Source organism: Sabulicella rubraurantiaca (assembly GCF_017355885.1).
Taxonomy (GTDB): domain Bacteria; phylum Pseudomonadota; class Alphaproteobacteria; order Acetobacterales; family Acetobacteraceae; genus Roseococcus; species Roseococcus rubraurantiacus.
Window position 1 is genome coordinate 669,833 of record NZ_JAFEUU010000001.1, and the last position, 53,775, is coordinate 723,607.

Genomic DNA, 53,775 nt, shown 5'->3' on the forward strand with positions numbered 1-53,775 from the left:
TGAGCACGGATGATCTCGCTGAAGCGGGTGCGCGAGCCAAGCGGATAGTCCAGCACATCCTCCGCCACGAATGAGCCACGGCCCTGCTCCACCCGCACGAGGCCGCGCGCTTCCAGCGATTCCATCGCACGACGTAGCGTGTGGCGGTTCACGCAGAAGCGCGCGGACAGTTCCGCCTCGGTTGGCAGGCGGTCTCCGGGCGCATGGGCCCCCGAGGTGATGTCCGCCTCGATGCGGCCGGCGATCTGTCGCCACAGCGCCACGCCTGCCGCGCGGTCAAGCGTCACGGAATCTTCAACCAAACTGATGGCTCCCCCGGCGAGAACTACGTTGACCCTACAAAAACCCCTGTGTAGTTGTCTAGACCAATGGCAACCCGACCTGAATGGATCTCGGTCCTGGCTCGCGCCTCGGCCGAGGAGATGGAAAGCCTCGCAGGCACCTTTCCCCCGTACCGCCGGCTGCGAGGGCCGGAGACCGGCCTGACCATGCTGCGCGGCCGGGCTGGCGGCGATGGCGCCGCGTTCAACCTTGGCGAGGCGACGGCGACGCGCTGCACGGTCGCCCTGGCCGACGGCACGCTAGGTCATGGCTGGCGCCTCGGCCGGGATCGCCGCGCCGCCGAGATCGCGGCCGTGCTTGATGCCCTTCTGCAGGGGGCTGAAGGCGAGGCTTGGCAGGCGCGCGTCGTCGCGCCGCTCGCCGAGGCGCAGCGCGCGGCGCGCGAGCAGCAATCCCGCCGCGCGGCCGCGACCGCCGTGCGGTTCTCCACCCTGGGGACAATGCGATGAAGCCCGGTTTCCACGATCTCGTGCTGGACGCACAATCCTGCTTCCGCGCCGCGATGGAGGCCATGGCCCGCCCGGGCCGTGTGCAGGAAATTCCCCCGACCGAGGGGCTTCCCAATGGGCTGGAGCCGGCTGCCGCTGCCCTTCTGCTGACCCTCGTGGATGCGGATACGCCACTCTGGACCGATGCGGGCGAGGAGGCGCGTGGCTGGATTGCCTTCCACTGCGGCGCCCCGCTGGTCCGGCCCGGCGAAGCAGGCTTTGCCCTGGTCACCGGTGCCCTTCCCCCGCTTTCCCGCTTCCGCGACGGCTCGGACGAGGCGCCGCAGGATGGTGCGACCGTGATTGTACAAGTGCAGGACCTGGTCCCTGGCGAGGGCTGGCGCCTGTCGGGGCCCGGCATCGAGACGAAGCATCGCCTCCGCGTGAACGGGCTGCCGGAGGGCTTCGTCGCTTCCTGGGAAGCGCGGCGCGGGACCTTCCCGCGTGGCATGGATTTGTTCCTTTGTTCTGGCACGCGGCTCGCGGCCATGCCGCGCACCGTCCGCATCGAGGAGTCGGTCTGATGTATGTGGCGGTGAAAGGCGGCGACGCGGCGATCGAGGCGGCGCATCGCTGGCTGGCGCATGAGCGGCGCGGCGACCCCGCCCTGCCTGAGATCACGGCTTTGCAGCTGCGCGAACAGATGACGCTGGCGGTGGACCGCGTCATGGCCGAGGGAAGCTGCCTCGACCGTGACCTCGCGGCGCTGGCGCTGAAGCAGTCGCGTGGCGATGCGGTGGAGGCCGCCTTCCTGCTGCGCGCCTATCGCAATACACTGCCGCGCTTTATGGCGGCCGAGCCGCTCGACACCGGCGCGATGCAGGCGCGCCGGCGCATCAGCGCCACCTACAAGGATCTGCCAGGCGGCCAGGTGCTGGGGCCGACCTTCGACTACACACATCGCCTGCTGGACTTCACGCTGGCAGCGGAGGGCGCAGCACCGTCTGTCCCGGAGGAAGACGCGGAAGGCACCGGTCCCATGCCCCGCGTCACAGGCTTCCTTACCGGGGAAGGCCTTATGCGGGCAGAAGCGCCCGATGACGGCGAGGCGCCGCCGGACCTGACGCGCGAGCCACCCTCCTTCCCCGCCTCGCGCCCGCTGCGCCTCCAGGCCCTGGCACGCGGCGACGAAGGGTTCCTGCTCGGTCTCGGCTATTCCACGCAGCGCGGCTACGGCAACGCCCATCCCTTCGTCGCCGAGTTGCGCGTGGGCGAGGTGGAGGTGCTGGTGGAGCCGCCGGAACTGGGCTTCGCCATCTCCATCGGCGAGATCACGGTGACGGAGTGCCAGATGGCGACTCAATTCGCCGGTTCGCGCGAGGAGCCGCCGCAATTCACCCGCGGCTACGGCCTCGTCCCCGGCCAGAACGAGCGCAAGGCCATGGCGATGGCGCTGGTGGACCGCGCGCTGATGGCCCGCGAACTGGGCGAGGAGGCCACCGCCCCGGCCCAGGACGAGGAGTTCGTCCTGCTCCATTCCGACAACGTGGAGGCGACAGGTTTCATCGAGCACCTGAAGCTGCCGCATCACGTGGATTTCCAGAGCGAGCTGGAAAAGCTCCGCTCTATCCGCCGCCGCTGGGAAGCGGAGCGCGTCGCGGCCCGAAAGGAAGCAGCCGAATGAGCGCGGCAGTGCAGGAAGCGGGCGGATACAACTTCGCCTATCTGGACGAGGCGACGAAGCGGATGATCCGCCGCGCCATCCTGAAGGGCCTCGCCATCCCCGGCCACCAGATCCCCTTTGGCGCGCGGGAGATGCCCCTGCCCTATGGCTGGGGCACCGGTGGCATCCAGCTGACGGCCTCCATCCTCGGCCCGCGCGACCGGCTGAAGGTGATCGACCAGGGTGCGGACGATACCACCAACGCCGTTTCCATCCGCCGCTTCTTCCAGCGCGTCGCGGGTGTGGAGGTGACCACGCGCACGGCGGAGGCGACGGTCATCCAGACGCGCCATCGCATCCCCGAGCGGCATCTCACCGAGGGCCAGGTCCTCGTCTTCCAGGTGCCGATGCCGGAGCCGCTGTTCCGTCTTGAGCCGCGCCTCACCGAGGCGCGGCGCCTTCACGCGCTGGGCGACTACTCCCTCGCGCAGCTTCGCCTGTACGAGGACATCGCACGCCAGGGAGAGACAGGCTCCTCCTACAATCATCCGGTGATGGTGAATGGGCGCTACTTGATGTCGCCCTCGCCCATCCCCGGCTACGACAATCCGAAGCTGCACCGCAGCGCTGCCATCCTGCTCTTCGGTGCGGGGCGAGAGAAGAAGATCTACGCGGTTCCCCCTTGGACGGAGGTGCGGTCGCTCGATTTCGACGACCATCCCTTCCGCCCCATGCTGGCCGCGGCGCCATGCGCCTTCTGCGGCAGCCGCGACAGCTACAAGGACGAGATCGTGTCCGACGATCGCGGCGGACGGGTCTTCGTCTGCTCCGACACCGACCATTGCCGGGAGAACCAGTCGTGAGCGCCCTGCTGCAAGCCGAAGGGCTGCGCCTGCGCTTTGGCGCCGCGCCAGCGCTGGACGGTGTTTCCGTCGCCATCTGGCCCGGCGAGGTGGTGGCGGTGGTGGGCGAGAGCGGCTCCGGCAAGTCCACCCTGCTGCGCGTCCTGTCGGGCCAGATCGCGCCCGATGCCGGCACCGTGCACTACGCCGGGCAGGACGTGCTGGCCCTATCCGAGGCCGGGCGCCGCCGCCTGATGCGAACCGAGTGGGGCTATGTCCACCAGAATGCGCGCGACGGGCTGCGCCTCGGCGTCTCGGCCGGCGGCAATGTCGGCGAGCGCCTGATGGCGGCGGGCGAGCGGCGCTACGGCAGCATCCGCGAGGTCGCCGCGCGCTGGATGGAGCGCGTGGAACTCGACCCGGCCCGCATGGACGAGCCGCCGCGCAACTTCTCGGGTGGGATGCAGCAGCGTCTACAGATCGCGCGCTGCCTCGTGACCGAGCCGCGCCTCGTCTTCATGGACGAGCCGACGGGGGGCCTGGATGTCTCGGTGCAGGCGCGGCTGCTCGACCTGATCCGTAAGCTGGCGAAGGAGATGGGTCTGGCCGTGTTCCTGGTGACGCACGACATCGCCGCCGCGCGGCTCCTCGCGCACCGCATCCTGGTGATGCGGCGCGGCCAGGTGGTGGAGGAAGGCTTGGCCGACCGCGTGCTTGACGACCCGCGTCACCCCTACACCCAGCTTCTCGTGTCCTCGGTGCTGGCAGCATGACGCTCCTCCTCAAGGCCGAAGGGCTGCGCAAGGGCTTCACCCTACACCTCCAGGGCGGCATCTCCCTGCCCGTGCTGGAAGGCGAGGCGCTGGAACTGCATGCCGGTGAATGCGTGGCACTGTCCGGCCCGTCCGGCGCGGGCAAGTCCACGCTGCTGCGCTGCCTCCAGGGCAATTACGGCGTGGATGCGGGACGTGTGCTCCTGCGGCATCGCGGCGCGATGGTGGATTTCGCCGCGGCCGAGCCGCGCCTCGTGCGGGACATCCGGGCCGAGACGCTGGGCTATGTCTCGCAATTCCTGCGGGTCATCCCGCGCGTCCCGGCGCTGGAAATCGTGGTGGAGGCAGGGGTGGAGCGGGAGGCGGCTCGCGCCCTTCTTCGACGCATGAACCTGCCCGACCGGCTGCATAGCCTGCCCCCTGCCACCTTCTCGGGCGGTGAGCAGCAGCGCGTGAATCTCGCGCGCGGCTTCGGCCCTGCCTACCCGATCCTGCTGCTGGACGAGCCGACCGCCAGCCTGGACGCCGCGAACCGCGAGGTGGTGGTGGCGCTGATCCTGGAGGCCAAGGCGCGCGGCGCCGGCATTATCGGTATCTTCCATGACGAGGAGGTGCGGGACCGCGTGGCTGACCGGCTACACCGGGTCTTGCCCATTGGCCCCGCCCCTGCCACCGAGGCGGCATGACCATCTTCACCAATGCGCGCCTCATCCTGCCGGACGCGGTGATGCAGGGCACGCTCGTGGCCGAGGGCGGGCGGATCGTCGAGGTCCAGCCCGGCCGTTCGGGGCATCCCTCGGCCGTGGACCTCGAGGGCGACTTCCTCATGCCCGGCATGGTGGACCTTCACACTGACAACCTGGAACGGCAGGTGCAGCCGCGCGCCAATGCCCGCTGGCCGGCCCGCTCCGCCTTCCTGGCGCATGACGGACAATGCGCCGCCGCCGGCGTGACCACCGTGCTGGACGCGCTCTGCCTTGGCGACCTTGGCTTCGACCAGGGGCGGGACCAGACATTCCGGGAAGGCGTGAAGGAGGCGACCGCCCTCGCCGGCAGCGGCGCCTTGCGGGTCGAGCACCTGCTGCACCTGCGCTGCGAGTTGCCGGCCCGCGACATGCCCGGGCTGCTGGAATCCGTCGCCGACCATCCTCTCGTGGCCATGGCCTCGCTGATGGACCACTCTCCGGGGGTCGGCCAATATCGCGACCTCGACCGCTACCGCGCGATGCGCGTGCGCCAGACGAAGATGACGGCCGCCGAGGTGGAGCAGCGCATCGCCGAACTCCTGGCGCAGCGCGAGCGGACGCTTGAGCCGCAGCGCCGCTTCGCGCTGGACCGTCTTGCTGCGCGCGGCCTGCCGCTGGCGAGCCATGACGATGAGACAAAGGCCCAGGTGACCCGCAATGCCGGAGACGGCATCCGGGTCAGCGAGTTCCCGGTGACCATGGAAGCGGCTGAAGCGGCGCGGGACCTTGGCGTCGGGGTGATCGCGGGCGCGCCCAACCTCGTGCGCGGCGGCAGCCATTCCGGAAATGTCGCGGCCATGGACCTGCTCCGCGCCGGCACGGTCACGGCCATCGCCAGCGATTACGTCCCCTCCGCCATGGTGGAGGCCGCCTTCCTGGCCGCCAAGGAGATCGGGCTTCCGGCCGCCATCGCCACCGTGACCTCGGCGCCCGCCCGCATGGCGAAGCTGGAGGACCGGGGCCGGCTGGAAGCGGGGCAGCGCGCCGACCTCATCCGCGTGCGCGAGCACCGCGGCACGCCGGTGATCCGCGAGACTTGGGTTCGTGGGGAGCGCGTGGCATGAGGGTTGCGCTCTACTGGGCGCCCGAATTGGACGATCCGTTGCACGAAGCTGGCTCGCGCTGGCTGGGTCGCGATGCGGAAACGGGGGAGCCTCTGGCGCAGCCGGACCTGCCGGGCATTGCGGAATGGACGGAGGCGCCGCGCCTCTACGGCCTGCACGCGACTCTGAAACCGCCCTTCAAGCTCGCCCATGGATGGGACACGTTCCTGGAGGATGCGCGCCGCGTCGCCGCCTCCATCCCAGGCTTTGACCTACCGCCCCTCGCAGTGAAGACGCACAAGGGATTCCTGGCGCTGCGCGAGGCGGAACCAAGCCAGCCCTTGCAGGATCTGGCGGATGCGCTGGTCACGCGGCTCGATCGGCACCGCACACCGGCGTCGGAGAAGGATTTGGAACGCCGTCGCAAGGCGGGTCTGACCGAACGCCAGGACCGGCACCTGCGCGACTGGGGCTATCCCTATGTGCTGGAAGATTTCCAGTTCCACGTGACGCTGACGCGCCGCCTCTCGGATGAGGAGGCGGCGCGGATCCGACCGGAAGCCGAGGCGCATGTCAGCGCCGTGGCGAACCGGGCAAGGCGCGTCCGACAGGTCTGCGTCTTCACGCAGCGGGAGCCGGACGCGCCCTTCCTGATCGCGGAGAGGCTAAGCCTCAGCGCGTAGCCGGCGCGGCGGGAGCAGCCGGCGCCGCCGGGGCGCGCTCGCCCCGCTCGGTACGCTCACCCCGCTCGCCGCGGTGGTGGTGATGGTGGCCACGGTGCCAGCGGGGCAGTTCGTCCCGCGCCACCGCACCGTCGGTGTTCGCGTCCAGCGCCCGGAAACGGGCGGAGGCGGGAACGCGCATCTCCTCCAGCGTCACTTGACCGTCGCTGTTCGCGTCGAGGGCGCGGAACATGGCGGCGCGGCCACGTTCCATACGCTCGGTCCGCTCGGGGCTCGCCTGGCGGGCGCCCTCGGGGCGCGGGCCGCGGAGATTGGCGAACTCCGCCTGGCTCAGCCCGCCGGAGCGGTCGGCATCGGCCCCATTGAAGCGCTGGGTAATGACGCCCCAGGCCTCGTCGAAGGTCACGCGGCCGTCGCGGTTGGTGTCGAACTGCTCGAACATGCGCTCCATGCCACGGGGACGCCCCTGCTGACCCTGGGCCTGCGCCTCGCCCTGCTGCGCCGGGGCAGCGGGCTGTTGCTGCTGCGCGAAGGCCGGAAGGCCCACCAGCAGGGCGGCACCGAGAGCGAAGGCAGCTTTGGACTTCATCGTGCTGTGTCTCCTGTCCGGGCGGGATGGTCCGCCCTTGAGACGCAATATGCGCGCGGTATGTAACCGCCGCGTGGCGCTCAGGGTGACGAAGTGCAACAGGAATGCCGGGTGTCGGGATTGAACCGACGACCTACCGCTTACAAGGCGGTTGCTCTACCCCTGAGCTAACCCGGCGCCGTTTCCCCTGTATCCCAGCCTCGCCCCGCTTGCCAGCACCGGGCAATCGCCGCCACATGCCCCCATGCGCCGCCGCAACGCCCCCCTCCCTGCAAGGTCCTCCGCCCCGCCGGAAGAAGGGGTTTGGCTTTGGGGCCTGCATGCCGTTTCGGCCGCGTTGCAGAACCCGGCGCGGCGCCTGCGCCGCCTCCTCGTCACCCGCGGGGCCGAGGCGGAGCTGGCCGAGCGGGCGGCCGGACCTTGGCGGATCACGCCGGAATTTGTGGAGAGGGAACGCCTGGACCGGACCCTGGGTGCCGAGGCGATCCACCAAGGCGCCGCTCTTCTGGTCGAGCCGCTCTCGCCCCCTGCCCTGTCGCAGCTCATGGAGCATACCGCCGGGCCGGTGCTGGTGCTGGATCAGGTGACCGACCCGCGCAATGTCGGTGCGATCCTCCGCTCCGCTGCCGCCTTCGGCGCGGCGGCCGTCGTCATGCAGGAACGCCACGCCCCGGCCGAGACCGGCACGCTCGCCCGCGCAGCCAGCGGCGCGCTGGAGGTGGTGCCCGTGCTGCGCGAGGTGAACCTAGCACGCGCCATCGAGGCGCTGAAACAGGCCGGTCTCTGGGTGGTGGGGCTCGAGGCGGCCGGACCGGTCACGCTCGCGCAATCCGGCCTCGCCGGCCGGCGCGTCGCCCTGGTGCTGGGCGCCGAAGGCGAGGGGCTGCGCCGCCTGACCCGCGAAAGCTGTGATGAGCTGGTGCGGCTGCCGATTCGCCCCACCATGGAAAGCCTGAATGTCTCGGCCGCCGCCGCGGTGGCCCTTTACGAACTGGGGAGGGAATGACGATGGATGCCGCCGCCGCGATCCTGGAGGCGCGCCGCGCCAAGCGGGTGCTGACCACGCTGGGCGCCGCCGCGCCGCGCACGCTGGAGGAAGGCTACGCCGCCCAGCGCCGCCTTGCCGAAAAGCTGGGCGCGGTGCCGCCCTTCGGCTTCAAGATCGGCGCAACGACCAAGCAGATGCAGGAATACCTGGGCCTGTCCGGCCCGGCCGCGGGCTTCGTTCCTGCAACCTCCCCGCACCCCGACGGTACCACGCTGCGTTTCGATGATTTCCTGAACCCTGGCGTCGAGTGCGAGGTCGGGCTGCGCCTCGCCCGCGACCTCGCGCCCGGCCCGATCAGCCGGGAGGAGGCGCTGAATGCCGTGGCAGAATTCTTCCCTGCCATCGAGATCGTCGAGCGCCGCTATGGCGATCTTGTGGAACTGGGCACGCCCACGCTGGTGGCCGACCAGATCTTCCATGCCGCAGGTGTGCTCGGCACGGCACCCGCCAATTGGCGCGACCTCGACCTCGGCGCCATGCAGGGCGAGTTGTTCGTGGATGGCGTCTCCAAGGGCGGCGGGCATGGGCGAGACCTGCTGGGCCATCCGCTCGAGGCGCTGCGCTGGCTGGCCGATTCGCCGGCTGCACGGGAGTTCGGCGGGCTGCGCGCCGGTCAGGTCGTGTGGCTGGGCAGCGTGACGCCCCCTATCTGGCTGCCTGCCCCTTGCGAGGTCGTGGTGCAGTTCGAAGGACTGGGCAAGGTTTCCGTCCGCTTCACCTGACGGGGCTTCGCGCCCCGCTTGCCGCTTCTAACCAGCGGCGGTCAGCCCCATATGGCCTCCGCGGCGTGAAGCCGTATTCGGTCGGCGCAGCCCTGCGCGCCGGCCATGCAGCGCCGGAATGGTCGCGAACTCCTTGGCCCACTGGAAAGAGGACGGCGTTGGTCCTATTTGGATGGGAGCAAGGAGAAACCGGTGCTGAAGCTGTCGAGGCTGACCGATTATGGCGTGGTGGTGCTGACCCGCATGGGTGCAGCTCCTTCCATGCGTCAGAGCGCGCCGGAACTGGCCCATCGGACCGGCTTGGCCGAGCCGACCGTCGCCAAGGTGTTGAAGATTCTGGCCGGTGCCGGGCTGGTCGAGGGCGTCCGCGGCGCCCGCGGCGGCTATATTCTGTCCCGCCCGCTCGACGCCATTCCTCTTTCTGACGTCATCACCGCCTTTGACGGGCCGATCGCCCTGACCGCCTGCGTCGAGGGTGGTGGGGGCGGCTGCGGTTCCGAGGAGCACTGCCCCGTGCGCGGGCGCTGGGATCCGGTGAACCACGCCATCCGTCATGCCCTCGCCGGCATCACCGTCGCCGATCTGGCGGTGCCGGCCCCCATCGCTTTCATTCCCGAGGCCGATCTGCGCCTCGCCGCGGAGTAGGAGCCTTTCATGCCTGCCGTTGCCGAGACCATCGAGACCGTCCAGTCCGTCCAGGAAGGCGGCTACAAGTGGGGTTTCGAGACCGACATCGAGATGGAGTTCGCCCCGAAAGGGCTGAACGAGGACATCGTCCGCTTCATCTCGAAGAAGAAGAACGAGCCGGAGTGGCTGCTGGAATGGCGGCTGAAGGCCTTTGCCCTGTGGCAGAAGATGGAGGAGCCCAACTGGGCGGCCGTCAGCTACCCGAAGATCGACTACCAGGACGCGTATTACTACGCCGCCCCTGTGAAGAAGGCTGGCCCGAAGTCGCTCGACGAGGTGGATCCCGAGCTGCTGAAGACCTACGCCAAGCTCGGCATCCCGCTGAAGGAGCAGGCGATCCTGGCCGGCGTCGAGGGCGCGGGCGAGAGCCCGGCCGATAGCGGACGCATGCCCGTGGCGGTGGACGCGGTGTTCGACAGCGTGAGCGTCGCTACCACCTTCCGTGACGAGCTTTCCAAGCACGGCATCATCTTCTGCTCCATCTCCGAGGCGGTGCAGGAGCATCCGGAGCTGGTGCGCGAGTATCTCGGCAGCGTGGTGCCGCAGGGCGACAACTACTTCGCCTGCCTGAACAGCGCCGTCTTCACCGACGGGTCCTTCGTGTACATTCCGAAGGGCGTTCGCTGCCCGATGGAGCTGTCCACCTATTTCCGCATCAATGCGAAGAGCACCGGTCAGTTCGAGCGCACGCTGATCATCGCCGATGCGGGCAGCCATGTTTCCTACCTGGAAGGCTGCACGGCGCCGCAGCGCGACGAGAACCAGCTTCACGCTGCCGTGGTCGAGCTGGTCGCAATGGATGACGCGACCATCAAGTACTCCACGGTGCAGAACTGGTACCCCGGCGACGCCGATGGCAAGGGCGGCATCTACAACTTCGTGACCAAGCGCGGCGCCTGCCGCGGTGCGCGCAGCAAGATCTCCTGGACGCAGGTGGAGACGGGATCGGCCGTCACCTGGAAGTACCCGTCCTGCATCCTTCTGGGCGACGACAGCGTGGGCGAGTTCTACTCGGTCGCGGTGACGAACAACTTCCAGCAGGCCGATACCGGCACGAAGATGTTTCACATCGGCCGCAACACGAAGTCCACCATCGTGTCCAAGGGCATCTCGGCCGGGCGCAGCCAGAACACCTATCGCGGCCTGGTGAAGATCAGCCCGAAGGCGAAGGGCGCACGGAACTTTACCCAGTGCGACTCCCTGCTGATCGGCGACCAATGCGGCGCGCACACCGTGCCCTATATCGAGAATCGCTGCATCACGGCGAAGGTGGAGCACGAGGCGACGACCTCGCGCATCGCCGAGGATCAGCTCTTCTACTGCCGCGCACGCGGGCTGAACGAGGAGGAGGCTGTCGGCCTCATCGTCAACGGCTTCTGCCGCGAGGTGCTGAAGGAACTGCCGATGGAATTCGCCGTGGAGGCGCAGAAGCTGCTGGCGATCAGCCTTGAGGGGAGTGTGGGCTAATGTTGCGTATCGAAGGGCTGACCGCCGAGATCGAGGGCAAGCAGATCCTCAAGGGGATCGACCTCGAGGTTCCGAAGGGCGAGATCCACGCCATCATGGGTCCGAACGGCTCGGGCAAGTCCACGCTCTCCTACGTGCTGTCGGGGCGCGAGGGCTATGACATCACCGGCGGCTCCGTCACCTGGAACGGGCAGGACCTGCTGGCGATGGAGCCGGAGGAGCGCGCGGCCGCGGGTCTCTTCCTCGCCTTCCAGTATCCGGTCGAGCTTCCGGGCGTGGGCAACGCCAACTTCCTCCGCACTGCGCTGAACGCGCAGCGTCGCGCGCGCGGCGAGAAGGAGGTGGACGCCATGGCCTTCCTGAAGCTGGCGCGCGAGAAGCTGAAGAAGCTTCACATGTCCGACGAGATGCTGAAGCGCAACGTCAATGTTGGCTTCTCGGGCGGCGAGAAGAAGCGCAACGAAGTGCTTCAGATGGCGCTGATGAACCCGTCCATGGCTATCCTGGACGAGACCGACAGTGGCCTCGACATCGACGCGCTCCGCATCGTCTCCGAAGGCGTGAATGCGCTGCGCGGCCCGGATTTCTCGTCGCTGGTCATCACCCACTACCAGCGGCTCCTGAACTACATCGTTCCCGACCGCGTGCACGTGCTGATGGACGGGCGCATCGTCCGTTCCGGCGGCAAGGAGCTGGCGGAGGAGCTGGAGGCGCAGGGCTACGGCCAGGCGAGCGCAGCATGAATGCAGTGACCGCAGGCGCAGGCGGCTTCATTTCTCGCTTCGAGGGGCTGCGCGACCGGCTTCCGGGCGCGGAGCTGGAGCAGGTGCGCGCGTTGCGCGAGGAGGGTGCCGCCACGCTGCGCGAGAAGGGCCTGCCCGGCCGCCGCGTCGAGGAATGGCGCTACACCGACCTGGCCCCCGTCGCGCAGGCGCAGTTTACGGAGGCGCTGACGGCGGTGGGCGAAGCCCCTGCCCTGCCCGCCCCTCGTGCGCCGCACCGCGTCGTCTTCCTGGACGGCCGGCTGGCCGAGCACCTGTCGCAGCTGCCGCCGCATGCGGCTCCGCTCTCTGCACGGCTGGAGGCGGCGCAGGACCTGCTGGCCGCCGATCACGGCATGCCGCTGGTCGGGCTCAACGCCATGATGTTCGAGGACGGGCTGTTCCTCGACCTGCCCGAGGGCCGCGACGCCGGCACGATCGAGGTGCTGAACATCGCCGCCCATGCCGAGCGGCCCATCGCCTTCCACCCGCGCCACGTCATCCGCTTGGCGCCGGGGGCTCAGCTGACCCTGGTCGAGACGAGCACCGGCCCCGCCGGCGCCACCTATCTGCACAACCCCGTCTACGACATCCGGGTGGCGGAGGGGGCGACCTTCACCCATGTGCGCGTGCAGCGCGAGGGGCGCTCGGCCTTCCAGCTCAGCACCATCCGCGCGCGCGTGGCGGCGGGCGGCACCTATGACAACTTCACCCTGAATGCCGGCGGGCGGCTCGTGCGGAACGAGATCCACGTCACGCTGGAGGGGCCGAAGGCGGCGGCGCACATGAACGGCGCACAGCTTGTCGCGGATGGCCAGCACGCGGACACCACCACCTTCCTCGACCACGCGGCGCCGGACTGCCCCAGCCGCCAGACGGTGAAGACCGTGCTGGCCGGGAAGTCGCGCGGGGTGTTCCAGGGCAAGATCCTGGTGCGGCAGGTGGCGCAGCGCACCGATGGCTACCAGATGAACCAGGCCCTGCTGCTGAGCGAGGAGGCGGAGATCGACGCCAAGCCGCAGCTGGAGATCTATGCCGACGACGTGAGGTGCTCGCACGGCGCGACAGTCGGCGCTCTGGACCCGGAGCAGCTTTTCTACCTGCGCGCCCGCGGCATTCCGGCCGAGGAAGCGCGCGCCATCCTCGTCCAGGCCTTCCTGACCGAGGCGGTGGAAGGCGTCACCGATCCCATCGCCCAGGCGGCGCTGGAGGAAGCGGTGTCCGGCTGGTGGGAGCGGGAGGCCGCCTGATGGACCTCGCCCTCGCCCCGCTCGACGTGCAGCGCATCCGGCAGGATTTCCCCATCCTGTCGCAGACGGTCCGCGGCCGCCCGCTTGTCTTTCTGGACAGCGGCGCCTCCGCCCAGAAGCCACGCCAAGTGATGGACGCGATGCGCGACTGCATGGAGACGGCCTACGCGAACGTGCATCGCGGCGCCTATCACCTGAGCGAGGTGGCGACGGAGAACCACGAGGCTTCGCGCGAGGCGGCGCGGCGCTTCCTCAACGCGGCGCGGGTGGAGGAGATCATCCTCACCGGCGGCTCGACCTCGGCCATCAACCTCGTCGCTCATTCCTTCGGGCGCGGCGTGCTGAAGCCCGGCCAGCGCGTGCTGGTCTCGGAGATGGAGCATCACGCCAACCTCGTCCCCTGGCAGATCCTGCGGGATGAGGGGCGCGGAATCGGACTCGGCTTCATCCGCATCACCGATGCGGGGGAGCTGGACCTCGACTCCCTCCAGGCTGAATTGCGGAAGGGCGATGTCGGCCTCGTCGCCGTCACGCACATGTCCAATGTTCTGGGCACGGTGACGCCTGCCGGGGCCATCGCCCGCATGGCGCATGAGCACGGGGCGCGTGTGCTGTTCGACGGCTCGCAGGCCGCAGTGCACCGCGGTGTGGACGTGCAGGCGCTGGACGCTGATTTCTATACCTTCACCGTCCACAAGCTCTACGGCCCCACCGGCATCGGCGTGCTCTACGCGAAGCATGAACTGCTGGAGGCGATGCCGCCGTTCTTCGGCGGCGGCGACATGATCGAGACGGTGACGCTGGAGCGCTCGACCTGGGCCGCGCCCCCTGCCCGCTTCGAGGCCGGCACGCCGCCCATCATCGAGGCCGCCGGGATGAAGGCCGCCATCGAGTATGTCGAGGCCATCGGCATGGAAACGGTGGAAGCGCATGAGCGCTCCCTGGTCGAGCACGCGATGCGCGTGCTGCCACAGGTGGAGGGGTTAACCCTGGTCGGAAGCGCGCAGGATCGCGGCGGCGTCTTCTCCTTCTCGCTGGACGCCGCGCATCCGCACGATTTGTCCACCTTCCTGGACCGTCGCGGCATCTGCATCCGCGCCGGGCGCCATTGCGCCGAGCCGCTGCATGCGCGGCTCGGGCTGGAGACGGGCACGGCGCGGGCCAGCTTCGGCCTCTACACCACCCATGGCGAGATCGACGCCCTAGCTGAGGCGCTGCGCGAGGCGCGGCGATTCTTCGCGTGAACGACCTGCTGGAACTCTATCCGCCCGAGATCCGCGACCATGCGCGGCAGCCGCGCAACCGGCACCGGCTGGAATGCGTGGATGCCACGGCGCGGGGCGACAACCCGCTCTGCGGCGACCGGGTGGAGGTGTTCCTGCGGCTGAATGACGGACGGATTGCCGAGGCGTCCTTCATGGGGCGGGGCTGCGACGTGTCGCAAGCCAGCGCCTCCATGCTGACCGGCGCGGTGGGCGGGCTCGTCCCAGATGCTGCCCTCGACTTGTCGGAAAAGGTGCGGGAGATGGCGCGGAGCGGCGCCGTGCCGGATGACGAGCGGTTCGAGGCGCTGCGGAGCCTTGCGGGCGCCGCGAAGTTTCCCAGCCGCGTGAAGTGCGCCACCCTCGCTTGGGTGACGCTGGAGGCCGCGCTGCGAGGCGGCCAGGAGGCGAGCAGTGAGTGAGACGCACGGGAGCTGGACACCCGAAGGGGAAGTGAACCCAGCGCTCCGCGAGGAAGCAGTGATCGGGGCGCTGAAGACCGTCTTCGACCCCGAAATCCCAGTGGATATCTACGAACTCGGCCTCGTCTACGCCATCGAGCTCGCCGACGATGGTGAGGTGAAGGTGGAGATGACGCTGACCACTCCTTCCTGCCCATCGGCGCAGGAATTGCCGACGATGGCGGAAGAGGCGGTGCGGCAGGTTCCCGGCGTGACGGGCTGCAGGGTCGAGGTCGTCTGGGACCCGCCCTGGGACCAGTCGCGCATGAGCGAGGACGCGCGCCTCGCCCTGAACATGTATTGACGAGGAGGCTGGACGCGATGGCCACCGCCGAAACCCCCACGAAGACCAGGCGCGAATTGCCGCCGCTGATGCGGCTCTCCGACGCCGCGGCCGAAAGGCTGCGCGCCCTCTACGGCAAGGCCGAAGCCGGCAAGCTGCTGCGGATCGGGGTCAAGACCAAAGGCTGCTCCGGCATGGCCTATGACCTCGATTTCGTGGACGCGCCCGGGCCGGGCGACGAGGTGGTGAAGGACAAGGGCCTCACCATCCTCGTGGACCGTAAGGCGTCGCTCTACCTGATCGGCACGATCATGGATTACGAGGTGAAGGCGATGAGCGCGGGCTTCACCTTCGTGAACCCGAACGAGAGGGGCCGCTGCGGCTGCGGCGAGTCCTTCCACGTGTGACGGAGGGGCGGCGCGCTACGCCGCCTCCTGCTCCTTTCGGCGCAACGCGCGGTCCAGCGCCGCCGAAAGTTCCTCCGGCTGATAGGGCTTTGGCAGGATCTCGACACCCTTGGGCGGCGACATCCGGGTGAGCTGCTCGCTATAGCCGGTGGTCAGCACTACCGGCAGGCCCGGCCAGGATTCCTGAACGATCCGGGCCAGCTCCATCCCACCGATCCCGCCCGGCATCACGATGTCGGAGAACACGACATCCGGCGCCATGCCGGAGCGCAGCAGGGACAGCGCTTCCTCCGCGCTGCTTGCGTGGCTGGTGTTGTAGCCGCGCTCCTCCAGCAAGGACACGGCAAGCGTCCCGACCTCCATGTTGTCCTCGACCACGAGGATCGTCCCCCGCGCGGCGGATGCCGGCCCGGCCGTCACGGGCTTGGCATGGACCGCCTCGCCGAGGGCGCGCGGCAGGAGCAGGGAGACGGAAGTTCCCTCGCCCACCTCGCTGCGGATGGAAATATCGCCGCCCGATTGACGCACGAAGCCGAGGACCTGCGGCAGGCCGAGCCCCGTGCCGTAGCCCGCGGGCTTGGTGGTGAAGAAGGGCTCCAGCACGCGATCCAGCAGGTGCTGCGGGATGCCCTGCCCGGTGTCGCGCACGACGATGCACACATACTCGCCAGCCGGACGCTCGCCTTCCGCGTCCAGCGTCGCGTTGCGCGCCTCGATGATCACGACCCCGCCCTCCGGCATCGCGTCGCGCCCGTTCACGGCGAGGTTCAGGATCGCCACCTCCAGCTGCCCGGGATCCACTTTGGCGAGCCAGAGATCGGGCTCGATCGCGGTCCGAACCTCGATGCCCGAGCCGAGGGTGCGGTGCAGGAGTTCCGACATGCCGGAAAGCCGTTCCGCCACGTCCACCACCTCGGGATGCAGCGCCTGCCGGCGCGCGAAGGCGAGGAGGCGCCCGGTGAGGTCCCGCGCGCTGCGTCCGGCCCGGATCATCCCGTCCAGGATCACGTCCCGCTTGGCCTCCGCAAGGCTTGGCTGGCGCAGCAGCGCGGCGCCGCTGGTCACGACCTGCAGGAGGTTGTTGAAGTCATGCGCGACCGCACCCGTGAGCTGGCCGAGCGCGGCGAGCTTCTCGGCCTGGCGCGCCTCCTCCTCCGCCCGGCGCCGCTGGCGGGCGACCTGAAGCAGGGCTGCGGTCCGCTCCTCGACCAGAATTTCCAGTTCCTGACGGTCGCGTTCCAGCACGGCCTGGGCCGCACGGGCCTGGGTGACGTCCTGGCATACCCCCACCAGCCGTGAGGGCGGGAGGTGAGCCGCCCGAAGCGCCATTACCCGCTCTTCGCCATCCTGCCGGCGCACGCGGCACTCAGCGACGAAATGTTCATCACCCTGCCTGGCCGCGCGCAAGGCAGCACGGAGCGGACCAAGATCCTCTGGATGGACGAAATCCTGCCAGCGCCGTGCCGCCGCCTCGCGTGAAGCGGGCGGGAGGCCCAGCAACGCGCCCATCATCTCGTCCCAGTTGACCTGGGCGGTGGCGAAATTCACCTCCCAGGTGCCGAGACCGGCGGCTTCCAGCGCGATGCGGAGCCGCGTCTCGCCCACGCGCAGCGCTGCCTCGGCCGCCGCACGCTCGGCGCTGAGCAGGGCCGCGCGCGCCTCGCTCTCACGAAGTGCTACCGCGGCCTCACGCTGGGCCAGGGCGCTGAAGCGGCGGTCGAACAGCGCCGCGAGCAGCGCCAGGAAAAGGATCAGCCCCGTGGTGCCCGCGACACCGAGGGCCAGTGCGCCCTGATCCAGCCCGGTGATGGCACCAGGGCGATCCTGCCCCGCAGGCACGACCCAGGTCGCGGCTGCCATGGCGGTGTAGTGCATCCCCGCCACAGCCAGGCCCATCACCACCGCTGCCGCCACCTTCGGCGCCCGGGCCGTCTCGCGCAGGAAAAGCCAGAGCGCCACGGTCGCCGCCGCCACCGCCACCAGCAGCGACACCACGACTAGGGACGGGTCATAGTGCAGCAGCGCGCCCGAGTGCATCGCCGCCATGCCAGTGTAGTGCATGGTCGCGATGCTGGTGCCGACAACGATCCCGGCACCGAACACCCAGCGCGGACGGCCGACGCCGCGCCGGACCAGGCTGAAGCCGAAGCCCGTCACGATGACCGGCAGCACGAAGGAGAACAGGGTCAGCCAAGGGTCGAAGGTGATGGGGACCGGCAGGGTGAAGGCCAGCATCGCTACGAAATGCATCGCCCAGATGCCGCCGCCCATGGCCACGGCCGCCGCTCCGGTCCAGAGCCGCACGCCCATTCCATGCGCCACGCGCACCCGGCCAGCGAGGTCCAGCGCCGTGTAGGAGGCCAGGATGGCGATCCCCACTGACAAGGCCACAAGGGCCGGGTCATGGTGTCCGCCGAGGATCTCGCCGAATTCGTGCAGCTTCCCGTGCAATGGTCTTCAGGGCCTTGATTGCACTTTCAGCATAGCCGCGCCGCAGGGTTGTTACGAGGGGATGAATCGAGGGAGGGGGACCGCTTCACGGGGGCGGATGCCCGTCCTAACCTCCCGCGCTGCGAAACGGACACACGGGAGAACGCCCATCATGATGCTTGAAGGCAAGGTCGCGATCGTCACCGGCTCGGGCGGCGGCATTGGGCGTGAGATTGCGCTCGCCATGGCGGAGGCCGGGGCCAAGGTCGTCATCAACGACATCGGCGCCTCGCTCAGCGGCGAGGGGCAGGACGCCACGCCGGCGCAGCAGACGAAGGCCATCATCGAGCAGAAGGGTGGCCAAGCGGCGATCAACACCGACAGCGTCTCCGAGTGGGACAACGCGAAGAAGATCGTCCAGTGCGCCCTCGACAATTTCGGCCGCGTGGACATCGTAGTGAACAACGCGGGCATCCTGCGCGACCAGATCTTCCACCGCATGACGCCGGAAGAGTGGCTGGCCGTCATCAATGTCCACCTCAACGGCTCCTTCTTCGTCAGCCGCGCGGCGGCGGAGCATTTCCGCAAGCAGGAAAGCGGCTCATTCGTCCACATCACCTCCACCTCGGGGCTGATCGGCAATTTCGGGCAGGCGAACTACTCCGCGGCGAAGCTGGGCATCGTGGCGCTGTCCAAGTCCATCGCGCTGGACATGAAGCGCTACAACGTCCGCTCCAACTGCCTCGCGCCCTTCGCCTGGAGCCGCATGACCAGCAGCATTCCCGCCGAGACGCCTGAGCAGAAGGCGCGGGTCGAGCGGCTGATGCGGATGGGCCCAGAGAAGAACGCGCCGCTCGCCGTCTTCCTCGCCTCCGATGCGGCGAAGGAAGTCTCCGGCCAGATCTTCGCGCCGCGCATGCATGAGCTGTTCCTGTTCTCGCAGAACCGGCCGGTCCGCTCGGTCCATAGCGAGTCGGGCTGGACGCCGGAGAAGATCGCCGAGATCGCGCTGCCGGCCTTCCGCTCCGGCTTCGTGCCCCTGGAGCGTTCGGGCGACGTCTTCTCCTGGGATCCGGTCTGACCCCATGGATTTCCGCCTGACGGAAGAGCAGGCCGCCTTCGCGGAGGTGGTGCGCGGCTTCGCCGAGCGCCACCTGCGGGAGGGGGCGGTGGAGCGTGCCCATACGGTCGGCTATCCATGGGGCGTCGCCAAGCTCATGGCGCAGCAGGGCCTGTTCGGCATCATGCTTCCCGAGGAGGATGGCGGCCAGGGCGGCACGGTGATGGATGCGGTGCTGGCGATGGAGCAGATCGCCGCGGTCTGCCCTCGCTCCGCTGACGTGCTCCAGGCGGGAAATTTTGGGGCCTTCCGCACCCTCGCCGAGTATGCGAGCCCCTACCAGAAGGAACGCTTTTTCAGGCCGCTGCTGAACGGGGAGGCGGTGGCCGCGGTGGGCATGAGCGAGCCCGAGGCCGGCTCCGCACTCACGGACCTGACCACACGCTGCACCCCGGATGGCGATGGCTTCCGCCTGAACGGACAGAAGGTCTTCACCACCAACAGCGCCGAGGCGAATGTCTTCGTCGTGTATTGCCGCTTCGGACCCGGCGTGGGCGGCATCGGCTCGGTGCTGGTGGAGCGCGGGCAGGAAGGCTTCCGCCTCGGCCAGCCCTCTCTCTACATGAACGACGAGGAGTGGTGCGCCCTCTACTTCGAGGATGTCTACATCCCGAAGGAGATGGTGCTTCTCGGCCCCGGCGGGTTCAAGAAGCAGATCGGCGGCTTCAACGTGGAGCGGCTGGGCAACACCACCCGTGCCCTGGCGCTCGGCGAATACTGCTTTGCCCAAGCGCGGGAGCACGCGATGCAGCGCTCGCAATTCGGGCGCAAGCTTATGGAGTTCCAGGGGCTCCAGTGGAAGTTCGCGGAGATGCGCGTGGCGCTGGATTCCGCGCGCCTCCTGCTCTACCGCGCCGCAGTCAATGCCGGACGCGGGCTGCCTGACGCGCAGGAAGTGGCGCTGGCCAAGTATGCCTGCAACCAGGCGGGCTGGCTCGCTTCCAACGAGTCCCTGCAGGTCATGGGTGGCATGGGCTACTCGAAGGATCTGCTGATCGAATACTGCGTGCGGCGGACGCGCGGCTGGATGATTGCCGGCGGGTCGCTGGAGATGATGCGAAACCGCATTGCCGAAGGGGTGTTCGGCCAGTCCTTCTCGCAGCGCCCCCCGAAATGAGAGAGTTGCTGGCGCCACGCAGCATCGCCCTGATCGGCGCTTCGGCCGACGCGTCGCGGCTGACGGCGCGACCCCAGCGCTATCTGCGCCGCCACGGCTTCGGCGGGACGCTGCACCTCGTTCATCCCCGCGCCAACGAGATCGGCGGCGAGGCGACGCGTCCCGAAATCCCGGATGGCGTGGATTTCGCCTACATTCTGCTCGGCACCGAGCATGTGGAGGCGCAGGTCGCGGAGGCGGCGCGCAAGGGCGCGAAGCTCTGCTGCATACTGGCCGACGGCTTCGCCGAGGCGGGGCCGGAGGGCGAGGAGCGTCAGCGCCGCGTGGTGGAAGCAGCGCGGGTGGGCGGGATGCGCGTCCTTGGCCCCAACTCCATGGGGATGGTGAACCTGCAGGACCACATCGCCTGCACGGTGAACGCGGCGCTGGAGGCGGAGAGCCTGCTGGCCGGGCGCGTCGCGCTGGTTTCGCAATCAGGCTCCATGATGGGCGCCATCCTGTCGCGCGGTGCGGCCCGTGGCCTGGGCTTCTCGCACCTGATCGGTACGGGGAACGAAGCCGATTTGTCGGCGGGCGACATCGCCGGGATGCTGGTGGACGACCCCGGCGTGGACGCTGTGATGCTGTTCCTGGAGGCGATCCGCGCGCCGGAGGCCTATGCGGCGGCGGCGGCGAAGGCGCATCGCCACGGCAAGCCGATCATCGCCTTCAAGCTCGGCCGCTCCGAGTACGGGGCGGAGTTGGCGGCCTCGCACACCGGCGCCCTGGCCGGCAGCGATGCCTCGGTGGATGCCTTCTTCCGCGCCCATGGCATACTCCGCGCGACGACGCTGGAAGGCTTCCTGGAGCTTCCCTCCCTCGCCATCGGCCAGCGCGCCATGGCGCGGCCAGCCGCGGTGTCGGTGCTGACCACCACAGGCGGGGGCGGCGCCATGGCAGTGGATGCGCTGGGCGTCGCGGGGGTCGAGGCACGCGCGCCCGACACGGTAGCCGCCGAGGCGCTTTCGGCGGTGGGGATGCGCGCTGGGGCGCGCCTGCTCGACATGACCTTGGCCGGAACCAAGCCGGACCGCATTCAGGCCGCGATCCAGGCGCTGGACCAGGACAAGGAAACCGCGGTGATCGTGCCGGTGATCGGCTCCTCCGCGCAGTTCCGCCCCGCCGACGCGGTGGCGGGCATCGTCGCGGCCCGTCCGCGCAAGCCGATCGCCGCCTTCCTGGTGCCGCAGGCCGATGCGTCCCTGCACCTGCTCGCCCAAGCCGGCATCGCAGGGTTCCGCACGCCCGAATCCCTGGCAGATGCGTTGCGTGCCTTCCTGTCCTGGCGTCCGCCACGGCCGGTCGTGGCAGACGCCCCTGCCCTCTCGCTACCCGCGGAGCCAGACGAGGCCGAGGCGCGGGAGGCGCTGGCCGCACTCGGCCTCGCGAGCGCGTGGTCGCGCTTCGACGAGGAGCCACCGCCCGGCCTGCGCTACCCCGTTGCGCTGAAGATCCTGTCGCCCGATCTCGCCCACAAGACCGAGATCGGCGGGGTCGCGCTCGGCGTCCGGGACGAAGCGGCGCTGCGTCGGGAAATGGAGGCGATGCGCGAACGCGTCCGATCGGCCGCGCCCCAGGCACGGCTGCGCGGCTTCCTGGCGCAGCCGATGGTGCGTCCGCTGGCGGAGGCGATTCTCGGCTACCGGCGCAGCCCCGAGGTAGGGCCGATCGTGATGCTCGGCGCAGGCGGCGTCCTGGCGGAGTTGCACCGCGACGTGTCGCTCCGCCTCGCCCCGGTGGATGAGGAATCAGCCCGCGAGATGATCGCGGAGGTGCGCGCCTTGCACGTGGTGCAGGGCTTCCGCAACCTGCCACGCGGGGACATGGATGCCCTGGCCCGCGCCATCGTCGCCATCTCGCGCCTCGCCCTTGCGCCCGAGATCGCCGAAGCCGAGGTGAATCCCCTGATGATCCATGAGAGCGGCCTGACCGTCGCCGATGCCTGGGTGGTACGCCGATGAAGCACCTCCTCGCCGCACGTTACGGACAATTGCCCTTCGCGCCGCCCGAAGGTGATGCGCCGGAGGGACTTCGCCTCATCCTCGACCGCCGCGTGACGCGTCGCTTCTCCGCGAGCGAGGTCGAGGACGGTGTGCTGAACCTCGTGCTGGCCGGGGCGCAATCCGCCCCGTCCAAGAGCGACCTCCAGCAATACAGCATCCTCGTGCTGCGCGACGCGACGAAGCGGCGCCGCATTGCAGAGGCGATCGGCTCCATGCCCTGGATCGTCGATGCGCCGGTCTTCCTGCTCTTCTGCGCCGACCTTCGCCGCAACCGCGCCATCGGCGAGCGCGTCGGGCGGCCGAACCGCAACGACAATCTGGACAGCTTCCTGAACGGCACGGTGGACACGGCTCTCGCCTTGGGCTTCGCGGTGATGGCCGCCGAGGCGCTGGGCCTCGGCAGCTGCCCGGTCAGCTACGTTCGGAACCACCTGGACCTGATGCGGGAACTCGCTGCGCTGCCTGATGGCGTCTTTCCTGTCGCCGGGCTGGCGCTCGGCTGGCCGGAGACACGGAACGAGGTCTCGGCACGGCTGCCGCCAGAGGTCGTCGTCCACCGGGAGGCCTATTCCGACGCCTCCCCTGAGCCTATCGCCGTCTACGACGCCGCGCGGCCGCGTGCCAAGCCACGCTACCCGAATGTTCACGGTCCTGCGCCGGAGGGCTGCACCTGGAGCGAGAACGTGGCGCGGCAGTTATCCGTGCCGGAACGAGCGGAGTTTCGTGCCTGGCTGGAGGCCCATGGCTTCACCCTGCGCTGATCGACGCCGCGTCCGTCCGCGCGACGCGGCGAGCCTGCTTCTCTACCGGGAATCCCGCACGCGTGGGGTCGAGTTGCTGATGGGCCGCCGCCATCGCGACCTGCGCTTCATGCCCGGGATGCTGGTCTTCCCCGGTGGGCGGGTGGACCGGGCGGATTACCGCGCGCCCGTCGCGGCGGCGCTTCGGGGCGACACCGTCGCGCAACTGGGATTTTCCGCGCGGCCCTCCCTCGCCAAGGCGCTGGGCGTCTGCGCGGCGCGCGAATTGGAGGAGGAAACCGGGCTGCGCCTCGGCGGAAAGGCACCCGATCTATCGGGGCTGGCCTACCTGACCCGCGCCATCACGCCGGCGACCTTCCCCATCCGCTTCCACGCGCGCTTCCTCCTCGCCCCGGCCGAGATGGCTCAAGGCGAGATGCGCGGATCTGGCGAGCTGGAGGAACTCCGCTTCTTCACCCCCGACGAATTCGCCAACGCGCCGCATGCGCGGATCACGGCGATGATCGTGGAAGAGTTCCTGCGTTGGCGGCGCGATCCGGCGCGGCCGCTCATCCGCATCACCGGCAAGGATTCGCGCCATCCGGAGCGTCTACGCCAGCGCCCATAGCCCGTCGCGGTGGGTGGCGGCGCCCTCCTCTTCCAGCATGAGGAGTTGCGCGAGCATCGAGCGCCCCGCCGCCTTGATCAGCCGCGGGTCCATCGGGCCATAGACCGGGCCGACCAGCGCCTCGAGCGGTGCCGGTCCATGCTCGCGTAGCGCGGCGAGGATGCGCTGCTCCCGTCGCCGCCGGTGCACGGACAGCGCGTCCAGGAAGGGCATCGGGTCGGGCAGGTGCGGGCCGTGGCCGGGCAAATAGAGGCGGTCCTCCCCCTCGCGCAGCCGAAGGCGGCCGAGGCTGTCCATGTAGGCGCGCATGGAACCATCGGGTGGCGAGACGACGCTGGTGGACCAGGACATGACGTGGTCGGCACTGAACAACACGCCGCTGCCCTCCAGCGCGAAGCACAGGTGGTTTCCGCAGTGGCCGGGCGTGAACAGCGCGCGAAGCCGCCAATCCGCGCCATCCACCATCGCCTCATCCGCCAGGGCGATGTCGGGCACAAATTCGTGGTCGCCACCCTCCTGCCCTGCCTCGGGTGGCGTGGCGTGCGGGCCATACCCGAGCGTCGGCGCGCCGGTCAGTGCGGCAAGGCGCCGAGCCCCAGGCGAATGGTCCCGATGCGTGTGGGAAACGAGGATGTGCGTGATGCGCTCGCCCGAGGTCGCCGCCATGATGGCCTGGAGGTGCCGCTCATCCTCCGGCCCGGGGTCGATCACCGCGACGGATCCGCCCCCGCCGACGAGGTAGGTGTTGGTCCCACGGAAGGTGAAGGCCGAGGGGTTGTCGCACAGGATGCGGCGGATGCCCGGCGCCACCTGCTCCGCCTCGCCGGGCGGGAGTGAATCATCGCGCAGGAAGGGAACATTCATCGCCGGATTTTCCGCACCATCTCTCGGTGCATGATGTAGAGACCTGCCGCGACGATCAACGTGGCGCCGACCAGCGTCCAGAGCGTCGGCTGGTCGCCGAAGACGAGCAGGCCTAACAGGATGGACCACAGAATGCCGCTGTAGGAGAAGGCGCCCAGCGCCGAAACCTGCGCGCTGGCATAGGCCTCGGTCAGCAGCACCTGCGCCACGCCGCCGATGATCCCGGTGGCGAGTAGCAGGAGCCAGCCCTCCATCGAGGGATTCACCCAGACGAAGGGCATGGCGAGGCCGGTGAACCCGGTCATCAGCAGCGATTGCCAGAGAACGATGGTGCCCGAACGCTCGGTGGAGGAAAGGGACCGGACCAGCAGCGTCGTCGCGGCGGAGAAGACGCCATGCGCAACCGCCGCCGCCATGCCCATTGCCGCTGCCCGCGTGACCTCGCCCCCGAAGGCGCCCTTGCCCAGCGCGATGACCATGATGCCGAGGAACCCGCCTGCCACCGCGCCGAAGCGGTGCACCCCCACCTTCTCGCCCAGGAACGGGATGGCCAGCAGCGTGACGAAGACCGGCGTGGTGTAGGTGAGCGCGGTCTGCTCCGCGAGCGGCAGGACTGAAAGCGCGAAGAAGGAGCACGCCATGGCCGTGGTGCCGGTCGCAGCCCGCAGCACGTGCTGCCAGGGCCGCTTGGTGCGGAGCGTCGCGCCGTCGCGCGTGCGGAGCACGATCAGCAACACGACCGGCACGGCAAGGGCAGAGCGGAAGAACATGACCTGGAGGAAGTGAAGCTCCTCCGAGGCCAGTTTCACGAAGACGTTCATCGCGGCAAAGAGAGCGGTCGCGGCCAGCATGCAGGCCGCGCCCCGCCGCATGTCATGACGCAGCGGCACGTCTCGCCCTTTCCTCGGCGCGGCGCACCCGTTCCCGGTGCAGGTTGTAGATGCCGGCTCCGACCACGATCCCAGCGCCGGTCAGCGTCGTCCAGGCCGGCACCTCGCCGAATATCATGAAGCCGAGGGCGAGGCCCCAGAGCAGCGGCGTGTACTCCAGCGGCGCCAGCGCGGCGATGTTCGCCAAGGCGAAGCCGCGCGCGAAGAGCAGGTGCGCCACCGCATTGGACACGCCGAAGAACACCAGCAGCGCCACCATCCAGGCCGAGGGGAAGAGGTCCGGACCATCCGCATCCGGCCAGAACATGCTGAAGGGCAAAACCGCCAGGCCGAAGGGGACGTGAGTCAGCATCAGCCAGAAAGCGATGGTCTGCGGTGTGTCGGTGCTGGCCAGGGTGCGGGTCCAGATCCGGCTCACTGCCATTCCGCACACCCCGACCAGCAGCAGCGCCGCCTCCCAGCGCCAGAGATCGCCGCCGGGCTGGAGCATGAACAGCACGCCGCAGAACCCCACGGCGCAGGAGGTCCAGCGCCGCCAGCCCACCTTCTCGCCCAGCATGGGGATGGCGAGCAGCGTCATCAGCAGAGGCGCTGCCGCGGCCACCGCGTAGCTGTCGGCGAGGCCGAGGCCCGACATCCAGACATAGTACCAGAGCACCGAGACGGTGCAGTGCAGGGAGGAGCGGGCGAGGACTAGCGTCCCGCGCCGCGGCCAAAGCCCCCTTCCGCGCGCCATGATCGCGACGGCGAGCGACCCCACCAACCCGCGCCACAGCATCGCCCCCGCCACCCCGATCTCGGGCAGCAGGAACTTCACCGCGGCGTCGGCGAAGGAGATGACGGCATAGCCGGTCGCGGCATAGGCGAGGCCGCGCACCGCCGCCTCGCCGGAGGTGGCGCGGCCGGTCAGGGGTTCAGCCAAGCACGGCCTCGGCCGCCATGCAGGTCGCGCCCGATGCGTCGCGGGTCTCAGCCCGCGCGGCCTCCCCCTCGATGCGTGCCAGCACGTCCAGGCGGTTGCCGGCAAAGGCCGGGCGAGCGCCGCGGAAGGCGAAGCGCAGCAGGCGCATGCCGGGCGCCGCGTCCAGCATGGCCTGCGCCATGAGCGTCGCCTGCAGCGGTCCATGGACAACGAGGCCGGGGTAACCCTCCTCGCCCGTCACGTAGGGGAAGTCGTAATGGATGCGGTGGCCATTGCCGGTCAGGGCCGAGTACCGGAACAGCATCAGCGCGTCGGGCACCAGGCTCCGCGTGGTGGTGGCACCGAAGTCCGGTGCGGCTGGGGCGGGCTTCACCGCCGCGCCCTCGGCGCCGCGATACACGATGTCGTGCTCCTCGCGCAGCACCGGGCCGCGCGGCCCCTCGATCTCGTGCGCCACCGTCACGAAGACCAGCCGGCCGGAACCGCCCGCCTTTTCCTTCACGGAAAGGATAGTGGAGCGGCGCGTCACGCGGTCCTCGGCGCGCAGGGCGCTGGGTCCGAATTCCAGCCTTCCGCCCGCCCACATGCGGCGCGGCAGGTCATGCACGGGCGGCAGGAAGCCGCCGCGCTTGGGATGGCCGTCGGGGCCGATGCCGTCCGGGCGGCGCCAATCCTGGAACAGCATCCAGTGCCAGAGCGGCGGGACATCGCCCTCCGGCGTCGGGAGATCCAGCGTGGCCGCCAGCCCGGCGACGAGGCGCGGATCCAGCCGGTCCTCGGCCGTCTCGCTCCGTCCCACATAGGTGGCGTGGTCCATGGCTGCACATCCCCTGGTTGCTGGCGCCGGCATCCTTGTCACAGGACGGCATGGCAGCAAGGTGGCGGGGCGCCGCCCTGCCATGCGGCCGTCATTTCCTGGACTTGCCACCGCCCGATTCACGGGCGACACGCCCCTTGTGGAGCAGGCCGAATACGCACTGATGGATGCGGTCGAGGATCGCATGTGGTGGTACCGCGCCCTGCACCGGCGTGCGGAGGCGCTGCTGCGCCCCCTTCCGGATGGCGGGAGCGTGCTGGATGCGGGCTGCGGCACGGGTGGCTTCCTGCGCCGCCTGCGTTCCGCACGGCCGGGGCTGCGGCTGTTCGGCTTGGAATATGCCGAGGCCGCGGCGTGCCGCGCGCGGGAGAAGACCGGCGCCGCGATCGCGTCCGGCACCGTCAACGCCCTGCCCTTTCCCGATGGCTGCTTCGATGCCGTCGCCAGCTTCGACGTGCTATCGCACCGCGCCGTCGAGCCAAGCGAGGCGCTGGCAGAGTTCCGGCGGGTGCTGCGTCCCGGCGGAATGCTGGCACTGAACCTTCCGGCTCATGAATGGCTGCGCTCGGCCCATGATGCACGGGTGCACAATGCCCGCCGCTTCAGCCAAGCCGGCGCGCGGGCGATGCTTGAAGCGGCCGGGTTCGGCACAGTGCGGGCGCGGCACTGGAACTCGCTCCTGCTGCCGCTGATGCTGCTGCAGCGTCGGGTCCTGGCTCGGCGCGACGACGCCGCCTCCGACGTCACGGAATATCCGCCCTGGCTGGACCGGGCGCTCTTCGCCGCCACTGAGGCCGAATGGGGGCTGGCCCGCGCCGGGCTGCCTTTCCCGGCTGGCGGTTCCCTCCTCCTCACCGCCACGCGCTGAGAGCCCCCATGAACGACACCCATCCCGTCGGCCTTTCGGTCGTCATCCCGGTTTATCGCGGCGCCACGACGATCGGCCGCCTGGTCGCCGCCCTGTCCGAGCTTCGCCCTGAAGGCGGCATCGAGATCGTGCTGGTCAATGACGGCAGCCCGGACAATTCCGGCGAGGTCTGCCGCCAGCTGGTGCGTGAGGCGAAGGTGCCCATCACCTTCGTCGAGCATGCGCGTAACTTCGGCGAGCACAACGCCGTGATGACCGGCTTCCGCCACGCGCGCGGCGCCTACGTCATCAACATGGATGACGATCTCCAGAACCCGCCGGAGGAGGTGGTGCGCCTCTACGACCACGCACGGCTGGGCGGCTGGGACGTGGTCTACACCCGCTACGCGGTGAAGGAGCACGAGGGCTGGCGGAACCTCGGCAGCCGCTTCGCCAACAAGGTGGCGGACTTGCTGCTGGACAAGCCGAAGGGGCTCTACCTCTCCTCCTTCCGCTGCTGTTCCGCCCTCGTGGTGCGTGAGGTGACGAAATATTCGGGCCCCTATCCCTATATCGACGGGCTGATCATGCAAGTGACGCAGCGCATCACCACGTTGGAGGTGGCGCACTACCCGCGCGTCGAGGGCCAGTCCAACTACACGCTCCGTCGCCTCGTCCGGCTCTGGCTGAACCTCGCCACGAATTTTTCGCTCCTGCCACTACGCCTCGCCATCATCGCGGGGGTGGCGATGGGCGTGCTGGGCTTCCTCGTTGCGATCTTCGTGCTGGTGGAAGCGCTGTTCGGAGAGACGCCATCCGGCTGGGCCTCCTCCATGATGATCACGCTGCTGGTTTCGGGCGTGCAGTTCCTGATCCTGGGCGTGCTGGGCGAGTATGTGGGCCGGGCCTTCCTCTCGGCGAACGGGAAGCCGCAGGGCGTGGTGCGCGAGGTGAAGCACGGCGGGGAGGAGCACCCGTGAACATCCATTGGGCGGCGCTGATCGCCGCCATCTGCTCCTCCATGGTCGGTCAGGTGCTGCTGAAGACGGGGGCTGGCGCTGCGGGCGGCTTCATCGCGCAGATCTTCCGCCCGACGACGCTATTTGGCCTCTGCCTTTATGGCGGCAGCGCCTTCCTCTACATCTTCGCGCTGCGCCGCATTCCGATGAGCGTCGCCCTGCCCTGCACCGCCGCCAGCTACGCCATCATCGCGCTGGTCGGCTGGTGGTTCTTCGGCGAGGCGATGGGGATGCAGAAGGTCGCGGCCATCCTCTTCATCGTGACCGGGGTGGCGCTGCTCGCCACGGCGTGAAGGGGCCCAGGCCCCCTCACGCACCCGCTGCATGAACCCGTCCAGCGCCGCGCCGTCCAGCCAGCGCGAGACGCTGACGATGTCGCCCTCCGGCTCCATCCAGGTCGTGTTGCCGCCGGCACCGGAGAAGCATGCGGCGCCCTCGCTGGCCGAGGGCCACTTGGTGCGGCCGGTGTTCAGCCAGAACAGGAAGCCATAGTGCGGGTTCAGCGCGCATGGGGTGCGGCACTGGCGCAGCCAGTCCTCGGCAATGAGGCGCTTTCCACGCCACTCGCCCCCGGCCTGGGCCAGCAGCCCGACCAGCGCCTGATCCTCGGCGCTGATCACGGCGCCGCCGCCCCAGTGCCCACCGCCGGAGACGCTCTCGATCTGCTTCCCGTCGACATCGACCATCGAGGTGGAATAGCCGCGCCAGGTCCAGCCATCGGAGGCGCCAATCGGGCGCATGATGCGCTCGGCGAAGACCTCCGGCAGCGGGCGGCGGAACAGCAGCAGGAGGCCCAGCGCCAGCGCATTCACGCGGACGTCGTTGTATTCCCAGTACTGGCCCGGCGGCTGCAGCTTCCGGGTGGAGCGCTTCACCCCCTGGCCTTCAACGCCCAGGTTGCGGCCGCGGTCGATCAGGTCGCTCTTGCCCCAGAGCGTCCCTTCCCATTCGGAGGTGTTGGTAAGCAGGTGCCGCCAGGTCACGGCACCGTTCTGTTCCCCTTCGAAGGCGGGATGCGCAGCGCGGCGGCGGACTTCCTCATCGAGGTCCGGCAGCAGCCCATCCATCCAGGCAAGGCCGGCCAGCAGGGCGAGGTAGGACTTCGCCACGCTGAAGGTCATGTCGGCGCGCTGTGTGTCGCCCCATTCGGCCACGCGCTTCCCGCCCTTGAAGATCACCCCCGCCGGGCCGCCGCGCGCCTGCACCGGGCCGATCACCGCATTGTCGGGAGGCGGCTCGAAGAACCCCGAATCCAGATGCGCGCGGATGTCGCGCGGCCAGGGCGTCTCGTGCGAGAGCGCCCAATCCACCGCCGCCTTCAATGCGCCTGCGCCTTTGGGCCCGGGAGCTCTATGTCGATGGCCAGTGTGGAGAAATCGCCGCCCCGCTCGAGGTTCACCTGCACCTTGCCCGGGTCGATCGCGACGTAGCGCGCCACGACCTGCACCAGCTCCTGCTGAAGCTTGGGAAGGAAGTCGTCGCGGCCGCGCGACACGCGCTCATGGCTGATGATGACCTGAAGCCGGTCCTTTGCAGCCGCTGCCGTGCCGGGGGCCTGCTGTGCCTCCTCGCGCTTCTGGGCCCTGAAGAAATTCAGCCAGTTCATGCTGCCCTCCCGCCGCCGAAGAGGCGACCGAACAGCCCCGGCTTCTTCGGCACTTCCAGGAAGCGGTGCGGCTTCTCGTCGCCGAGGAAGCGGGATACCGCGTCAGTATAGGCCTGACCCGCCGAGCTTTCACTGTCCATGATGACTGGATTGCCGGAATTCGAGGCCTTGAGGACGCTCTCGCTCTCCGGGATCACCCCCAGCAGCGGGATGGCCAAGATCTCCAGCACGTCGTCCAGCTTCAACATCTCGCCGCGCTCGACGCGGGCGGGATCGTACCGGGTCAGCAGGAGGTGCTGCTTCACCGGCTCCTTCTTCTCCTCGGCGCGCTTCGACTTGCTCTGGAGCACGCCCAGGATGCGGTCGCTGTCACGGACGGAGGAGACTTCGGGGTTGGTTACCACGATGGCCTGGTCGGCGAAGTAGAGGGCAAGCAGCGCGCCCTTCTCGATGCCGGCGGGGCTGTCGCAGAGGATGTAGTCGAAATCCTTCGACAGCTCCTCGATGACGTTGGCGACGCCTTCGCGGGTCAGCGCGTCCTTGTCCCGCGTCTGCGAGGCCGGGAGGATAAAGAGCCCCTCGACCCGCTTGTCCTTGACCAGCGCCTGCTGGAGCTTCGCCTCGCCCTGGATGACGTTGACGATGTCGAAAACGACCCGCCGCTCGACGCCCATGATGAGGTCGAGGTTGCGGAGCCCCACGTCGAAGTCGATCACAACGGTCTTCTTGCCGCGCTGCGCCAGCCCCGTGGCAATGGCGGCGGAGGATGTGGTCTTGCCCACGCCCCCCTTGCCCGATGTGACGACGATCACCTGCGCCATGTGTTCACCTCACCTCGCGTTCCGATTGCTTCAGCCCAGTGGCTCGAAGCGCAATTGCTCGCCCTCCAGCCGCACCGCTACGGTGCGGCCGATGGAGGCGTTCTGGAGCCCCTCGCGCACCGCGTAGAACCCCGCGATGGCGACCAGTTCCGGGTCGAAATTCTGCACGAAGATGCGCGCCTCCGGATCTTCGTTCGCGCCGGCCACCGCGCGGCCACGCAGCGTGCCGTAGATGTGGATGTGCCCATCCGCCAGCACCTCGGCGCCCGCGTTGACGGTGCCCATCACGATCAGGTCGGCACCCTGGGCGTAGATCCGCTGCCCAGCGCGTACATTCTGCTCCACAAGCAAGGTGCGGGCAGCGGCGGGGCGGGGCGCTTCCTCGGGGGGCGGCGCGATGGCAACGGGAGGCGCGGCGACTGGAGAAGGCGCCTCGACCTCCGTTTCCTTCTGCCCGGTGGGGCGCAAGGTCGGCAGCCCGGCCCCGGCGGCGGCGGCGCGCAGGGTCTGCGGACCTCCGACAACGCCGATGGGCAGGATCTCCAGCTTGCGGAGGCCCGCGACCAGCGCCGCAAAATCCACTTCCTGGCCGTCCAGATCGTCGAGTCCGATGGCGATGGGTGCGAAGCGCAGGAAGCCCGGAGCGCGGCGGAACTGGTCGCCCAGCGCGGGGAGCACCTCCTCTGGCCGAGCCGAGAGCAGCCGCAGCGTCAGCAAGCTGTAGTTGCTCGCGCGCAGCCGGAAGGCTTCCGAAGGGGGGGCGGCAGGCCGCGCGTCGGCGGTCATGGGCGGTGGGGCATCCTCAAGCGTTCAGGCAACCCGTCACATAGCGGGGTGCGCGCCCCCGGCGAAGCCCCCAATCGTTCCTGCCGATCCGGAAAACCACGGAGGCGGGCATTGACGCCGCCCGGATTCCGGGCTGCCACATTCCCCAACACCACGGGAGGGTTCCTCATGCCGCAGATCAAGCGCCTCGCCATCCTCGATGATTACCAAAACGTCACGCTCCAGCTCGGTCCCTGGGACCGGCTGCCGCATGTCGAGAAGACCGTGTTCCGGGACACGATGGCCGACCAGGACGCGCTGGTGGAGAGGCTGCGCCCCTTCGACGCCATCCTGGCGATGCGCGAGCGCACTCCCTTCCCCGCTAAGCTGATCGAGCGCCTGCCCAATCTGCGCCTGCTGATCACCACCGGCGAGCGCAACCGCGGCATAGACGCGGCCGCCTGTGTTGCGCGAGGTGTCACCTTCTCCGGCACGCCCAGCTTCGGCGCGCCGACGGTAGACCTGACCTGGGGCCTTATCCTCGCCCTGGCGCGCCGCATCCCGGAGCAGGCGGCCGCGATGCGCGCAGGGCGCTGGCAGACCGCCATCGGAACCGGGCTGGAAGGAAAAACGCTGGGCCTGCTCGGCTTCGGCAAGCTCGGGCGGCGCGTCGCCGCCGTGGGCAAGGCGCTGGGCATGGATTGCATCGCCTGGAGCCAGAACCTGACCGACGAGGCGGCCGCGCAGGGCGGTGCACGGCGCGTGGAGAAGGAAGCGCTGTTCCGCGAGGCTGACGTCCTCTCCATCCACTACATCCTGTCCGAGCGGTCGCGCGGCCTCGTCGGTGCGGCGGAGCTGGCGGCGATGAAGCCCTCCGCCCTGCTGGTGAACACCTCCCGCGGACCGATCGTAGATCAGGCGGCGCTGATCGCCGCGCTGAAGGAAGGCCGGATCGCGGGGGCGGGCATCGATGTCTATGACATCGAGCCGGTTCCTGCCGACCACCCGCTACTTTCGGCTCCGAACGCCGTGCTGACCCCGCATCTGGGCTACTGCACGGAGGACAACTACCGCGCCTATTTCCAGGGTGCGGTGGAGGCCATCGAAGCCTTCGAGAAAGGCCAGCCCATCCGCGTCATCACGGGCTGATTGCATATTCTCTGGGCGGCTCTGCGCCGATTTTGGGCAGAAGCCGCCCAGGCCGACGCAAAATTCAGCAAGGCAGCGTTGCCGTATCCGGGTGCGAAACGGCATCACCCTCTGATCAAGAGGGAGATCGCGCCATGAGCCTCGTCCGCCGCCAGTTGCTTGCCGCCACAGCCGGGGTGTTTGCGGCGCCCGCCCTCGTAGCCGCGCAGGGCACGCGTGTCCGCATGGGGGCGCTGCGCCTGATCCACTCCATCACGCCCTTCTTCTACGAGCGCTTCATGCCCGAGGGCATGACCGTGGAAGTGATCCCCTTCGAGAGCCCGACCGAGGGCAAGAACGCCGTCGTCACCCGCTCCGTCGATTTCGGCGCCTTCGGAGTCGCCGCTGGCATCCTAGGCGCCGCGGCGCGGGAGCCGGTGGTGGTCATCGGCTCCTGCTGCGACAAGGGCATGGCGATCGTCGCACGCAAGGATGGCCCGGTGAACACCCTCACCGACGTGCGCGGTCGCCGCGTCGGCATCTGGCCCGGCTCGACGCAGGAGGTCTTCATCCGCGAAAGGCTGCGGATGGAGGGGATGAACATCCGCGACATCCAGAGCATCCGCGTTTCCTTCAGCGAGATGCATGCCGCCCTCGCCCGCGGCGATATCGACGCCTATGTGGGCGCGGAGCCGGGTCCCGGCATCAGCGTCACCTCCGGCATCGGCAAGATCGTCGAGTTTCCGTACTCCACGGCCATGGGCACGCTGAACATGATCTTCGCGGCCCATCACGAGACGACGCAGCGCAATCCGCAGCTTTGCGCCGCCATGATGCGCGTCCATCGCCGCGCCAGCGAGTACGCCAGCCTGAACCGCGCCGCCGCGATCGAGATGGCGGTGCAGCGCCTCGGCATGAACCGTGGGGCGCTGGAAGTCTCAATCGAGAACGTGGAGCTGAACTGGCGCATGACGCCCGCGATGATCGAGCGTTCGCGCACCTACGCGCAGCACATGCAGGAACTGCAGCAGATCCGCCAGCAGCCGGATTTCAACGTGTTCTTCAACACGCGCTTCTCCGACGACGAAGCCCGGACCGCGGCCTGATGATTTCCGGGCGCGGACGGGCGATCGGCCTTTCCCTGGCCGCGCCGCTGCTTTTCCTGGCCTTCTGGCACCTCTCGACGGCAGGCCAGCCCTTCAGCCTGATCCCGCCGCCGCTGGAGGTCGGGCGCCAGCTCTGGGACCTCACCTTTGGTGGGGTCTGGGATGACTTGTACTCGGCGACGCTGCTGGAGCACGCGCTGGCGAGCGTGGGCCGCGTCTATGGCGGGTTCCTGCTTGCAGCCGCGCTGGCGCTGCCACTCGGAATGCTGATCGGGCGCGTGGCGCTGGTGCGCTCGCTGCTCGACCCCACGCTGCAACTGCTGCGGCCCATCCCGGTCACGGCCTGGCTGCCGCTGGCGATGATCGTCTTCGGCATCGGGCCGCGTTCGGCCTTCTTCCTCGTCTTCCTGGGTGCCTTCTACCCCATCCTCGTCAACACGGTCTTCGGCGTCCGCAGCGTGGAGGGGCGGCTCTTCGAGGCCGCTGCCATGCTCGGCGTCTCGCCCTCGGCCGTGTTCTGGAAGGTGGTGCTGCCCGCCGCGCTGCCCTCCATCTTCACTGGGCTCCGCCTCGGCCTCGGCTTCGCCTGGGTGGTGATCGTGGTCGGCGAAATGACGGGCGTGCAGACCGGCCTCGGCGCCATCATCATGGAGGCGCGTCAGTTGTCGCGCACCGAGATCGTCATCAGCGGGATGGTGGTGATCGGGTTGCTCGGCTTCCTGTCCGATGCGCTCGTGCAGGCGCTTGGGCGCCGCCTCCTGCGCTGGAGTCCGCAACATGGCTGATGGCATGATGACCCAAGCGGCGCTGAACATCCTGGACATCAGCGGTGTCACCAAGTGCTTCTCCTTCAACGGGGAACCGATCCTCGCGCTGGAGGGTGCGAACCTCGCCGTCCGCAAGGGCGAGTTCGTCTGCCTCATCGGCCCCTCGGGTTGCGGCAAGTCCACGCTGCTGCGGATGATCGCGGGGTTCGAGACACCCTCCGAAGGCCGGCTATCCATGTGGGGCGCGCCCGTTTCCGGTCCGGGGCCGGATCGTGGCATGGTGTTCCAGGACTACGGGCTGTTCCCCTGGCTTTCCGTCGCCCGCAACGTGGGCTTCGGCCCCGCCGCACGCGGCCGCCCGCGCGCGGAGGTCGAGGCGACCATCAAGCGCTTCGTGGACATGGTCGGGCTGACGCGCTTCGCCGATGCCTATCCGCACCAGCTTTCCGGCGGCATGAAGCAGCGCGTCGCCATTGCCCGCGTCCTCGCCAACGAGGCGGAGGTGGTGCTCATGGACGAGCCCTTCGGTGCGTTGGACGCCATGACGCGCGAAAACCTCCAGCGCGAACTCCTGGAGATCTGGGAACGGACCCGCCTCACCGTGCTCTTCGTCACCCATGCGATCGAGGAGGCGATCCTCCTCGCCGACCGGATCGTTGTGATGTCGCCCGGACCAGGCCGGATCGTGGCGGATGAGCTGGTCTCGCTGCCCCGGCCGCGCGATCCGACCGACCCCGAGTTCAACGCGCTGCGCCGCCGCTTCTCGGCGCTGTTGGGAAGCCATCACTGAATGCAACCTGAGTCACGGCTGGATTACGCAGCCCCGCGCGACCGCGCGCCGCGGCCGGGCCCTGGCGGCGCCCGCGTCCTCGTCTTCTTTGTCGTCAACGTGGAGGAATGGGGCATTGACCGCCCCATGCCGCGTCAGGTTCTCAGCGCCCCGACCGCCGCTGCCGTCCTGCCCGACCTCCCCAACTGGGCCTGGCACGAATACGGCATGCGCGTGGGCTTCTGGCGCATCCTCCGGGCCTGCGAGGCCCTGGGCATACGCCCCACCCTCTCGGTCAATGGCCGCGTCTGCGAGGCCTATCCCCGCATCGTCGAGGCGGCGCATGCCGCCGGATGGGAATTCATGGGCCACGGCTTCCGCCAGGTCCCGATACATCTGGTGGAGGACCAGCACGCCATGGTCCGCGACACGGTCGCAGCCATCGCGCGCGTGACCGGCGCGCCGCCGGTCGGATGGCTCGGCCCCGGGCTGACCCAGACCTTGGAAACGACGGATATCCTGGCCGCGCACGGCATCCGCTACTGCGCCGACTGGGTGGTGGATGACGTGCCGGTGCCCATCCAGACCGCCCATGGCCCGATCTGGTCCATGCCCTACAGCGTCGAGCTGAACGACATCCCGATGATCATGATCCAGCATCACCGGGCGGAAGAACTGCAGGAACGCAGCCTCGCCCAGCTGGACCGATTGCTGGAGGAATCGGAGGAGGAGGGCTGCAAGGTCATGGGCCTTGCCGTCCACCCCTATATCTCGGGCGTGCCGCACCGGATCGGCGTGCTGGAACGGACGCTGGAAATGATTGCCGCGCGGCCGGACGTGGTGTTCGCTCAGGGCCGCGAGATCCTGAAATGGTGGGAAGCGGCATGATCTGCGAATGGGCGAAGATGACGCGGCGGGACCGCGACGCGGCCTACAACAACACCGAGGCCGTGCCGGACAGCGCCTCCCTGATCAACGAGCGCGCCACCGCCTCCGCCGCCTTCCGCCTGCAGGGGATCCACGCGCTCAACCTCGCCTATGGCGAGACCGACCGCGAGCAATGGGACATCTATTGCGGCCCGGATGAGTCGGCACCGACCCTGGCCTTCATCCATGGCGGCTACTGGCAGCGCAACCGGCGGGAGGACTTCGCCATCCTGGCCGAGGGGGCGCTGGCGATGGGGTGGAACGTCGCCATGTGCGGCTACACCCTCGCGCCCGAGGCGACGATGGAGCGGATCTGCTGGCAGATCCACGCCGCGCTGGACTGGCTGGCGGCGAATGGCGAGGAGCACGGCGCCGGGGGGCCAATCCTTCTGTCCGGCTGGTCGGCGGGCGGGCACCTCGCGGCGCTGGGGGCGGAGCATCCGGCCGTCGCGGCGGCGCTGTGCATCTCTGGCATCTACGAGCTGGGGCCGATCCGCGACACCTACCTGAACACGGCGCTGAAGCTGACGGACGAGGAGATCACGGAATTGTCGCCCCTGCGCCGCCCCGTGGTGCCGAAGCCCATCGCCGTGGCCTATGGCGCGGCCGAATTACCGGCGCTTTGCCAGCAATCCCGACACTTCCACGGCTACCGCGCCGAGGCGCAGGCGCCCGGCCCACTCCTGCCCATCGCGGGAGCGGATCACTTCCGCGTGCTGGAAGCGCTGCGCCAGCCGGGCGGCGCCCTGCTGCGCGCCGCCGCCGAGTTGCTGCGTTGACCATCGCGGAGATCCGCGCGCGCCTCGCCGCCGGGGTGACGCCACGCGACATCGCGCGCGACACGCTGGCGCGCATCGCCGCCTGGAACGATCCGGCGCTCTTCATCACCCTGCGCGACGAGGGTGCGCTCCTGGAGGAAGCCGGCCGCCTGCCCCCTGGCCCGCTGCATGGCGTGCCCTTTGTGGTGAAGGACAACATCGACGTCGCGGGGCTGCCGACCACCGCCGCCTGCCCGGACTTCGCCCATGTGGCGGAGGCGGATGCCCCCGCCGTCGCACGGCTGCGTGCGACAGGGGCGCTTCTGCTGGGCAAGGTCAATCTGGACCAGTTCGCCACAGGGTTGAACGGTACGCGCTCGCCCTATGGCACGCCGCGCAACGCGCGCGACGCCGCTCTGATCCCTGGTGGCTCCTCCTCCGGTTCGGCCAGCGCGGTGGCGGCAGGGATCGCTGCCTTCTCCCTCGGCACGGACACGGCCGGGTCCGGCCGGGTTCCGGCCATGGCGCAGGGGATCGTCGGGCTGAAGCCCTCGCTGGGCCTCGTGCCCACGCGCGGGGTCGTGCCAGCCTGCCGCTCGCTCGATTGCGTCTCGGTCTTCGCTCATTCCGTCGCCGAGGCCGCCGAGGTGCTGGGAGTGATCGCGGGACCGGATGACACAGAGCCCTATTCCCGCCCGCTTCCCGCCTCCTGGCGCGCCGCTGCACCTTGCCCGCCTCGCTTCCGCCTGGCAGTGCCACAGGAGGCGCAACTGGTCTTCGACGAGGGCGCGGAGGACTTCGCTGCCGTGGCCACCCGCGCAAAGGAGCTGGGCGCGGAGATCCTCCGCGTGGACATCGCGCCCCTCCTCGACGTCGCGCGTCGTCTTTACGACGGCGCCTGGGTCGCCGAGCGGACGGCGGCGCTGCGGGGCTGGGTGACGGAGCGCCCCACCTCACTGCATCCGGTCACGCGCGCCATCCTTGAAGGCGGCCTCGGTCGCCTCGCCGTGGATGCCTTCGACGACTTCCACGCAGCTGCCGAGGCACGTTTGCTCGCCCGGCGGCTCTTCGAGGGCGCCGACGCGCTCCTGCTGCCCACGGCGCCCGGCATCCCGACGGTAGAGGCGATGCTGGCCGACCCGGTGGGCGCGAACTCGCGCCTCGGCACCTACACGAACTTCGTGAACCTCTGCGACCTGTCGGCCATCGCCATCCCCGCCGGGGCGGGCGTCACCCTGGTTGGTTCCGCCTTCGCCGAGGGGCGGATCTGCGGGATCGCCGCAAGCCTGCTGGATGAGGCCCTGCCTGTTCCGGAAGCGGCGCCAGGCGAGGCGGCGCTGTTCTGCATCGGCGCACATATGTCCGGCCTGCCGCTGAATGGGCAAGTGACCGCGCTGGGCGGCCGCTTCCTGCGGGAGGCTCGCACGACCCCCGAATACCGCCTTTTCGACCTCGGCGGCCGTCCCGGAATGCTGCGCGACCCGGACGGCGAGGCCATCACAGGCGAGATCTGGGCGTTGCCGCAGGCCGCGATCGGCCCCTTGCTGGCTGCGGTGCCGCCGCCCCTCGGCTTCGGCACGGTGCGGCTGGCGGATGGCTCCAATGTGCTCGGCTTCTTGGCCGAGGCGGAAGGGGTGCAAGGCGCGCCGGAAATCACCTCCTTCGGCGGCTGGCGCGCCTTCCTGGCGAAACGCGCGGCTTAAGCCCCCTTGCCTCCGTGCCGCCGCTTGGCTGCACTTGCGGAATGGAAACGCTCGCCGCCCTGCTCGACCAAACCGGCCTCGACCGGCGCCTTGCTTACCAAGCGCGGCTGACCGGGGAGGACCCGGTCCTCCCCTCCTCCTTTCACATCGGCGAGGCAGCGCAGTCCACGATCGCCGCTGTCGCTCTCGCCGCCGCGGCCATCCACGCGGCACGGGGAGGTCCGGCCCAGGGCGTTTTGGTGGAGATGCGCCACGCGGCGCTCGAATTTCGCTCGGAACGGCATCTGCGCGAGAATGGCGCCGCCCCGCCCGATCCGTGGGATGCCATCGCGGGCGCTTACCCGACGCGGGACGGGCGCGTGGTCCGGCTGCACACGAACTTCCCGCATCACCGCGACGGCATCCTGCGCCTGCTCGGCTGCGAGGCATCGCGCGATTCTGTCGCGGAAGCACTGCGCGGCCGCGACGCCATCCCCTTCGAGGAGGAGGCGACTGCAGCAGGACTTTGTGTGGCCGCCATGCGCGACTTCGAGGAATGGGACGCGCACGGGCAGTGCAAGGCGCTGACCGCCGTGCCACTGGTGGAGATCACGCGCATCGGTGACGCGCCGCCCGTGCCCCTTCCACCCTTGGCCGCGCGCCCGCTGGAGGGAATGCGCGTGCTGGAGCTGACGCGCGTCATTGCCGGGCCAGTCGCGGGCCGCGCCCTGGCGGCGCACGGCGCGCAGGTGCTGCAGGTCACCGCGCCACACCTGCCCGCGGTGGATACGCTGGTGAAGGATACGGGTCGCGGGAAGCGCTGCACCGCACTGGATTTGCGCGAAGCCTCGGCTCGGGACAGGCTGCGGACCCTGGTGCAGGGGGCCGACGCCTTCCTGCAATCCTACCGGCCCGGCGGGCTGTCCGGCCTTGGCTTCCCCGCGCCAGCCCTAGCGGCGCTGCGGCCCGGGATCGTGGTCGCAGAGCTATCCGCCTATGGCTGGGACGGCCCCTGGGCGGGGAAGCGCGGCTTCGACAGCTTGGTGCAGACAGCGACCGGCTTCAACGTCGCAGAGGCCGAGGCGGCAGGCGTCGCTCCGCCGCGCGTCCTGCCGTGCCAGCCCCTCGATCATGCATCGGGCTATCTGCTGGCGCTGGGCGTCCTGGCCGCCTGGATGCGCCGTGCGCGAGAGGGCGGGTCCTGGCGCGTGCGCGTGGCGCTGGCCCGCACCGGGCTGTGGCTCCGTGGGCTGGGCCGGGTGGCGGATGGGTTCCGCGTCCCCGATCCACGTCAGGAGGAGATCGCCGACCTCCTCGCGGTGGAGCAGGGCGCTTGGGGCGCCATGACTCATCTGCGCCACGCGGCCCAGATGGATGCGACCCCACCCTTCTGGGCGTTGCCCGCCGCGCCGCTGGGCAGCAGCGCGGCGGAATGGGCCTAGGCTGTTGTCTGGACGCATTTTCCGAGCCGCCCAGCGATTCCGCTGGGCTTGAAAATGCTTTAGCCGGGAGAAACGTTGGAGCGCAGGAAGTCCTCCGCCGCACGGGCGAGGATGCGCACGTTCAGCGCCAGATCCTCTTCCTTCGTGTCCTCGGCCCAGTGGTGGCTGATGCCGCCGATGGAGGGGGCGAAGAGCATCGCCGCCGGCATGATGCGCGCCATGTACTGCGCGTCGTGCCCGGCGCCGCTCGGCATGCGCATCCAACCGCCGGGCGCCTCCGCTTCCGCTGCGCGATCCAGCGCGGACATCATCGCCTCATGGCAGGGCGACGGGATGCTGCGCGACATCACCTGAAGCTCCGCCGTGCAGCGCTCGCGCCGGTTGGATTCCTGCACGATGGCGCGCAGCGTGCGCTCCATCCGCTCCAGCGTCTCCATGTCGATGTCGCGGAACTGGAACAGCACCTCGGCCGAGCCGGGGATGATGCTCGGCGCACCGGGTTCCAGTGCGATGCGGCCGCAGGTCCAGGTCGAACGCTCGCCACAGACCATCGGGAATTCCTGGTCGATGCGGGAGAGGAGGCGCACGGCGGCGAGGCCAGCATCCTTGCGCTCGGCCATGGTAGTGCCGCCCGCATGGTCCTGCATGCCGGTGATGAGGATGCGGAACTGCCAGATGGCGACGATGCCAGTCACGACGCCCGCGCGCAGACCGCGCGACTCAAGCTGCGTGCCCTGCTCGATGTGAAGCTCGAAGAAACCCTTGTAGCGCGACGGATCGAGGCGCAGCCGCTCGCGCCCTTCCAGCCCTGCCTCGCGCAGCGCGTCACGCAGGGGCTTGCCGTGGTAGCGATTGCTGAGGCGGTCGATCTCCGCGTCTTCCAGCAGGCCCGTGGCGCTGCGGCTGCCGATGAAGCTGCCATAGTGGCCTTCCTCGTCCGCGAAGGCGATCACGTCCACCGGCAGGCCTGACCGCGCGAGAGCGACACCAGACATGACACCCAGCGCCCCGTCCAGCCAGCCCGCCTGGTTCTGCGTCTCGATATGCGAGCCGACGAGGAGGTGCGGCCCCGGCCCCTTGTGGCGCCCGAACACGTTGCCGATGCCGTCGATGGAGGCCTCCAGCCCGCACTCCTCCAGCCGCGCGACGAGCCAATGGCGGCTTTCCATGTCCTCGGGCGAGAAGGTAGGGCGGTGGACGCCGGTCTTGAACTGGCCGATGAGCCGAAGCTCATTGAGATCCTTCAGGAATCGTTCCGTATCCACCTGCACCATGTCTTCGCCCCGGGATGTTCGACGCGTGCAGGATAGGCCAAGTTTGCGCCGCACCAAAAGGAGGCGAGCATGGTCGAGATCACCCGTTACGCGACGCCGAAGGGCGGCCGCCCCTTCCCGCCCTTCTCTATGGCGGTGCGCCATGGCGACACGCTCTATGTCTCGGGCCTGGGACCGCTGGACACGCAAGGCAACATCGCGCGCGACGACTTCGCCGCCCAGTTCAAGCAAGTCATCGAGAACTTGCATTCCATCCTGGCCGAGGCCGGGACGGACACCAGCCGCGTCCTCAAGACCAGCGTGCTGCTGGTACGCGCGTCGGATGTGGAGGAGATGAACCGGCTCTACCGCGCTGCATTCCCCGCCACGCACCTCCCGGCGCGAACGACAAGCGTCGTCTCCGCGCTGCCCGTTCCCGAGTTCCTTCTGGAGATCGAGGCGATCGTGGCCGTCGGCTGAGCCTCAAAGGCTCAGCCCGCCATCCACCACCAGCGTCTGCCCCGTCACCATGGCCGCGCCCGCGAGCAGGTAGACGATCGCGTCCGCGATGTCCTCCGGCTCGCAACGGCGCTTGAGCACCGCCTTCTCGATGCTCATGGAACGTTCCTCGTTGGTCCAATCCACCTGCCAGGTGGAGTTCACGGCGCCGGGAGCCACGGCGTTCACCCGCACCTCCGGCCCTAGCCCGCGCGCGAGGTTGCGGGTGAGCGAGATCACACCCGCCTTGCTGGCGCCATAGGCCGGCGAGGAACCGGGGAAGTTCAAGCCGGCAATGGAGGCGGTGCTGACCATGGCGCCGCCCGCGGCGCGCAAATGCGGCGCGGCGGCCTTCGCGCAGCGGAACACGCCGAGAAGGTTCACCTCCAGCACATTGCGCCACAACTCCTCGGTCATCCGGTCCAGCTCATGCGGAGCGATGCTGGTACGGGTTCCCGGCGTTCCGGCGTTGCAGACAAGGTAGTCCAGCCGGCCCATCGCGGATGCCGCCGCCTCCACCATCGTCGCGCATCCCTCGGGGTCGGCGACGTTGCCCGGGGCAGAGATGACATCCATACCCTCCGCGCGCAGCGCCTCGACCTGCTCCGGCCCGCGCGCGTCATCGGCCAGGTGATTAATCGCCACCTTGCAGCCGGACTTGCCGAGGATCCGCACGGTGGCGAGGCCGATGCCGGAGGCGCCGCCGGTGACGAGGGCGGCCTTGCCGCGGAGATCGTAGCTGATCATTTCCGGAATCCCGCCATGGTGCCGATCTCCCTGAGCGACTTCTTCAGCGCGATGAGCTTGCGGTCCCGTTCCTCGAACAGCTTGGCCGGCTCGTCGCCCCAGTCGTAGTAGCCGCGTCCGGACATCACGCCGGTCGCGCCCTTGGCGATCAGCGCGTCCATGGATGGGCTGCTCTCGAAGGACGCCGGCGGCGTGTACATCTTGTTGCGGAAGGTGTGCTGCAGCAGCGGCAGGCCGGTGAAGTCGGCCTTGGCCATGACGCCGACGATGGGCATACGCAGCGCGATGCCGTGCACCACGGCGGCATCCACCATCTGCGCGTCGGCATAGCCATTATCGATCAGCCACTGCACCTCATTCTGCACCGCCGCCTGGATGCGGTTGGCGATGTAGCCGGGGATGAAGCGCTTCATCACCACGGGAACCTGCCCCATGGCATCCAGCGCCACCTGCACCGCCTCCAGCCGCCCCGGCTCCAGCTCCTCGCTCGGCACGAGGTCGACGAGGTCCACCAGATAGGGCGGCGTGTACCAATGCGCGATCATCGCCCGCTTCAGCAGCGAGGGCGGCATGAGCGGGAAGACATCGAGATAGGAGGTGTTGCTGGCCAGGGTCGCATTGAGCGGCGCCAGCTTCTCCAGCTCCGCATAGAGGGTGCGCTTGGCTTCCGGGTTCTCGACGATGGCCTCGATGACGAGCTCCACGCCCTCCACCGTCTCCTCCAGGGTGGAATGGCGCGTGACGGTCTGCGCCAGCATGGCGGCGTCGAAGCCCTTGTTCTCCCCGTGCTCGGTCAGGGTGGCGATGGCCTTCTCCATCAGACCTTGCGCTCGTTCCAACGTCTCGGCGCTGGAATCGGTCAGGCGGACCGTGTGCCCGCCCATGGCCCAGACCAGGGCGATGGCATGGCCCATCAACCCCGCGCCGATCACCGCGACCCGCATCACATCCTCCCTTTGCTGTCGCCCGGAAGGCTGCGGCGCGCCCGCGCCGTGGTCAACCGGCCGGGCGCTTGCGGAGCAGGTAGCGCTGCCGCCCCTCCATCACCAGCTCGCCCTTCTGGTTGTGGACGGTGGAGCGGAGCCCCAGCACACCGGTCGACCGGTTGGGCGAAAGCTCATCCACCGTCAGCGCGGCATAGAGCGTGTCGCCAACGAAGACGGGGTGAAGGAAGCGGGAGGATTGCTCCAGGAACCCCTTGAGGCTGTCCTCGATCAGGAAGGGCAGCATTCCGGCCCCGGCAGCGGTCTGGATCAGCACCTGATAGCCATGCGCCAGCATGTGCGGCATGCCGCGCGCCCGGCAGAACTCGACGTCGTAATGCACCGGATGGTTGTCGCCGGACGCGGCCTGGAAGGCGAGGAACACCGCCTCCGTCATGGTGCGGCTTGGCAGGCGGAACACCTCCCCCAGCGCGAAATCCTCGAACCAACGCTGCGGGGCGAGGCGATGCTCTCTAGGGTCGAAGCTCATGCGTATCCCAGTCTCTCGTCACGGGAACGGGAAGCAGCATCGCGCTGCGCCGGGTCGCCGAACCCGCCCCCGCCGGAGGTGGCGAGGCGGATGACGTCCCCGGCGCGCAGCTCGAGGTTGTCGGACTTGGGCGGCACGGCGATCGTGTCGCCATCCCGGTCCAGTTCCAGCATCCCAGGCGCCGCCGACTGCCCCCCTGCGAGACCGTAGGGCGCATGGACGAAGCGGTCCATGTTGGCGGTGAACAGGCAACGCGGTGCATCCACCCGCCATTCGCGCACCAAACCCAGCCCGCCGCGGCGCTCGCCCGCTCCGCCGCTGCCAGGGCGCAGTTCGTAGCGCGTGACGGTGAGCGGCATCTGAGCCTCGATCATCTCGATCGGGATGTTGCTGTTGTTGTGCATGCCCGAGGAGAAGGCGTTCACGCCGTCCTTGGCGGGGTGGGCGCCGCTGCCGCCGATCTCGATCTCCACCAGAACCTCGCGCCCCCCATCGGCGGCGACGGTCTGGAAGGTGGTGACGTAGCTATTGCCGTAATAGGCGGCCGGAATTCGGTCTGGTACCGCCTGGTGTAGCGCGCCGTTCATGGCGTTCAGCAGCCGGTGCGTGGCGGCGATCCGATGCGCCACCGCTGCCGGGGCGCGGGCGTTGACCACGCTGCCTTCGGGCGCTTCCACCTTGATGGGGCGGTAGCACCCGGCACTCATGTGCAGCCCCGGTTCAGCGCAGCACATCAGGGCGAACATCACGGCCGCGGTGGAACTGGCGAGGGTGGCATTGACCGGCCCGAGCGCCTGCGGCGAGCAGCCCGACAGGTTCACCCGCGCCTCGTCCCCCGCAATGGTCATTTGGACATGGAGGCGGATGGGCTTGCCCACCTCCACCCCATCATCGTCCAGGAAGTCCTCAAACTCGTAGATGCCGTCGGGCATGGCGGCGATCGCGGCGCGCATTCCCGCCTCGCTCATGTCGAGGATGCGGCCCCCGGCCTCGATCATTGCCGGCGCACCGAAGCGCGCGGCCAAACGGCGGATTGCGGCGGCGCCCACGTCCAACGAAGCCAATTGCGATGAAAGGTCGCCCAGAAGCAGGTCGGGCTTGCGGATGTTCTGGCGAATCATCGCCCAGACCCCGTCATTCCTCACGCCGCCCGCGATGATCTTCAGCGGCGGGATGCGAAGCCCTTCCTGGAAGATCTCGGTTGCCGTGGCGGCGTAGGAGCCCGCGGCCAGCCCGCCGACGTCGATGTGGTGGCAGAGCGTCCCGGCGAAGGCGATTCGCGTCCCCTCATGGAACACCGCCTTGAAGGCGAGGATGTCAGGCAGGTGCTGACCGCCGCAATACGGGTCATTAGTGATGACCACGTCATCGGGTCCCCATTCCTCCGGCGGGATGAAGCGCGCCAGGATCTCCCGCAAGGCGTGGCTCATGGAATTGAGGTGCGAGGGGATGCGCGCCGATTGCGCGAGGTTCCAGCCCTCTGCGTCGAAGACGGCGGTGGAGTAGTCCAGCAACTCCCGCACGATGGTGGAGCGGCTAGTGCGCCAAACCGTCACGTCCATCTCCGCCGCCGCGGCGGTCAGGGCATTGCGGATGACCTCGATCTCGATCGCGTTCATCAGGGTGTCCTCCGCGCGATCACCGCGCCTTCGGGGTCGAGGGTGGCGGTCCAGCCGGGGGCGATCCAGTGGGTGGCAAAGGCTTCCTCGATGATGGCGGGACCCTTTACCGCCACCCCCTCCGCCAGAGCCTCACGCAGATGGACCGGCACCTCGCGCCAGTCGCCGCCTGTCCAAAGGCGCCGCGTGCCGGGGGCGGAAGCGCCGGGCGGGGTGTCGCGGCTTTCCTCCGGCTTGGGCAGGCGCCCGATGGCGCTGGCGCGCAGCGTCACAAGTTCGACGCGCTCGCTCTCATCGGCATAGGAGAAGCGGGCGCGATGCGTCTCGTGGAAGCGGGCGAGGAGCGGCGCGAGGGCGGGTGCCTCGGGCCAGGGGATCAGCAACTCGAAGGCTTGGCCGCGATAGCGGAGATCGGCGGCGATCTCCACGGCGCGCTGGTCTGGCTGGATGGCGTCGGCATCCAGCCGCGCCTGCGCGTCGACATGCAGCGCTGCCAGCGTCTCCTCGATCGCGGGGAGTGACGCTTCCTCCAGCGGCAGCAGGCGCGAGCGGGCGATGTCCTGCACGAGGTCGGCGAACATGATGCCGTAGGCGGAAAGCGTGCCCGGCTCGCGCGGGAACACCACCTCGGTCATGCCGAGCTCGTCGGCGACTTCGCAGGCATGGAGGCCGCCCGCGCCGCCGAAGGAGAGAAGCGCGAAGTCGCGCGGGTCCAACCCCTTCTCGAACAGGGAAAGGCGGACCGCGGCGGCAAGCTGTGTGTTGGTCACGCGCAGCACGCCTTCGGCAGCGGCTTCTGTGGAAAGGCCGAGCTTACCGCCGACGCGGGCCGCCATGACTTCGCGCGCGGCGTCCAGTTCCAGCCGCATCGCGCCGCCCAGGAAGAAATCGGGATCGAAGCGGCCCAGCACGGCATTGGCGTCGGAAACGGTGGGTTCGGTTCCGCCGCGCCCGTAGCAGACCGGGCCGGGCCGGGCGCCGGCGCTGCGCGGTCCCACACTGAGTCGCCCGCCCGCATCCACAGCCGCGATGGAGCCGCCCCCTGAGCCGATCGTCCGCATCTCGACCATCGGCAGTCGAACCGGCAGCCGGTCCACCTCGCCCTGGGTGACGAGGCCGATCCGGTGGTCCTGCACGACCGAAACGTCAAAGGAGGTGCCGCCCATATCCACGGCGACGAGGTTCGGCCGGGCAAGGCGGCGCGAGAGCCGCTCCGCCGCCATCGCGCCGCCGGACGGGCCGGAAAGCAGCAGCCGCGCGGGCTGTTCCGCCGCCCGGTCCAGGCTGCACATGCCGCCATTGCTCTGCACCAGGAAAAGGCGCGGGGCGAAGCCGCCCTCGCCCAGCCGGGCCTTCAGCCGGTTCAGGTAGTTCTGCACCACCGGCATCAGCACCGCATTCAGCACGGTGGTGGAAAGGCGCTCATACTCCCGGATCTCGGGCGAGACCTCGGAGGAGAGGCTGACCGGCACGCTTAGTAGCGCCGCGCGCACCGCCTCGGCCAGGGCTTCCTCGTGCGCCGGATTGGCATAGGCGTGCAGCAGGCCGATCGCCACCGCCTCGGGCTCCAGCGCCCGCAGTCGCTCCATCAGGCCGTCCAGGCCGGAGAGCGGGATCTCCACGCTGCCATCGGCGCGCAGACGTTCCGTGACGCCGAGGCGCCTGTCGCGCTCGATCAAGCAAGGAAATGGATCGGGGTCGAGGCGGTAAAGCTCGCGCCGGACGTGGCGGGTGATCTCCAGCACGTCCTCGAAACCCGCCGTCGTCAGCAGAACGCCACGCGCCAGCTTGCGCTCCAGCACCGCGTTGGTCGCGATGGTGGTGCCGTGAAGCAGCATCCCCACCTCGGAAAGCGAGAAGCCGAAGCGCGACGCCGCCTCCCGCACCCCGGTCATCAACCCTTCCGAGGGATCGGCCGGTGTGGTCGGGGTCTTGTGCGCCTGGACGCGTCCGTTGCGCGCATCAAGGATCTGCAGGTCGGTGAAGGTGCCGCCGATATCCACGGCGATGCGGACGGGTTGGTTCAATTCCGGCTCCGGCGCTGCTCAGCCCAACACCCCTGGCAGCCAGAGCGCGATCCCGGGAAAGACCAGCAGCAGCAGCACGGCCAGGAGATAGGCGAGGAGAAAGGGCATCACGCCCAGGAAGACATCGGTGATGGGTCCAGGCTTCGGGCGCATCCCCTGCAACACGTACATCACGGTTCCGTCAGGCGGCGAGATCTGCGCGATCTCGACCAGCATGGTGATGATGACGCCGAACCAGATCGGGTCGTAGCCCAGCGCCACCACCACCGGAAAGATGACGGGCGTAGTGGTGATGATCATGGAGAAGCCCTCCATGAAGGTGCCGAGGGCGAAGTACAGCCCGATGATGCACAGCATGACCGCCCAGGGCGGCAGCGGCATCTCGGCGATCATCGCGGCCAGGGCCTGCGGCACGTTGATCGTGGTCAGGATGTAGTTGAGCAGGAAGGCGCCGAACAGGATCAGCCCCAGCAGCGCGGTGTTGCGCGCCGTTGCCTCCGCGCTCTCGTTCAGCAGGCGGAAGGACAGGCGGCGCTCGATGGCAGCGAAGAGCATGGCGCCCGTGACGCCCAGCGCCGCAGCCTCGGTGGGGGTGGCCCAGCCGGCATAGATGCTGCCCAGCACCAGCAGAATCAGCAGCACCGTGGGCAGGAGATTCCACAGAGCCCGCAGCTTGAGCGCCAGCGGCACAGGAGGAGGCTTCTCCAGCGGGTTCCGCAGGCCGTGCAGGAAGATCAGCAGCAGGAACAAGCCGGTCACCAGCAGGGAGGGCAGAAGCGCCGCGATGTAGAGGGCGCCGACGCTGGTCTCGGTGATCAGCCCATAGATGATGAAGGTGATGCCCGGCGGAATCAGGTTGCCGAGCGCGCCGCCCGCCGCCAGCGACCCGAGCACCCAGCGCTGGTTGTATTGCGTGTCCTGGAAATAGGGCAGCGCCACGCTGCCCATGGTCGCCGCCGTAGCGACGGAGGAGCCGCTGATGGCGCTGAACACGGCGCAGGAAACGATGTTGGTGTGCAGCACCCCGCCGGGCAGCCGGTTCAGCCAGAGGTTCAGCGCGCTGTAGAGGCGCCCCGAAAGCCCGGAGCGAAGCAGGATCTCGCCCATCAGCAGGAAGAGCGGCACCGCCACGAGAACGTAGTTGGAGGACGGTCCCCACAACGTCTGTCCGGCGAACATCCACCAGGGTCGGTCGCTGAACAGGAAGCCGACAAGGAAGGCCAGCACGCCTAGCACGGCGGCGATATGAACCCCCGCCCCGAAGAATACGATGAAGATGCCGACCAGCATCAGAATCTCGGCCAGCGGCAGGGCCGAGGTGCCGGATGCGGCGGCGAACAGCAATGCGCCGAGAAGCCCCAGCAGAAAGACGATTGCGATCATCCGCCGCGCGCCATCCGGACGGCTTCCAGCGCCTCTTCCGTCTCATCCTGCAAGGAGCGGGACCCCAGCATCCGGTCCAGCTCCCCCGGCTGCCCGGCGAGCAATGCCAGCAGCGACTCAAGCAGCAGCACGGCACACATCAGCACGAAGGCGGCGATGCCCACGCCCCAGATCCCCTGCGGCCAGATCAGCGGAATGCGAAGGGCCGAGTTGTCATGCGCGTCGAACAATGCGCTCTCCTCCCAAAGCGACCAGGCGGCCCAGGCGCAGAACAGGGCGAAGCCCATCAGCAGCAAGAGGGAGAGAAGGTGCAGCGGCGCGCGGACCCGCACCGGCAGCTGGTTCAGCAGCACGTCCACCCGGATATGCGCCCGCCGCGCCAGGGTGTGCGCCAAGGCCCAGGCAATGCCGCAGGCCAGCATGTAGCCCGTCACCTCCACCGTCGCGGCGCTGGAAACGCCGAAGACGTTGCGACCGATGATGTCGCCCGTGACGAAGATGGCGCAGAGCACGTAGTTCCATCCGGCGAGGTAGGCCATCAGGGCGGCCAGCGCCGCCACGGCGCGGCGAAGACCCGTGGCGGCGCGCAGCACCCCTCAGCCCCCGAAGCGGATGCCGTTCAGGGGCGCGACCACCTGGTTGTAGACCTCGCCGCAGCGAGCGCCGCAGCGGCGTACCCAGCCGGGCAGCACCACCTGCTCGAAGATGCGGCGCGTCTCGGCGCGGTCGGCCTCGGTGGCCTTCACCTCGGTCATCGGACGGGTGGCGAGCTGGTGGATCTTGCATGCCTCGCGGTTGCCGATGTTGCAGTCGATGCCGTCGCGAGTCGCTTCGGCGCCCAGCGCCCATTGCCGGTCGCTGACCTCGCGGAAGGTGCGCTCGATCAGTTCGCGCACGGCAGGCTCCTGACGGTTCAGCCAGGACACGTTCACGATGTAGGCGGCGACCGCCCAGCTCACCGGCAGGTCGGAGATGTGGGTCGAAACCTCGGGCCAGCGCGCGGCGGCGCCGGAGCCGCTGCCGGTGATGGCGCAGTCCACCACGCCACGCTCCAGCGCCGAATACACCTCGGGGAAGCCGATGGAGGTGGGCTGCGCTCCCAGCGCGTTGAAGAAATCCACCAGCGAGTTGCCGAAGGTGCGGATGCGGCGCCCGCGCAGATCGGCGAGGCTGGTGAAGGGCTGCCGGCAGAACACCACCTGCGCCGGGAAGGGATAAGTGGCGATGATGCGCGTGCCGAAGCGCTCCATGTCTCGGTTCGCCACCGGCACCATTGCGTCTGCGATTCGCCGCGCCAGGTTGATGTCGGGGGCAAGGCCCGAAAGGTCGATGCCGTCCAGGATCGGCACGTCGCCCGAGAGGGTGGTCAGCGTCCCCGCGCCGATCTCCGCCTGGCCCGAGCGGACGAGGCGCACGATCTCGGTCCCACTCAGATTGCGCTCGGCATGTGTGGCCAGCGTGACCTCGATGCGGCCATTGCTGGCTGCCCGCAGCCCGTCGCGGATCAGCGGCTGATCCACCCGCGTGTATTGCGGCTGGGTCGGCAATGGCTGGGTGATCGCCGTGACGGCGATGCGCGGGCCGGGCGGAATGGGCGCCTGGGCAAAGGCGGGCAGCGCCAGTGAAGCGAGCAACGCGCCCCCGAGAAGCATCGAACGGAACATGCAGCCTCCTCTTCGGTCTTGATGCCGAGGATGGGAGGCAGCATGGCACGGATGGGCGGCGCCGCCAGAGGGGGCGTTTCGCCGCTTGTGCCGGTCAGCGCCGCCCTGCCCAGGGGTTGGGCTGCGCCCAGGGGCTTCTTGCCTGCGGCCTGGGCGGCGGCGGGCGGAAGGAGGGCTGGGAGGGTGGCAGCGCGCCGCCGTCACGCATCGCCATGAGTCGCGCGACCCGCTCCTCCGTCGGTGGGTGGGTGCTGAACAGGCTGTCCATGCGAAGCCCGGCCAGCGGGTTCACGATGAACATGTGCGCGGTCGCGGGATTGGCCTCCGCGCGCTCGTTCACCATGCCGTGCTTGTAGCTCTCCAGCTTGTTCAGGGCGCTGGCGAGCCAGGCAGGGTCGCCGCAGATGCGCGCTCCCTCCGCATCCGCCTCGTATTCGCGGGACCGGCTGATGGCGGTCTGCACCAGCATCGCCGCGATGGGCGCAAGGATCATCGCCAAGAGGCCGAAGAGCGGGTTCACCCGCCGCTCGCCGCCGCGGCCCATCAGGAAGCCGAACTGCGCGATCCAGCCAATGGCGCCGGCGATGGTCGCGGTCACAGCCATGATCAGCGTATCGCGGTGCTTGATGTGGGCCAGCTCGTGCGCGACGACCCCAGCGACCTCCCGCTCATCCATCATGTCCAGGAGGCCACTGTTCACCGCCACCGCCCCCTTCTCGGGGGAGCGGCCGGTGGCGAAGGCGTTGGGCTGGTTCTCGTGAATGACGTAGAGGGCGGGCATGGGAATGCCGGCACGCTGCGCCAGCCCCTGCACCATGGAGTGAAGCTGCGGCGCCTCGGCCGGGCCGACCGGCTGGGCATTGTGCATCCGCAGCACCATGGCGTCGCTGCCCCACCAGGCGAAGAGGTTCATCGCGCCGGCCACCGCCAGAGCGACGAGTGCACCCTGCTGGCCGCCCAAGGCCCAGCCGACGCCCATGAAGAGCGCGGTCAGCGCCGCAAGCAGCACCATGGTGCGGAAATAGCCACGCATCCCGTCCACCCTCCTGTGTCAGCCTCCCAACGAGATAGGGAGGCCCGGGCTGCGATACAGCGCCCTTCCCTTCGGAGGCAGGCCGCGCCACATGGCAGGGATGGACCAGGATCAGGACCCGAAGCCGCCCTACCCCTCCGGCAAGCCGCGCAGCGCGCCGCCGCTGACGAAGCTGAACCGGCCGCAGCGCCCTTTCTCCGACCCGAAGGTGGAGGAGGATGGGCCGAGCGGGCCGGAGCCGACCCGCTACAATGATTGGGAGCGGAAAGGCCGCGTCAGCGACTTCTGACCCGCCGGGTCAGACGTTGAAGCGGAACAGCATCACGTCCCCGTCCTTCACGACATAGGACTTGCCCTCGACGCGCATCTTGCCGGCTTCCTTGGCGCCCTGCTCGCCGTTCAGCGCGACGTAGTCGTCATAGGCGATCGTCTCGGCGGCGATGAAGCCGCGCTCGAAATCGCCATGGATGACGCCGGCGGCCTGGGGCGCGGTCATGCCGCGGGTGATCGTCCAGGCCCGCGTTTCCTTTGGCCCGACCGTGAAATAGGTGATGAGGCCGAGCAGGTCGTGCCCGGCGCGGATCACGCGGTCCAGGCCGGAATCGGACAGGCCGAGCCCCTCCAGAAACTCCTTGCGATCGCCCTCGTCCATCTGAGCGATCTCGGCCTCGATGGCCGCGCTGACGACGACGGCCTTCGCGTTGTTCGCCTTGGCGAACTCCATGACCTTGGCGCTGTGGGCGTTGCCGTCCGCTGCGTTCCCTTCCTCCACGTTGCAGACGTAGAGGACAGGCTTGGTGGTCATGAGGCCGAGGCGCGAGGCGGCCGTCTCCTCGCCCTTCGGCACGGCGGTTCGCGCGGCGCGGCCTTCCTGCAGCGCGGGGATCAGCGCCTCGATCAGGGAAAGCTGCTGCGCCGCCTCCTTGTCATTGCCGCGCGCCTTCTTCTGCAGGGCGGGCACGCGCTTCTCCAAAGAGTCGAGATCGGCAAGCATCAACTCGGTCTCGATGATCTCCATGTCGCGCAGCGGGTCCACGCTGCCCTCGACGTGGGTGACGTCGCCATCCTCGAAGCAGCGCAGCACGTGGACGATGGCGTCCACCTCACGGATGTTGCCGAGGAACTGGTTGCCCAGTCCCTCCCCCTTCGAGGCGCCGCGCACGAGGCCGGCGATGTCCACGAATTCCAGGCTGGTGGGCACGATCTTCTGCGACTTGCCGATGCGCGACAGCACCTCGAGGCGCGGGTCGGGCACGGCGACGCGGCCCACATTGGGCTCGATGGTGCAGAAGGGGTAGTTGGCGGCCTGCGCTGCGACGGTCTGCGTCAGCGCATTGAATAGGGTGGACTTGCCGACATTCGGCAGGCCCACGATTCCGCAATTGAAACCCATTAACCTTGTCCCTTCTCCAGC

58 protein-coding genes, 1 tRNA gene and 1 pseudogene (2 of these 60 only partly in view) are annotated in these 53,775 nt (G+C 69.1%); 36 read left to right on the forward strand and 24 right to left on the reverse strand.

The annotated features are described in order from the left end of the window. Positions 1-287, reverse strand: the 5' end (the start) of a protein-coding gene (phnF, locus tag JTJ31_RS03215) for a phosphonate metabolism transcriptional regulator PhnF (RefSeq protein WP_328805654.1). Its footprint begins 439 nt before the window's first position; 287 of the gene's 726 nt are visible here — the first part of the coding sequence; it begins with the start codon at positions 285-287; its stop codon lies off the left edge, out of view. Positions 288-368: 81 nt separating this feature from the next. Here phnF and phnG point away from each other — a divergent pair, with 81 nt between their 5' ends. The 8 genes from phnG to JTJ31_RS03255 are packed head-to-tail and all read left to right on the forward strand — an operon-like array spanning position 369 to position 6,520. Continuing rightward, entirely contained in the window at positions 369-791 is a 423-nt protein-coding gene (phnG, locus tag JTJ31_RS03220) for a phosphonate C-P lyase system protein PhnG (protein ID WP_207537131.1), read from the forward strand. Further along, complete coding sequence (gene phnH, locus JTJ31_RS03225) at positions 788-1,354, forward strand: phosphonate C-P lyase system protein PhnH (protein WP_207537132.1); 567 nt, start codon at positions 788-790, stop codon at positions 1,352-1,354. The genes phnG and phnH overlap by 4 nt, the downstream gene beginning before the upstream one ends. After that, positions 1,354-2,454 (forward strand): carbon-phosphorus lyase complex subunit PhnI, encoded by a 1,101-nt coding sequence (locus JTJ31_RS03230; RefSeq protein WP_207537133.1) that lies wholly within the window; start codon positions 1,354-1,356, stop codon positions 2,452-2,454. The genes phnH and JTJ31_RS03230 overlap by 1 nt, the downstream gene beginning before the upstream one ends. Continuing rightward, on the forward strand, positions 2,451-3,296 hold the full coding sequence (locus JTJ31_RS03235; protein WP_207537134.1) for an alpha-D-ribose 1-methylphosphonate 5-phosphate C-P-lyase PhnJ: 846 nt from the start codon (positions 2,451-2,453) through the stop codon (positions 3,294-3,296). Before JTJ31_RS03230 ends, JTJ31_RS03235 begins: the two co-directional genes overlap by 4 nt. Beyond that, entirely contained in the window at positions 3,293-4,048 is a 756-nt protein-coding gene (gene phnK / locus JTJ31_RS03240) for a phosphonate C-P lyase system protein PhnK (protein ID WP_408015371.1), read from the forward strand. The genes JTJ31_RS03235 and phnK overlap by 4 nt, the downstream gene beginning before the upstream one ends. Further along, the gene (gene phnL, locus JTJ31_RS03245; RefSeq protein WP_207537136.1) at positions 4,045-4,734 is read left to right on the forward strand and encodes a phosphonate C-P lyase system protein PhnL; all 690 of its coding nucleotides are present in this window, start codon (positions 4,045-4,047) and stop codon (positions 4,732-4,734) included. The genes phnK and phnL overlap by 4 nt, the downstream gene beginning before the upstream one ends. Then, complete coding sequence (locus JTJ31_RS03250) at positions 4,731-5,858, forward strand: alpha-D-ribose 1-methylphosphonate 5-triphosphate diphosphatase (protein ID WP_207537137.1); 1,128 nt, start codon at positions 4,731-4,733, stop codon at positions 5,856-5,858. The genes phnL and JTJ31_RS03250 overlap by 4 nt, the downstream gene beginning before the upstream one ends. Then, positions 5,855-6,520: a DUF1045 domain-containing protein gene (locus JTJ31_RS03255; RefSeq protein ID WP_207537138.1), complete on the forward strand. Its 666-nt coding sequence runs from the start codon at positions 5,855-5,857 to the stop codon at positions 6,518-6,520. The genes JTJ31_RS03250 and JTJ31_RS03255 overlap by 4 nt, the downstream gene beginning before the upstream one ends. On the opposite strand, the gene JTJ31_RS03260 is transcribed toward JTJ31_RS03255, so the two are convergent. Both JTJ31_RS03260 and JTJ31_RS03265 read right to left on the reverse strand, forming a co-directional pair. Continuing rightward, positions 6,510-7,109 carry a CREC-EF hand family protein gene (locus JTJ31_RS03260; protein WP_207537139.1) on the reverse strand — a complete coding sequence of 200 codons (600 nt, stop codon included), beginning with the start codon at positions 7,107-7,109 and terminating at the stop codon, positions 6,510-6,512. The two genes, JTJ31_RS03255 and JTJ31_RS03260, sit on opposite strands and share 11 nt — an antisense overlap. Before the next feature lie 105 nt (positions 7,110-7,214). Then, a tRNA-Thr gene (locus JTJ31_RS03265) sits at positions 7,215-7,286 on the reverse strand. 67 nt (positions 7,287-7,353) lie between these two features. On the opposite strand from JTJ31_RS03265, the gene rlmB reads away from it, so the two are divergent. The 10 genes from rlmB to JTJ31_RS03315 all read left to right on the forward strand — a co-directional run bounded on the left by rlmB (position 7,354) and on the right by JTJ31_RS03315 (position 15,457). Continuing rightward, on the forward strand, positions 7,354-8,115 hold the full coding sequence (gene rlmB / locus JTJ31_RS03270; protein WP_207537140.1) for a 23S rRNA (guanosine(2251)-2'-O)-methyltransferase RlmB: 762 nt from the start codon (positions 7,354-7,356) through the stop codon (positions 8,113-8,115). Between the two features lie 2 nt (positions 8,116-8,117). Continuing rightward, the gene (locus tag JTJ31_RS03275; RefSeq protein WP_207537141.1) at positions 8,118-8,879 is read left to right on the forward strand and encodes a 2-keto-4-pentenoate hydratase; all 762 of its coding nucleotides are present in this window, start codon (positions 8,118-8,120) and stop codon (positions 8,877-8,879) included. A gap of 192 nt (positions 8,880-9,071) precedes the next feature. Beyond that, a complete protein-coding gene (locus tag JTJ31_RS03280; RefSeq protein WP_207537142.1) occupies positions 9,072-9,524 on the forward strand; it encodes an SUF system Fe-S cluster assembly regulator in 453 nt (150 codons plus the stop codon). A gap of 9 nt (positions 9,525-9,533) precedes the next feature. Next, on the forward strand, positions 9,534-11,033 hold the full coding sequence (sufB, locus tag JTJ31_RS03285; RefSeq protein ID WP_207537143.1) for a Fe-S cluster assembly protein SufB: 1,500 nt from the start codon (positions 9,534-9,536) through the stop codon (positions 11,031-11,033). Beyond that, on the forward strand, positions 11,033-11,776 hold the full coding sequence (gene sufC, locus JTJ31_RS03290; RefSeq protein WP_207537144.1) for a Fe-S cluster assembly ATPase SufC: 744 nt from the start codon (positions 11,033-11,035) through the stop codon (positions 11,774-11,776). Before sufB ends, sufC begins: the two co-directional genes overlap by 1 nt. Further along, complete coding sequence (gene sufD, locus JTJ31_RS03295) at positions 11,773-13,044, forward strand: Fe-S cluster assembly protein SufD (RefSeq protein WP_207537145.1); 1,272 nt, start codon at positions 11,773-11,775, stop codon at positions 13,042-13,044. The genes sufC and sufD overlap by 4 nt, the downstream gene beginning before the upstream one ends. Next, the gene (locus JTJ31_RS03300) at positions 13,044-14,288 is read left to right on the forward strand and encodes an aminotransferase class V-fold PLP-dependent enzyme (RefSeq protein ID WP_207537146.1); all 1,245 of its coding nucleotides are present in this window, start codon (positions 13,044-13,046) and stop codon (positions 14,286-14,288) included. Before sufD ends, JTJ31_RS03300 begins: the two co-directional genes overlap by 1 nt. Next, a complete protein-coding gene (sufU, locus tag JTJ31_RS03305; protein ID WP_207537147.1) occupies positions 14,285-14,728 on the forward strand; it encodes a Fe-S cluster assembly sulfur transfer protein SufU in 444 nt (147 codons plus the stop codon). Before JTJ31_RS03300 ends, sufU begins: the two co-directional genes overlap by 4 nt. After that, positions 14,721-15,071 (forward strand): SUF system Fe-S cluster assembly protein, encoded by a 351-nt coding sequence (locus tag JTJ31_RS03310; protein WP_207537148.1) that lies wholly within the window; start codon positions 14,721-14,723, stop codon positions 15,069-15,071. Before sufU ends, JTJ31_RS03310 begins: the two co-directional genes overlap by 8 nt. Positions 15,072-15,088: 17 nt before the next feature. Then, on the forward strand, positions 15,089-15,457 hold the full coding sequence (locus JTJ31_RS03315) for a HesB/IscA family protein (RefSeq protein ID WP_207537149.1): 369 nt from the start codon (positions 15,089-15,091) through the stop codon (positions 15,455-15,457). A 15-nt stretch (positions 15,458-15,472) separates the two neighbouring features. Here JTJ31_RS03315 and JTJ31_RS03320 read toward each other — a convergent pair whose 3' ends face one another. Then, positions 15,473-17,908 carry an MHYT domain-containing protein gene (locus JTJ31_RS03320; protein ID WP_207537150.1) on the reverse strand — a complete coding sequence of 812 codons (2,436 nt, stop codon included), beginning with the start codon at positions 17,906-17,908 and terminating at the stop codon, positions 15,473-15,475. 151 nt (positions 17,909-18,059) lie between these two features. Here JTJ31_RS03320 and JTJ31_RS03325 point away from each other — a divergent pair, with 151 nt between their 5' ends. The 5 genes from JTJ31_RS03325 to JTJ31_RS03345 are packed head-to-tail and all read left to right on the forward strand — an operon-like array spanning position 18,060 to position 23,534. Further along, a complete protein-coding gene (locus JTJ31_RS03325; protein ID WP_207537151.1) occupies positions 18,060-18,968 on the forward strand; it encodes an SDR family NAD(P)-dependent oxidoreductase in 909 nt (302 codons plus the stop codon). A 4-nt stretch (positions 18,969-18,972) separates the two neighbouring features. Then, positions 18,973-20,124, forward strand: a complete 1,152-nt coding sequence (locus JTJ31_RS03330) for an acyl-CoA dehydrogenase family protein (RefSeq protein WP_207537152.1) — start codon at positions 18,973-18,975, stop codon at positions 20,122-20,124. Next, positions 20,121-22,124 carry an acetate--CoA ligase family protein gene (locus tag JTJ31_RS03335; protein WP_207537153.1) on the forward strand — a complete coding sequence of 668 codons (2,004 nt, stop codon included), beginning with the start codon at positions 20,121-20,123 and terminating at the stop codon, positions 22,122-22,124. The genes JTJ31_RS03330 and JTJ31_RS03335 overlap by 4 nt, the downstream gene beginning before the upstream one ends. Further along, positions 22,121-22,927, forward strand: a complete 807-nt coding sequence (locus JTJ31_RS03340; RefSeq protein WP_207537154.1) for a nitroreductase family protein — start codon at positions 22,121-22,123, stop codon at positions 22,925-22,927. The genes JTJ31_RS03335 and JTJ31_RS03340 overlap by 4 nt, the downstream gene beginning before the upstream one ends. Next, entirely contained in the window at positions 22,908-23,534 is a 627-nt protein-coding gene (locus tag JTJ31_RS03345) for an NUDIX hydrolase (RefSeq protein WP_207537155.1), read from the forward strand. The genes JTJ31_RS03340 and JTJ31_RS03345 overlap by 20 nt, the downstream gene beginning before the upstream one ends. Here the strand turns inward: JTJ31_RS03345 and JTJ31_RS03350 are convergent. The 4 genes from JTJ31_RS03350 to JTJ31_RS03365 are packed head-to-tail and all read right to left on the reverse strand — an operon-like array spanning position 23,517 to position 27,027. Continuing rightward, positions 23,517-24,398 (reverse strand): MBL fold metallo-hydrolase, encoded by an 882-nt coding sequence (locus tag JTJ31_RS03350; RefSeq protein WP_207537156.1) that lies wholly within the window; start codon positions 24,396-24,398, stop codon positions 23,517-23,519. The genes JTJ31_RS03345 and JTJ31_RS03350 overlap by 18 nt on opposite strands. Beyond that, positions 24,395-25,288 carry a DMT family transporter gene (locus JTJ31_RS03355; RefSeq protein WP_207537157.1) on the reverse strand — a complete coding sequence of 298 codons (894 nt, stop codon included), beginning with the start codon at positions 25,286-25,288 and terminating at the stop codon, positions 24,395-24,397. Before JTJ31_RS03355 ends, JTJ31_RS03350 begins: the two co-directional genes overlap by 4 nt. Next, positions 25,272-26,210 (reverse strand): DMT family transporter, encoded by a 939-nt coding sequence (locus JTJ31_RS03360; RefSeq protein WP_236019785.1) that lies wholly within the window; start codon positions 26,208-26,210, stop codon positions 25,272-25,274. Before JTJ31_RS03360 ends, JTJ31_RS03355 begins: the two co-directional genes overlap by 17 nt. Beyond that, a complete protein-coding gene (locus JTJ31_RS03365; protein ID WP_207537158.1) occupies positions 26,203-27,027 on the reverse strand; it encodes an HTD2 family dehydratase in 825 nt (274 codons plus the stop codon). Before JTJ31_RS03365 ends, JTJ31_RS03360 begins: the two co-directional genes overlap by 8 nt. Between JTJ31_RS03365 and JTJ31_RS03370 the strand changes: the two genes are divergently transcribed. Genes JTJ31_RS03370 through JTJ31_RS03380 form a run of 3 tightly spaced genes read left to right on the forward strand, consistent with a single transcriptional unit; the run spans position 27,026 to position 29,186 of the window. Further along, on the forward strand, positions 27,026-27,895 hold the full coding sequence (locus JTJ31_RS03370; protein ID WP_236019786.1) for a class I SAM-dependent methyltransferase: 870 nt from the start codon (positions 27,026-27,028) through the stop codon (positions 27,893-27,895). The two genes, JTJ31_RS03365 and JTJ31_RS03370, sit on opposite strands and share 2 nt — an antisense overlap. Positions 27,896-27,903: 8 nt before the next feature. Beyond that, positions 27,904-28,854, forward strand: coding sequence for a glycosyltransferase family 2 protein (locus JTJ31_RS03375; RefSeq protein WP_207537159.1), 951 nt, complete (start codon positions 27,904-27,906; stop codon positions 28,852-28,854). Positions 28,855-28,895: 41 nt separating this feature from the next. Next, a complete protein-coding gene (locus JTJ31_RS03380; RefSeq protein WP_236019872.1) occupies positions 28,896-29,186 on the forward strand; it encodes an EamA family transporter in 291 nt (96 codons plus the stop codon). Between the two features lie 84 nt (positions 29,187-29,270). On the opposite strand, the pseudogene JTJ31_RS24475 reads toward JTJ31_RS03380, so the two are convergent. The 4 genes and pseudogenes from JTJ31_RS24475 to minC all read right to left on the reverse strand — a co-directional run. After that, positions 29,271-30,014: pseudogene (locus JTJ31_RS24475) on the reverse strand (serine hydrolase); the annotation flags it as partial. A gap of 197 nt (positions 30,015-30,211) precedes the next feature. Continuing rightward, positions 30,212-30,499 (reverse strand): cell division topological specificity factor MinE, encoded by a 288-nt coding sequence (gene minE / locus JTJ31_RS03390; protein WP_207537161.1) that lies wholly within the window; start codon positions 30,497-30,499, stop codon positions 30,212-30,214. Continuing rightward, the gene (gene minD, locus JTJ31_RS03395; protein WP_207537162.1) at positions 30,496-31,320 is read right to left on the reverse strand and encodes a septum site-determining protein MinD; all 825 of its coding nucleotides are present in this window, start codon (positions 31,318-31,320) and stop codon (positions 30,496-30,498) included. Before minD ends, minE begins: the two co-directional genes overlap by 4 nt. 30 nt (positions 31,321-31,350) lie before the next feature. Further along, positions 31,351-32,106: a septum site-determining protein MinC gene (gene minC, locus JTJ31_RS03400; protein WP_207537163.1), complete on the reverse strand. Its 756-nt coding sequence runs from the start codon at positions 32,104-32,106 to the stop codon at positions 31,351-31,353. Between the two features lie 168 nt (positions 32,107-32,274). Between minC and JTJ31_RS03405 the strand changes: the two genes are divergently transcribed. The 8 genes from JTJ31_RS03405 to JTJ31_RS03440 all read left to right on the forward strand — a co-directional run bounded on the left by JTJ31_RS03405 (position 32,275) and on the right by JTJ31_RS03440 (position 40,664). Beyond that, positions 32,275-33,234 carry a D-2-hydroxyacid dehydrogenase family protein gene (locus JTJ31_RS03405; RefSeq protein ID WP_207537164.1) on the forward strand — a complete coding sequence of 320 codons (960 nt, stop codon included), beginning with the start codon at positions 32,275-32,277 and terminating at the stop codon, positions 33,232-33,234. A 134-nt stretch (positions 33,235-33,368) separates the two neighbouring features. Then, the gene (locus JTJ31_RS03410) at positions 33,369-34,319 is read left to right on the forward strand and encodes an ABC transporter substrate-binding protein (RefSeq protein WP_207537165.1); all 951 of its coding nucleotides are present in this window, start codon (positions 33,369-33,371) and stop codon (positions 34,317-34,319) included. After that, entirely contained in the window at positions 34,319-35,104 is a 786-nt protein-coding gene (locus tag JTJ31_RS03415; protein ID WP_207537166.1) for an ABC transporter permease, read from the forward strand. Before JTJ31_RS03410 ends, JTJ31_RS03415 begins: the two co-directional genes overlap by 1 nt. Continuing rightward, positions 35,097-35,876: an ABC transporter ATP-binding protein gene (locus tag JTJ31_RS03420; RefSeq protein ID WP_236019787.1), complete on the forward strand. Its 780-nt coding sequence runs from the start codon at positions 35,097-35,099 to the stop codon at positions 35,874-35,876. The genes JTJ31_RS03415 and JTJ31_RS03420 overlap by 8 nt, the downstream gene beginning before the upstream one ends. Beyond that, positions 35,877-36,743 carry a polysaccharide deacetylase family protein gene (locus tag JTJ31_RS03425; protein ID WP_207537167.1) on the forward strand — a complete coding sequence of 289 codons (867 nt, stop codon included), beginning with the start codon at positions 35,877-35,879 and terminating at the stop codon, positions 36,741-36,743. Next, positions 36,740-37,561 (forward strand): alpha/beta hydrolase, encoded by an 822-nt coding sequence (locus tag JTJ31_RS03430; protein WP_236019788.1) that lies wholly within the window; start codon positions 36,740-36,742, stop codon positions 37,559-37,561. Before JTJ31_RS03425 ends, JTJ31_RS03430 begins: the two co-directional genes overlap by 4 nt. Further along, a complete protein-coding gene (gene atzF / locus JTJ31_RS03435) occupies positions 37,558-39,243 on the forward strand; it encodes an allophanate hydrolase (protein WP_207537169.1) in 1,686 nt (561 codons plus the stop codon). Before JTJ31_RS03430 ends, atzF begins: the two co-directional genes overlap by 4 nt. Before the next feature lie 41 nt (positions 39,244-39,284). Further along, a complete protein-coding gene (locus JTJ31_RS03440; RefSeq protein WP_207537170.1) occupies positions 39,285-40,664 on the forward strand; it encodes a CoA transferase in 1,380 nt (459 codons plus the stop codon). Between the two features lie 59 nt (positions 40,665-40,723). Here the strand turns inward: JTJ31_RS03440 and JTJ31_RS03445 are convergent, their stop codons facing one another. After that, positions 40,724-41,938, reverse strand: a complete 1,215-nt coding sequence (locus JTJ31_RS03445; protein ID WP_207537171.1) for a Zn-dependent hydrolase — start codon at positions 41,936-41,938, stop codon at positions 40,724-40,726. A 69-nt stretch (positions 41,939-42,007) separates the two neighbouring features. Here JTJ31_RS03445 and JTJ31_RS03450 point away from each other — a divergent pair, with 69 nt between their 5' ends. Further along, on the forward strand, positions 42,008-42,397 hold the full coding sequence (locus JTJ31_RS03450; protein ID WP_207537172.1) for a RidA family protein: 390 nt from the start codon (positions 42,008-42,010) through the stop codon (positions 42,395-42,397). Positions 42,398-42,400: 3 nt separating this feature from the next. On the opposite strand, the gene JTJ31_RS03455 is transcribed toward JTJ31_RS03450, so the two are convergent. The 9 genes from JTJ31_RS03455 to htpX all read right to left on the reverse strand — a co-directional run bounded on the left by JTJ31_RS03455 (position 42,401) and on the right by htpX (position 52,361). Further along, positions 42,401-43,162, reverse strand: coding sequence for an SDR family NAD(P)-dependent oxidoreductase (locus tag JTJ31_RS03455; RefSeq protein ID WP_207537173.1), 762 nt, complete (start codon positions 43,160-43,162; stop codon positions 42,401-42,403). After that, the gene (locus JTJ31_RS03460) at positions 43,159-44,106 is read right to left on the reverse strand and encodes a 3-hydroxyacyl-CoA dehydrogenase family protein (protein ID WP_207537174.1); all 948 of its coding nucleotides are present in this window, start codon (positions 44,104-44,106) and stop codon (positions 43,159-43,161) included. The genes JTJ31_RS03455 and JTJ31_RS03460 overlap by 4 nt, the downstream gene beginning before the upstream one ends. Before the next feature lie 52 nt (positions 44,107-44,158). Continuing rightward, positions 44,159-44,635: a MaoC family dehydratase gene (locus JTJ31_RS03465; protein WP_207537175.1), complete on the reverse strand. Its 477-nt coding sequence runs from the start codon at positions 44,633-44,635 to the stop codon at positions 44,159-44,161. After that, positions 44,632-46,254, reverse strand: coding sequence for a hydantoinase B/oxoprolinase family protein (locus JTJ31_RS03470; RefSeq protein ID WP_236019789.1), 1,623 nt, complete (start codon positions 46,252-46,254; stop codon positions 44,632-44,634). Before JTJ31_RS03470 ends, JTJ31_RS03465 begins: the two co-directional genes overlap by 4 nt. Beyond that, positions 46,254-48,281, reverse strand: a complete 2,028-nt coding sequence (locus tag JTJ31_RS03475) for a hydantoinase/oxoprolinase family protein (protein WP_207537176.1) — start codon at positions 48,279-48,281, stop codon at positions 46,254-46,256. The genes JTJ31_RS03470 and JTJ31_RS03475 overlap by 1 nt, the downstream gene beginning before the upstream one ends. Positions 48,282-48,299: 18 nt before the next feature. Next, a complete protein-coding gene (locus JTJ31_RS03480) occupies positions 48,300-49,664 on the reverse strand; it encodes a TRAP transporter large permease (RefSeq protein WP_207537177.1) in 1,365 nt (454 codons plus the stop codon). Then, positions 49,661-50,257 (reverse strand): TRAP transporter small permease subunit, encoded by a 597-nt coding sequence (locus JTJ31_RS03485; RefSeq protein WP_207537178.1) that lies wholly within the window; start codon positions 50,255-50,257, stop codon positions 49,661-49,663. The genes JTJ31_RS03480 and JTJ31_RS03485 overlap by 4 nt, the downstream gene beginning before the upstream one ends. 3 nt (positions 50,258-50,260) lie before the next feature. Then, positions 50,261-51,328, reverse strand: a complete 1,068-nt coding sequence (locus JTJ31_RS03490) for a TRAP transporter substrate-binding protein (protein WP_207537179.1) — start codon at positions 51,326-51,328, stop codon at positions 50,261-50,263. A gap of 94 nt (positions 51,329-51,422) precedes the next feature. Then, positions 51,423-52,361, reverse strand: a complete 939-nt coding sequence (gene htpX / locus JTJ31_RS03495) for a zinc metalloprotease HtpX (protein ID WP_207537180.1) — start codon at positions 52,359-52,361, stop codon at positions 51,423-51,425. A 91-nt stretch (positions 52,362-52,452) separates the two neighbouring features. Between htpX and JTJ31_RS03500 the strand changes: the two genes are divergently transcribed. Further along, a complete protein-coding gene (locus tag JTJ31_RS03500) occupies positions 52,453-52,650 on the forward strand; it encodes a DUF1674 domain-containing protein (RefSeq protein ID WP_236019790.1) in 198 nt (65 codons plus the stop codon). 9 nt (positions 52,651-52,659) lie between these two features. Here JTJ31_RS03500 and ychF read toward each other — a convergent pair whose 3' ends face one another. After that, a complete protein-coding gene (gene ychF, locus JTJ31_RS03505; protein ID WP_207537181.1) occupies positions 52,660-53,754 on the reverse strand; it encodes a redox-regulated ATPase YchF in 1,095 nt (364 codons plus the stop codon). After that, positions 53,754-53,775, reverse strand: the 3' portion of a protein-coding gene (locus JTJ31_RS03510) for a hypothetical protein (protein ID WP_207537182.1). 437 nt of this gene lie beyond the right edge of the window; the window shows 22 of its 459 coding nt (coding positions 438-459); the start codon falls outside the window, past its right edge — the gene reads right to left on this strand; it ends in the stop codon at positions 53,754-53,756. The genes ychF and JTJ31_RS03510 overlap by 1 nt, the downstream gene beginning before the upstream one ends.

Bases quoted from the DNA above. Each gene is read 5' to 3' on its own strand.
- JTJ31_RS03300 (WP_207537146.1), top strand. From the start codon at position 13,044: ATGGACCTCGCCCTCGCCCCGCTCGACGTGCAGCGCATCCGGCAGGAT.
- JTJ31_RS03345 (WP_207537155.1), top strand. From the start codon at position 22,908: ATGGCTTCACCCTGCGCTGATCGACGCCGCGTCCGTCCGCGCGACGCG.
- JTJ31_RS03490 (WP_207537179.1), bottom strand. From the start codon at position 51,328: ATGTTCCGTTCGATGCTTCTCGGGGGCGCGTTGCTCGCTTCACTGGCG.
- rlmB (WP_207537140.1), top strand. From the start codon at position 7,354: ATGCGCCGCCGCAACGCCCCCCTCCCTGCAAGGTCCTCCGCCCCGCCG.
- JTJ31_RS03440 (WP_207537170.1), top strand. From the start codon at position 39,285: ATGGAAACGCTCGCCGCCCTGCTCGACCAAACCGGCCTCGACCGGCGC.
- JTJ31_RS03410 (WP_207537165.1), top strand. From the start codon at position 33,369: ATGAGCCTCGTCCGCCGCCAGTTGCTTGCCGCCACAGCCGGGGTGTTT.
- JTJ31_RS03455 (WP_207537173.1), bottom strand. From the start codon at position 43,162: ATGATCAGCTACGATCTCCGCGGCAAGGCCGCCCTCGTCACCGGCGGC.
- JTJ31_RS03335 (WP_207537153.1), top strand. From the start codon at position 20,121: ATGAGAGAGTTGCTGGCGCCACGCAGCATCGCCCTGATCGGCGCTTCG.
- minD (WP_207537162.1), bottom strand. From the start codon at position 31,320: ATGGCGCAGGTGATCGTCGTCACATCGGGCAAGGGGGGCGTGGGCAAG.
- JTJ31_RS03370 (WP_236019786.1), top strand. From the start codon at position 27,026: ATGGCTGCACATCCCCTGGTTGCTGGCGCCGGCATCCTTGTCACAGGA.
- JTJ31_RS03350 (WP_207537156.1), bottom strand. From the start codon at position 24,398: ATGAATGTTCCCTTCCTGCGCGATGATTCACTCCCGCCCGGCGAGGCG.
- JTJ31_RS03430 (WP_236019788.1), top strand. From the start codon at position 36,740: ATGATCTGCGAATGGGCGAAGATGACGCGGCGGGACCGCGACGCGGCC.
- sufD (WP_207537145.1), top strand. From the start codon at position 11,773: ATGAATGCAGTGACCGCAGGCGCAGGCGGCTTCATTTCTCGCTTCGAG.
- JTJ31_RS03340 (WP_207537154.1), top strand. From the start codon at position 22,121: ATGAAGCACCTCCTCGCCGCACGTTACGGACAATTGCCCTTCGCGCCG.
- JTJ31_RS03275 (WP_207537141.1), top strand. From the start codon at position 8,118: ATGGATGCCGCCGCCGCGATCCTGGAGGCGCGCCGCGCCAAGCGGGTG.
- JTJ31_RS03230 (WP_207537133.1), top strand. From the start codon at position 1,354: ATGTATGTGGCGGTGAAAGGCGGCGACGCGGCGATCGAGGCGGCGCAT.
- JTJ31_RS03425 (WP_207537167.1), top strand. From the start codon at position 35,877: ATGCAACCTGAGTCACGGCTGGATTACGCAGCCCCGCGCGACCGCGCG.
- JTJ31_RS03330 (WP_207537152.1), top strand. From the start codon at position 18,973: ATGGATTTCCGCCTGACGGAAGAGCAGGCCGCCTTCGCGGAGGTGGTG.
- sufC (WP_207537144.1), top strand. From the start codon at position 11,033: ATGTTGCGTATCGAAGGGCTGACCGCCGAGATCGAGGGCAAGCAGATC.
- sufB (WP_207537143.1), top strand. From the start codon at position 9,534: ATGCCTGCCGTTGCCGAGACCATCGAGACCGTCCAGTCCGTCCAGGAA.
- phnH (WP_207537132.1), top strand. From the start codon at position 788: ATGAAGCCCGGTTTCCACGATCTCGTGCTGGACGCACAATCCTGCTTC.
- JTJ31_RS03235 (WP_207537134.1), top strand. From the start codon at position 2,451: ATGAGCGCGGCAGTGCAGGAAGCGGGCGGATACAACTTCGCCTATCTG.
- JTJ31_RS03500 (WP_236019790.1), top strand. From the start codon at position 52,453: ATGGCAGGGATGGACCAGGATCAGGACCCGAAGCCGCCCTACCCCTCC.
- JTJ31_RS03365 (WP_207537158.1), bottom strand. From the start codon at position 27,027: ATGGACCACGCCACCTATGTGGGACGGAGCGAGACGGCCGAGGACCGG.
- JTJ31_RS03250 (WP_207537137.1), top strand. From the start codon at position 4,731: ATGACCATCTTCACCAATGCGCGCCTCATCCTGCCGGACGCGGTGATG.
- JTJ31_RS03480 (WP_207537177.1), bottom strand. From the start codon at position 49,664: ATGATCGCAATCGTCTTTCTGCTGGGGCTTCTCGGCGCATTGCTGTTC.
- htpX (WP_207537180.1), bottom strand. From the start codon at position 52,361: ATGCGTGGCTATTTCCGCACCATGGTGCTGCTTGCGGCGCTGACCGCG.
- JTJ31_RS03255 (WP_207537138.1), top strand. From the start codon at position 5,855: ATGAGGGTTGCGCTCTACTGGGCGCCCGAATTGGACGATCCGTTGCAC.
- JTJ31_RS03415 (WP_207537166.1), top strand. From the start codon at position 34,319: ATGATTTCCGGGCGCGGACGGGCGATCGGCCTTTCCCTGGCCGCGCCG.
- JTJ31_RS03445 (WP_207537171.1), bottom strand. From the start codon at position 41,938: ATGGTGCAGGTGGATACGGAACGATTCCTGAAGGATCTCAATGAGCTT.
- JTJ31_RS03375 (WP_207537159.1), top strand. From the start codon at position 27,904: ATGAACGACACCCATCCCGTCGGCCTTTCGGTCGTCATCCCGGTTTAT.
- JTJ31_RS03325 (WP_207537151.1), top strand. From the start codon at position 18,060: ATGATGCTTGAAGGCAAGGTCGCGATCGTCACCGGCTCGGGCGGCGGC.
- JTJ31_RS03380 (WP_236019872.1), top strand. From the start codon at position 28,896: ATGGTCGGTCAGGTGCTGCTGAAGACGGGGGCTGGCGCTGCGGGCGGC.
- JTJ31_RS03420 (WP_236019787.1), top strand. From the start codon at position 35,097: ATGGCTGATGGCATGATGACCCAAGCGGCGCTGAACATCCTGGACATC.
- JTJ31_RS03315 (WP_207537149.1), top strand. From the start codon at position 15,089: ATGGCCACCGCCGAAACCCCCACGAAGACCAGGCGCGAATTGCCGCCG.
- phnG (WP_207537131.1), top strand. From the start codon at position 369: ATGGCAACCCGACCTGAATGGATCTCGGTCCTGGCTCGCGCCTCGGCC.
- JTJ31_RS03465 (WP_207537175.1), bottom strand. From the start codon at position 44,635: ATGAGCTTCGACCCTAGAGAGCATCGCCTCGCCCCGCAGCGTTGGTTC.
- JTJ31_RS03260 (WP_207537139.1), bottom strand. From the start codon at position 7,109: ATGAAGTCCAAAGCTGCCTTCGCTCTCGGTGCCGCCCTGCTGGTGGGC.
- ychF (WP_207537181.1), bottom strand. From the start codon at position 53,754: ATGGGTTTCAATTGCGGAATCGTGGGCCTGCCGAATGTCGGCAAGTCC.
- JTJ31_RS03470 (WP_236019789.1), bottom strand. From the start codon at position 46,254: ATGAACGCGATCGAGATCGAGGTCATCCGCAATGCCCTGACCGCCGCG.
- JTJ31_RS03460 (WP_207537174.1), bottom strand. From the start codon at position 44,106: ATGCGGGTCGCGGTGATCGGCGCGGGGTTGATGGGCCATGCCATCGCC.
- phnL (WP_207537136.1), top strand. From the start codon at position 4,045: ATGACGCTCCTCCTCAAGGCCGAAGGGCTGCGCAAGGGCTTCACCCTA.
- minC (WP_207537163.1), bottom strand. From the start codon at position 32,106: ATGACCGCCGACGCGCGGCCTGCCGCCCCCCCTTCGGAAGCCTTCCGG.
- JTJ31_RS03450 (WP_207537172.1), top strand. From the start codon at position 42,008: ATGGTCGAGATCACCCGTTACGCGACGCCGAAGGGCGGCCGCCCCTTC.
- JTJ31_RS03405 (WP_207537164.1), top strand. From the start codon at position 32,275: ATGCCGCAGATCAAGCGCCTCGCCATCCTCGATGATTACCAAAACGTC.
- minE (WP_207537161.1), bottom strand. From the start codon at position 30,499: ATGAACTGGCTGAATTTCTTCAGGGCCCAGAAGCGCGAGGAGGCACAG.